The organism is uncultured Sphingomonas sp., assembly GCF_934560975.1.
In the GTDB taxonomy this organism is placed as follows: Bacteria; Pseudomonadota; Alphaproteobacteria; order Sphingomonadales; family Sphingomonadaceae; genus Sphingomonas_I.
Map to the genome: position 1 here is coordinate 110,852 of NZ_CAKTFO010000002.1, position 56,033 is coordinate 166,884.

At 67.7% G+C, this 56,033-nt stretch carries 54 protein-coding genes and 1 tRNA gene (2 of these 55 running past the window's edge); 19 read left to right on the forward strand and 36 right to left on the reverse strand.

Translation table 11 applies throughout. The features are described from left to right. The 5 genes in view from apaG to leuB are tightly spaced (at most 59 nt apart) and all read right to left on the reverse strand, a layout consistent with a single transcriptional unit that may run on beyond the window. Positions 1-177, reverse strand: partial view of a Co2+/Mg2+ efflux protein ApaG gene (gene apaG / locus Q0D93_RS02535; protein WP_294391246.1) — the 5' portion only. The gene continues 216 nt to the left of window position 1, outside the view; the window shows 177 of its 393 coding nt (coding positions 1-177); its start codon is at positions 175-177; its stop codon lies beyond the left edge, outside the window. A gap of 11 nt (positions 178-188) precedes the next feature. Further along, complete coding sequence (locus Q0D93_RS02540) at positions 189-1,394, reverse strand: aminotransferase class I/II-fold pyridoxal phosphate-dependent enzyme (protein ID WP_294390906.1); 1,206 nt, start codon at positions 1,392-1,394, stop codon at positions 189-191. A gap of 59 nt (positions 1,395-1,453) precedes the next feature. Beyond that, positions 1,454-1,645 (reverse strand): helix-turn-helix transcriptional regulator, encoded by a 192-nt coding sequence (locus tag Q0D93_RS02545; protein ID WP_294390909.1) that lies wholly within the window; start codon positions 1,643-1,645, stop codon positions 1,454-1,456. Continuing rightward, a complete protein-coding gene (locus tag Q0D93_RS02550; protein ID WP_294390912.1) occupies positions 1,642-2,022 on the reverse strand; it encodes a hypothetical protein in 381 nt (126 codons plus the stop codon). The genes Q0D93_RS02545 and Q0D93_RS02550 overlap by 4 nt, the downstream gene beginning before the upstream one ends. 56 nt (positions 2,023-2,078) lie before the next feature. After that, positions 2,079-3,128 carry a 3-isopropylmalate dehydrogenase gene (gene leuB, locus Q0D93_RS02555; protein WP_294390914.1) on the reverse strand — a complete coding sequence of 350 codons (1,050 nt, stop codon included), beginning with the start codon at positions 3,126-3,128 and terminating at the stop codon, positions 2,079-2,081. Between the two features lie 90 nt (positions 3,129-3,218). Here leuB and Q0D93_RS02560 point away from each other — a divergent pair, with 90 nt between their 5' ends. Next, on the forward strand, positions 3,219-3,944 hold the full coding sequence (locus tag Q0D93_RS02560) for a hypothetical protein (protein ID WP_294390916.1): 726 nt from the start codon (positions 3,219-3,221) through the stop codon (positions 3,942-3,944). Between the two features lie 24 nt (positions 3,945-3,968). Here the strand turns inward: Q0D93_RS02560 and Q0D93_RS02565 are convergent, their stop codons facing one another. The 6 genes from Q0D93_RS02565 to Q0D93_RS02590 are packed head-to-tail and all read right to left on the reverse strand — an operon-like array spanning position 3,969 to position 9,783. Beyond that, entirely contained in the window at positions 3,969-4,124 is a 156-nt protein-coding gene (locus tag Q0D93_RS02565) for a hypothetical protein (protein ID WP_294390919.1), read from the reverse strand. After that, a complete protein-coding gene (locus Q0D93_RS02570; RefSeq protein ID WP_294390922.1) occupies positions 4,124-4,357 on the reverse strand; it encodes a hypothetical protein in 234 nt (77 codons plus the stop codon). The genes Q0D93_RS02565 and Q0D93_RS02570 overlap by 1 nt, the downstream gene beginning before the upstream one ends. A 2-nt stretch (positions 4,358-4,359) precedes the next feature. After that, entirely contained in the window at positions 4,360-7,761 is a 3,402-nt protein-coding gene (locus Q0D93_RS02575; RefSeq protein ID WP_294390926.1) for an AAA family ATPase, read from the reverse strand. Between the two features lie 29 nt (positions 7,762-7,790). Continuing rightward, positions 7,791-8,525: a thioredoxin domain-containing protein gene (locus tag Q0D93_RS02580; RefSeq protein ID WP_294390931.1), complete on the reverse strand. Its 735-nt coding sequence runs from the start codon at positions 8,523-8,525 to the stop codon at positions 7,791-7,793. A 29-nt stretch (positions 8,526-8,554) separates the two neighbouring features. Next, a complete protein-coding gene (locus Q0D93_RS02585) occupies positions 8,555-9,244 on the reverse strand; it encodes a thioredoxin domain-containing protein (RefSeq protein WP_294390934.1) in 690 nt (229 codons plus the stop codon). Further along, positions 9,241-9,783 carry a DciA family protein gene (locus Q0D93_RS02590; protein ID WP_294390936.1) on the reverse strand — a complete coding sequence of 181 codons (543 nt, stop codon included), beginning with the start codon at positions 9,781-9,783 and terminating at the stop codon, positions 9,241-9,243. The genes Q0D93_RS02585 and Q0D93_RS02590 overlap by 4 nt, the downstream gene beginning before the upstream one ends. A gap of 26 nt (positions 9,784-9,809) precedes the next feature. On the opposite strand from Q0D93_RS02590, the gene mutY reads away from it, so the two are divergent. After that, positions 9,810-10,844 (forward strand): A/G-specific adenine glycosylase, encoded by a 1,035-nt coding sequence (mutY, locus tag Q0D93_RS02595; protein WP_294390939.1) that lies wholly within the window; start codon positions 9,810-9,812, stop codon positions 10,842-10,844. After that, a complete protein-coding gene (gene nudC, locus Q0D93_RS02600; protein WP_294390941.1) occupies positions 10,841-11,707 on the forward strand; it encodes an NAD(+) diphosphatase in 867 nt (288 codons plus the stop codon). Before mutY ends, nudC begins: the two co-directional genes overlap by 4 nt. Positions 11,708-11,734: 27 nt before the next feature. Here nudC and Q0D93_RS02605 read toward each other — a convergent pair whose 3' ends face one another. Next, positions 11,735-12,550 (reverse strand): ferredoxin--NADP reductase, encoded by an 816-nt coding sequence (locus Q0D93_RS02605; RefSeq protein WP_294390946.1) that lies wholly within the window; start codon positions 12,548-12,550, stop codon positions 11,735-11,737. 218 nt (positions 12,551-12,768) lie between these two features. Here Q0D93_RS02605 and Q0D93_RS02610 point away from each other — a divergent pair, with 218 nt between their 5' ends. Both Q0D93_RS02610 and Q0D93_RS02615 read left to right on the forward strand, forming a co-directional pair. Next, the gene (locus tag Q0D93_RS02610; protein WP_294390949.1) at positions 12,769-15,582 is read left to right on the forward strand and encodes a TonB-dependent receptor; all 2,814 of its coding nucleotides are present in this window, start codon (positions 12,769-12,771) and stop codon (positions 15,580-15,582) included. Between the two features lie 16 nt (positions 15,583-15,598). Beyond that, a complete protein-coding gene (locus Q0D93_RS02615) occupies positions 15,599-16,846 on the forward strand; it encodes an MFS transporter (protein ID WP_294390952.1) in 1,248 nt (415 codons plus the stop codon). Here the strand turns inward: Q0D93_RS02615 and Q0D93_RS02620 are convergent. Further along, entirely contained in the window at positions 16,822-17,715 is an 894-nt protein-coding gene (locus Q0D93_RS02620) for an iron-containing redox enzyme family protein (RefSeq protein ID WP_294390955.1), read from the reverse strand. The genes Q0D93_RS02615 and Q0D93_RS02620 overlap by 25 nt on opposite strands. A gap of 149 nt (positions 17,716-17,864) precedes the next feature. Here Q0D93_RS02620 and Q0D93_RS02625 point away from each other — a divergent pair, with 149 nt between their 5' ends. After that, on the forward strand, positions 17,865-18,152 hold the full coding sequence (locus tag Q0D93_RS02625) for a YMGG-like glycine zipper-containing protein (RefSeq protein ID WP_294390957.1): 288 nt from the start codon (positions 17,865-17,867) through the stop codon (positions 18,150-18,152). 70 nt (positions 18,153-18,222) lie between these two features. On the opposite strand, the gene Q0D93_RS02630 is transcribed toward Q0D93_RS02625, so the two are convergent. The 3 genes from Q0D93_RS02630 to Q0D93_RS02640 form a co-directional block, all read right to left on the reverse strand. Further along, on the reverse strand, positions 18,223-18,924 hold the full coding sequence (locus Q0D93_RS02630) for a glutamine amidotransferase (protein WP_294390959.1): 702 nt from the start codon (positions 18,922-18,924) through the stop codon (positions 18,223-18,225). Between the two features lie 5 nt (positions 18,925-18,929). After that, positions 18,930-20,333 carry a nitronate monooxygenase gene (locus Q0D93_RS02635; protein WP_294390962.1) on the reverse strand — a complete coding sequence of 468 codons (1,404 nt, stop codon included), beginning with the start codon at positions 20,331-20,333 and terminating at the stop codon, positions 18,930-18,932. A 62-nt stretch (positions 20,334-20,395) separates the two neighbouring features. After that, entirely contained in the window at positions 20,396-21,259 is an 864-nt protein-coding gene (locus Q0D93_RS02640; RefSeq protein WP_294390964.1) for an alpha/beta hydrolase, read from the reverse strand. 38 nt (positions 21,260-21,297) lie between these two features. On the opposite strand from Q0D93_RS02640, the gene Q0D93_RS02645 reads away from it, so the two are divergent. Both Q0D93_RS02645 and astD read left to right on the forward strand, forming a co-directional pair. Continuing rightward, positions 21,298-22,674, forward strand: a complete 1,377-nt coding sequence (locus tag Q0D93_RS02645) for a protein adenylyltransferase SelO family protein (protein ID WP_294390967.1) — start codon at positions 21,298-21,300, stop codon at positions 22,672-22,674. After that, positions 22,662-24,068: a succinylglutamate-semialdehyde dehydrogenase gene (gene astD, locus Q0D93_RS02650; protein WP_294390970.1), complete on the forward strand. Its 1,407-nt coding sequence runs from the start codon at positions 22,662-22,664 to the stop codon at positions 24,066-24,068. Before Q0D93_RS02645 ends, astD begins: the two co-directional genes overlap by 13 nt. A 54-nt stretch (positions 24,069-24,122) precedes the next feature. On the opposite strand, the gene Q0D93_RS02655 is transcribed toward astD, so the two are convergent. The 3 genes from Q0D93_RS02655 to rpmI form a co-directional block, all read right to left on the reverse strand. Then, entirely contained in the window at positions 24,123-24,629 is a 507-nt protein-coding gene (locus Q0D93_RS02655) for a GAF domain-containing protein (protein ID WP_294390973.1), read from the reverse strand. A gap of 166 nt (positions 24,630-24,795) precedes the next feature. Further along, a complete protein-coding gene (gene rplT / locus Q0D93_RS02660) occupies positions 24,796-25,173 on the reverse strand; it encodes a 50S ribosomal protein L20 (protein ID WP_294390976.1) in 378 nt (125 codons plus the stop codon). Positions 25,174-25,186: 13 nt separating this feature from the next. Further along, a complete protein-coding gene (gene rpmI, locus Q0D93_RS02665) occupies positions 25,187-25,390 on the reverse strand; it encodes a 50S ribosomal protein L35 (protein ID WP_294390978.1) in 204 nt (67 codons plus the stop codon). Between the two features lie 156 nt (positions 25,391-25,546). Here rpmI and Q0D93_RS02670 point away from each other — a divergent pair, with 156 nt between their 5' ends. Further along, complete coding sequence (locus Q0D93_RS02670; RefSeq protein ID WP_294390981.1) at positions 25,547-27,682, forward strand: AsmA family protein; 2,136 nt, start codon at positions 25,547-25,549, stop codon at positions 27,680-27,682. Between the two features lie 515 nt (positions 27,683-28,197). Further along, a complete protein-coding gene (locus Q0D93_RS02675; RefSeq protein WP_294390984.1) occupies positions 28,198-28,368 on the forward strand; it encodes a hypothetical protein in 171 nt (56 codons plus the stop codon). A 195-nt stretch (positions 28,369-28,563) separates the two neighbouring features. Here Q0D93_RS02675 and Q0D93_RS02680 read toward each other — a convergent pair whose 3' ends face one another. Continuing rightward, positions 28,564-28,797, reverse strand: a complete 234-nt coding sequence (locus tag Q0D93_RS02680) for a hypothetical protein (protein WP_294390987.1) — start codon at positions 28,795-28,797, stop codon at positions 28,564-28,566. Between the two features lie 147 nt (positions 28,798-28,944). Here Q0D93_RS02680 and Q0D93_RS02685 point away from each other — a divergent pair, with 147 nt between their 5' ends. After that, positions 28,945-29,703, forward strand: coding sequence for a CatB-related O-acetyltransferase (locus Q0D93_RS02685; protein WP_294390990.1), 759 nt, complete (start codon positions 28,945-28,947; stop codon positions 29,701-29,703). 213 nt (positions 29,704-29,916) lie between these two features. Here Q0D93_RS02685 and Q0D93_RS02690 read toward each other — a convergent pair. From Q0D93_RS02690 to Q0D93_RS02710, 5 genes are all read right to left on the reverse strand, one after another. Further along, a tRNA-Arg gene (locus tag Q0D93_RS02690) sits at positions 29,917-29,993 on the reverse strand. A gap of 95 nt (positions 29,994-30,088) precedes the next feature. Continuing rightward, the gene (locus tag Q0D93_RS02695) at positions 30,089-30,868 is read right to left on the reverse strand and encodes an SDR family NAD(P)-dependent oxidoreductase (RefSeq protein ID WP_294390994.1); all 780 of its coding nucleotides are present in this window, start codon (positions 30,866-30,868) and stop codon (positions 30,089-30,091) included. A 12-nt stretch (positions 30,869-30,880) separates the two neighbouring features. After that, complete coding sequence (locus Q0D93_RS02700) at positions 30,881-32,083, reverse strand: zinc-dependent alcohol dehydrogenase (RefSeq protein WP_294390998.1); 1,203 nt, start codon at positions 32,081-32,083, stop codon at positions 30,881-30,883. A gap of 33 nt (positions 32,084-32,116) precedes the next feature. Continuing rightward, the gene (locus tag Q0D93_RS02705; RefSeq protein WP_294391001.1) at positions 32,117-32,689 is read right to left on the reverse strand and encodes an SRPBCC family protein; all 573 of its coding nucleotides are present in this window, start codon (positions 32,687-32,689) and stop codon (positions 32,117-32,119) included. Between the two features lie 104 nt (positions 32,690-32,793). Next, positions 32,794-35,166 carry a penicillin acylase family protein gene (locus Q0D93_RS02710; RefSeq protein WP_294391004.1) on the reverse strand — a complete coding sequence of 791 codons (2,373 nt, stop codon included), beginning with the start codon at positions 35,164-35,166 and terminating at the stop codon, positions 32,794-32,796. Positions 35,167-35,317: 151 nt separating this feature from the next. Here Q0D93_RS02710 and Q0D93_RS02715 point away from each other — a divergent pair, with 151 nt between their 5' ends. Genes Q0D93_RS02715 through Q0D93_RS02725 form a run of 3 tightly spaced genes read left to right on the forward strand, consistent with a single transcriptional unit; the run spans position 35,318 to position 36,938 of the window. Continuing rightward, positions 35,318-35,887, forward strand: coding sequence for a DNA-3-methyladenine glycosylase (locus Q0D93_RS02715; RefSeq protein ID WP_294391007.1), 570 nt, complete (start codon positions 35,318-35,320; stop codon positions 35,885-35,887). Beyond that, a complete protein-coding gene (locus tag Q0D93_RS02720) occupies positions 35,880-36,296 on the forward strand; it encodes a DUF1810 domain-containing protein (protein ID WP_294391010.1) in 417 nt (138 codons plus the stop codon). Before Q0D93_RS02715 ends, Q0D93_RS02720 begins: the two co-directional genes overlap by 8 nt. Positions 36,297-36,320: 24 nt before the next feature. Beyond that, positions 36,321-36,938, forward strand: a complete 618-nt coding sequence (locus Q0D93_RS02725) for a peptidylprolyl isomerase (protein WP_294391012.1) — start codon at positions 36,321-36,323, stop codon at positions 36,936-36,938. Between the two features lie 15 nt (positions 36,939-36,953). On the opposite strand, the gene Q0D93_RS02730 is transcribed toward Q0D93_RS02725, so the two are convergent. Beyond that, positions 36,954-39,038 carry a ComEC/Rec2 family competence protein gene (locus Q0D93_RS02730; RefSeq protein WP_294391016.1) on the reverse strand — a complete coding sequence of 695 codons (2,085 nt, stop codon included), beginning with the start codon at positions 39,036-39,038 and terminating at the stop codon, positions 36,954-36,956. 109 nt (positions 39,039-39,147) lie between these two features. Between Q0D93_RS02730 and gltX the strand changes: the two genes are divergently transcribed. From gltX to Q0D93_RS02745, 3 genes are all read left to right on the forward strand, one after another. Next, positions 39,148-40,578: a glutamate--tRNA ligase gene (gene gltX / locus Q0D93_RS02735; protein WP_294391248.1), complete on the forward strand. Its 1,431-nt coding sequence runs from the start codon at positions 39,148-39,150 to the stop codon at positions 40,576-40,578. Between the two features lie 14 nt (positions 40,579-40,592). Beyond that, positions 40,593-41,873 carry a citrate synthase gene (locus tag Q0D93_RS02740; RefSeq protein WP_294391019.1) on the forward strand — a complete coding sequence of 427 codons (1,281 nt, stop codon included), beginning with the start codon at positions 40,593-40,595 and terminating at the stop codon, positions 41,871-41,873. A 378-nt stretch (positions 41,874-42,251) separates the two neighbouring features. Continuing rightward, positions 42,252-42,773 carry a hypothetical protein gene (locus tag Q0D93_RS02745; protein WP_294391023.1) on the forward strand — a complete coding sequence of 174 codons (522 nt, stop codon included), beginning with the start codon at positions 42,252-42,254 and terminating at the stop codon, positions 42,771-42,773. A gap of 99 nt (positions 42,774-42,872) precedes the next feature. Here the strand turns inward: Q0D93_RS02745 and tgt are convergent, their stop codons facing one another. Genes tgt through hrpB form a run of 3 tightly spaced genes read right to left on the reverse strand, consistent with a single transcriptional unit; the run spans position 42,873 to position 46,777 of the window. After that, on the reverse strand, positions 42,873-43,997 hold the full coding sequence (gene tgt / locus Q0D93_RS02750; RefSeq protein ID WP_294391024.1) for a tRNA guanosine(34) transglycosylase Tgt: 1,125 nt from the start codon (positions 43,995-43,997) through the stop codon (positions 42,873-42,875). 31 nt (positions 43,998-44,028) lie between these two features. After that, a complete protein-coding gene (locus Q0D93_RS02755) occupies positions 44,029-44,331 on the reverse strand; it encodes an ETC complex I subunit (protein WP_294391026.1) in 303 nt (100 codons plus the stop codon). A 31-nt stretch (positions 44,332-44,362) separates the two neighbouring features. Then, positions 44,363-46,777, reverse strand: a complete 2,415-nt coding sequence (gene hrpB / locus Q0D93_RS02760) for an ATP-dependent helicase HrpB (RefSeq protein ID WP_294391028.1) — start codon at positions 46,775-46,777, stop codon at positions 44,363-44,365. Positions 46,778-46,835: 58 nt separating this feature from the next. Between hrpB and Q0D93_RS02765 the strand changes: the two genes are divergently transcribed. Then, the gene (locus tag Q0D93_RS02765; RefSeq protein ID WP_294391031.1) at positions 46,836-47,444 is read left to right on the forward strand and encodes a thymidine kinase; all 609 of its coding nucleotides are present in this window, start codon (positions 46,836-46,838) and stop codon (positions 47,442-47,444) included. A 31-nt stretch (positions 47,445-47,475) separates the two neighbouring features. Then, a complete protein-coding gene (locus Q0D93_RS02770) occupies positions 47,476-49,311 on the forward strand; it encodes a DUF885 family protein (protein WP_294391033.1) in 1,836 nt (611 codons plus the stop codon). A 9-nt stretch (positions 49,312-49,320) separates the two neighbouring features. On the opposite strand, the gene Q0D93_RS02775 is transcribed toward Q0D93_RS02770, so the two are convergent. The 7 genes from Q0D93_RS02775 to Q0D93_RS02805 form a co-directional block, all read right to left on the reverse strand. After that, entirely contained in the window at positions 49,321-51,831 is a 2,511-nt protein-coding gene (locus tag Q0D93_RS02775; protein WP_294391036.1) for a calcium-binding protein, read from the reverse strand. A gap of 218 nt (positions 51,832-52,049) precedes the next feature. Continuing rightward, complete coding sequence (queA, locus tag Q0D93_RS02780; RefSeq protein ID WP_294391038.1) at positions 52,050-53,075, reverse strand: tRNA preQ1(34) S-adenosylmethionine ribosyltransferase-isomerase QueA; 1,026 nt, start codon at positions 53,073-53,075, stop codon at positions 52,050-52,052. Positions 53,076-53,096: 21 nt separating this feature from the next. Next, positions 53,097-53,861, reverse strand: coding sequence for a peptidylprolyl isomerase (locus Q0D93_RS02785; RefSeq protein WP_294391250.1), 765 nt, complete (start codon positions 53,859-53,861; stop codon positions 53,097-53,099). Positions 53,862-53,964: 103 nt separating this feature from the next. Next, positions 53,965-54,447: a pantetheine-phosphate adenylyltransferase gene (gene coaD, locus Q0D93_RS02790; protein WP_294391040.1), complete on the reverse strand. Its 483-nt coding sequence runs from the start codon at positions 54,445-54,447 to the stop codon at positions 53,965-53,967. Further along, positions 54,444-55,343, reverse strand: coding sequence for a polyprenyl synthetase family protein (locus tag Q0D93_RS02795; protein ID WP_294391253.1), 900 nt, complete (start codon positions 55,341-55,343; stop codon positions 54,444-54,446). The genes coaD and Q0D93_RS02795 overlap by 4 nt, the downstream gene beginning before the upstream one ends. A gap of 7 nt (positions 55,344-55,350) precedes the next feature. After that, entirely contained in the window at positions 55,351-55,596 is a 246-nt protein-coding gene (locus Q0D93_RS02800) for an exodeoxyribonuclease VII small subunit (RefSeq protein ID WP_294391043.1), read from the reverse strand. An 80-nt stretch (positions 55,597-55,676) separates the two neighbouring features. Further along, a protein-coding gene (locus Q0D93_RS02805; protein ID WP_294391047.1) for a DUF1013 domain-containing protein crosses the window boundary here: on the reverse strand, positions 55,677-56,033 show its 3' portion. The gene runs 303 nt beyond the window's last position; 357 of the gene's 660 nt are visible here — the last part of the coding sequence; the start codon falls outside the window, past its right edge; it ends in the stop codon at positions 55,677-55,679.

A 56,033-nucleotide genomic window follows, 5' to 3' on the forward strand; every position in this document is an offset into this window, starting at 1 on the left:
GTCCGTGATGATCCAGCGCCGCGTCAGCAATTGAACCTCGCCCGCGCCCTTATTCTCCAGCCGGATATGGTAGGCCCAGAACCAGCGCCCGGCCTCCGGCTGCGACTGGTCGGGCAGGAAGCTGACGGAGACGCGCACCACCATGTCGCCGGTCGCAGCGCTATAGGGGAACAGCATGTCGAACGGCGTCACAGCCCCGCAACCCTCAGCGCCTGGTCCAGATCGTCGATCAGGTCCGCCGGATCCTCCAGCCCGACGTTGAGGCGCAGCAGCCCTTCGGTCACGCCCATGTCCTGCCGCACGTCCTCGCTCAGCCCGGCATGAGTGGTGGAGGCGGGATGCGTCATCAGCGAGCGCGAGTCGCCGATATTGTTGCTGATGTCGATCAGCGCCAACGCATCCAGCAGCGCATGGGCCTGGCTGCGCCCGTCATCCACCGTCAGCGCGATGATCGTACCGCCGGCCGCCATCTGTTGCATCGCCAGCGCGTGCTGCGGATGGCTGGCGAGACCGGGATAGAGCGTCGCCACCCGATCCTCCAAAAAGGTTGCGACCGCCAGCGCATTGTCGCTCTGGCGGCGGATGCGCAGGTCCAGCGTCTCCAGCCCCTTCAGCACGACCCAGGCGTTGAACGCGGACAGGGTCGGCCCGGTGTTGCGGGTGAAGCCGAGCAGCGTCTTCTCGATGAACTCCTCCCGCCCGCACACCGCGCCGGCCAAGACACGGCCCTGCCCGTCCATCATCTTGGTGGCGGAATAGGCAACGATGTCGGCGCCATATTCCAGCGGCCTTTGCAGCATCGGGCTGGCAAAGGCGTTGTCGACCACCGTGGTGACGCCCGCCGCCCGGGCGATGCCGCACACCGCCGCCATGTCGACAATGTCCAGCGTGGGATTGGCCGGCGTCTCGAAGAAGAACAGCTTCGTGTTGGGTCGGATCGCATCGCGCCACGCATCGGTGTCGCGCCCGTCGACGATGGTGGTGGCGATGCCGAATTTAGGCAGCAACGTATCGGTCAGCCAGCGGCACGAGCCGAAGGCGGCGCGCCCCGCCACGACATGGTCGCCGTGCTCCAGCTGGCACAGCAGTGCCGCCGTCATCGCCGCCATGCCGGTCGCCATCGACCGGCACGCCTCCGCCCCCTCCAGCAAGGCGATGCGCTGTTCCAGCATCTCGACCGTGGGGTTCTGCAACCGCGAATAGGTCATCCCCGCCTGCTCGCCCGCGAACCGGGCCGCGGCATCGGCGGCGCGATCGTAGCTATAGCCGGAGGTGAGGAACAACGCCTCGCTCGTCTCGCCATATTCCGAACGCGCGGTGCCGCCGCGTACGGCCTGCGTCGCGGGACGCCAGCGGGAGGTGACGGAACGATCCTGACCGGTCTTGCGCTTCATGGCGCCGGTCTTTGCCCCCCGGCGCATGGGCGCGTCAACATGGCTGCCGCAAACCCATGTCACTCCGGGTCGAACATCGCCTCGATCGTCAGCCCGAACAGATGGGCGAGCGCGAAGGCGAGCGGCAGACTGGGATCGTACCGCCCCTTCTCGATCGCGTTCACCGTCTGGCGGGATACGGCCAGCTGCTCCGCCAATTGCCCCTGGCTCCAGCCGCGTTCTGTGCGCAGTTCCGATATGCGATTCTTCATCGGAAGCGGCGGCGGGCGATCGGCAGGCCCGCCATCCACGACACGGCCATGATCGGCCAGACCGCAAAGGGGTGCAGCCGCGGCGCACCGCCCAACTGCGCAAAGCCCCACCCCAGCGTCACCACGGCGGTGACCAGGAAACTGATGGCGATCGCATCCATCTGGATGCGGCGCTGCATCTCATCCATCCGCCACAGGCCACGGAGCACCGCCACCGCAACCGCCGCGATCCCGATCATCGGCACGAGCAGCAGCACGATCAACGTGCCGCCGTGCACGGGCCAGCGATGCACCGCCACGATCGTCGCCGCCAGCAACGCGAGATAGAGGCCCATCCCGGCCGCCAGTTCCTTCAGGTACGTCCGCATCGTGAACATAGGCCACCTCCTGTAAAGCGTGCTTTACAGGAGTTTAGACAAATGTAAAGCTTCCTTTACAGTTGTTCGCAGACCGCCGCCGTCATCTCCGCCGTGCTCGCCTCCCCGCCGAGGTCGGCGGTGCGGACGCCGTCCGCCAGCGTTCGCGCCACCGCCGCCTCGATCCGGTCCGCCTCCGCCGCCAGCCCGAGCGAGTAACGCAGCATCATCGCCGCCGACAGGATCGTCGCCAGCGGGTTGGCCTTGCCCCGGCCGGCAATGTCGGGCGCGGAGCCGTGGATCGGTTCGTACAGCCCCTTCTGATCGGCATCGAGCGAGGCGGAGGGCAGCATCCCGATCGATCCCGCGCACATGCTCGCCTGGTCGGACAGGATGTCGCCGAACAGGTTGCCGGTGACGATCACGTCGAACTGGCCGGGATCGCGCACCAGCTGCATCGCCGCATTGTCGACCAGCATGTGGCTGAGCGTCACGTCGGGATAATCCGCCGACACCTCGATCACCACGTCGCGCCACAGCTGCGAGGTTTCCAGCACATTGGCCTTGTCGATCGAACAGAGCCGCTTGCCCCGCGCCCGCGCCGTCTCGAACCCGACACGCGCGATCGCCGCCACCTGATCCTCGTCATAGGACATGATGTCATAGCCTTCGCGGCGGCCGGCGGCGGTGGTGCGCATCCCCTTTTCGCCGAAATAGACGTCGCCATTCAACTCGCGCACGATCACCAGGTCGATCCGCCGCGCCACGTCGGGCCGCAAGGCGGACGCGTCGGCCAGCTCGGGATAGAGCTTGGCGGGACGCAGGTTGGCGAACAGGCCGAGATGCTTGCGCAGCCCCAGGATCGCCTGCTCAGGCCGCAGATTGCGGGCGAGTGCGTCGCCACGCGGATTGCCCACCGCGCCGAACAGGATCGCGTCCGCCCGGCGCGCCAGATCCAGCGTCGCCGCCGGCAGCGGCTCGCCATCGCTCTCATAGGCGGCATAGCCGACCGCCGCCGTCTCGAATGCGAGCGCATCGCCGCACAGATGCTCCAGCACCTGCCGCGCGGCCGCCACGACCTCCGGCCCGATCCCGTCCCCAGGCAGCAATGCGATGCGTTTCGTCACGATGTTCCTCCAGAGTCGGGACGGCTCTTAGCCAGCGATGCCGGTGGTAAAAAGCTTCAACGGCGTGATCACGGAAGGAGAGGTGAAAAGATGTGGACGATCATGCTGGCGGTCATGGCCTCGGGCGCAGCGGCCGATTGCGCCCGGTTGGAAGCGACGCTGAGCACGCCCATTGCCATCACTGCCCGCCAACTGTCCGGACAGGAGGTCGGCGGCACGCTCATCCGCCCGGCGGAACCGTCCGTGCCGGCCACATATCAGGTCGGCCGTCTGAACTATCATGGCAATGGCATCGCCATCCACTCCTCCGACCGCCGGTTCCGGGGGATTGTGCTGGACCAAGCGTTCGGCGTGCACCACCGGTGCGGCAATCCCGTGTCAGGGCCTTCCGGCTGGAACGGCGGTGATCCAAACATCGTAACGTCAACGATGCGGATCGAACCCGTCCGCGCACGGGCCGTGCTGGCTCCTGCCGCAAGAATGCACGGCGGCACACCCTATCTTCGTGGTCAGGTGCTCGGCGCAACGTGGCCGGTATTCACCGATGGAGGGCGTTTCTTCCTTGGCCTGATGCATCCGCGCGGTCGGAAGCAACCCACGACCCTTGTTGCATTCCCGGCGCAGGCAGGGCCCGGGAAAACCATCACCCTGGCAACGATCCCTCTCCCGCTGCAGACGGTCAGTGCCCTTCCCGACCTGCACTTCCCTACGCTGTATGTCGATCTGCACGGCAGATCATCGAATCGCGAGTTGGTGAACGTCATTCTGTCGTTGGAGGCTTGGAGGGCAAGCTCGCTGGCAGCGGAATTACGATAATCGCGGATGGGTGAGCGGCCGCGGCTACCGCAGTCGCAGCCAGCGCCGCGCCATGAAAGCCACGCCACCCACGATGCCGATCCCCGCCAGTCCCATCAGCAGGATGCCGCCGCCCACCCACAAGGCCGCGCTGACCAGCATCAGCATGAACTGGCCGATGGCGAGGGTTGCGTTGACCATCAGTCGGGCCGCACGACTTCGGACACGATCCTGGCGCCGCCCGGCAGCAACGTGCCGCCGGCATGTTCGCGGCACGCCTCCTCCGCCTCCGCGGCGGTAGGGCAGACCTTGATCTCGCGCCAGCCGAACCAGCCGCGCGCCTGGGCGATATACCAGTCGCGATAGACACGGCCCGAGAACATCGCCTCGATCGCGCTCTTGCGCTGGAGAATGACGCGGTACTTGTTCGCCATTATCACTCCGCCGCCAGCAGGGTTTCCGCCCCGCCCAGATCCACCGAGACGAGGCGCGACACGCCGCGCTCGGTCATGGTCACCCCGAACAGGCGATGCATCCGGCTCATCGTCACCGCATTGTGGGTGACCACCAGATAGCGCGTCTCGGTCTCCCGCGTCATCGCGATCAGCAGGTCGCAGAAACGTTCGATATTGGCATCGTCCAGCGGCGCATCCACCTCGTCAAGGACGCAGATGGGCGCGGGATTTGTCAGGAACAAGGCGAAGATCAAGGCGACCGCCGTCAGCGCCTGCTCGCCGCCCGACAGCAGGGTCAGGCTGCCCAGCCTTTTGCCCGGCGGCTGGGCCATGATCTCCAGGCCGGCCTCCAGCGGATCCTCGCTGTCGATCAGCGCCAGATGCGCCTCGCCGCCCGCGAACAGGGTCGTGAACAGGCGGCGGAAATGGCCGTCCACCGCCTCGAACGCGGCCAGCAGCCGCTGCCGTCCTTCGCGGTTGAGACTGCCGATCGATCCGCGTAGGCGATGCACCGCCTGCGCCAGTTCCTCCTGCTCGGCCGCATTGACGGCGCGCGATCCTTCCAGTTCGGCCAGCTCGGTTTCCGCAACGAGATTGACCGGCCCGATCCGCTCGCGATCCGCGACCAATTTGTCGTGACGGGCGCCTTCCTCCGCCGCCAACTGGAGGCTGGAGGGATCGAAGCCCACTTTCTCCGCCAGCACGGCCGCCGGGCAGGAGAAGCGTTCGCCCGCCTGTTGCGACAGTTCGGCGCGGCGGCTTTCCCCATGCTCCGCCCGTGCCTGCGCGCCGGCCCGCGCCTCCCGCGCCGCCGCCAGCGCCTCGCCTATGCCGGCGGATGCAGTCTCGATCCGGCGGAGTTCGGCTTCGCGCGCAACCTCCCCGTCGCCCGCAGCTCTGGCGGCGGCGTCCGCCGCCTCCGCCTGTTCGCTCAGGGTGGACAAGGCGCGGGCGAGCGCATCCGGCTTACCGGCCAGCGCCCTGCGTTCGACCTCGACCGCTTCGGCCCGCCGCTCCATCTCGGCCAGGCGCTTGGCCGCATCGCCGGCGCGCGATTTCCAGCCTTTGGCCTCGGCGCGTGCGGTTTGGAGCCGCCGTGCGTCATGGTCGAGCGACTGGGCGAGCGCCAGCGCCGTGCCGCGCGCTTCGGCCAGGCGAGCGCGCGCCGCATTCGCCAGGGCGCCAAGCCGCTGCACCTCCATCCGCGTCGCCGTACCATCGGGCAGGGCCGCATGGATCGCCCCCGCCGCCTGGACCGCGCCGCCGGCTTCGGCCTGCTCCTGGTCGGCGCTCGCCCGGCGTTGATCCAGCGCCTTGGCCGCGGCGACGCGCCGCTCGATCGCGCCGGCGGCCAGATCCTCCTCGCGTCGGGCGGTGCGGAGCGCCTGTTCCGCCGCCGCGATCCGCGTCCGCGCCGCCTCGATCGCCCGCCGCGCGTCCGCCTGCTCGACCCCGGCCGCGTCCAGCGCCGCTTTGGCCGCAGCGACCCCGTCGCGCGCGGCGGGGAGCTGCCCGATCAACTCGGCATGGCGGTTGGCCCGGATCAGCCGTTCGGCGGCAGCCGCTCCGACATCGCGCGCATAATAGCCGTCCCAGCGGCGCATCCGGCCGGAGCGGGTGACGATGCGCTGCCCCGCCGCCAGCGGACCGCCATCGTCCGTGTCGACCACGCCCACCTGCGCCAGCCGGCGAAGCAAGGCCGCGCCACCTCGCACCTTGGGCGCGAGCGGCTCCACCCCGGCGGGCAAAAGCGGGTCGGCCGCATCTGGCTCCGCCCCGGCCCAGCCGCGCGCCCCGTCCGATCCGATCGGCGCATCCAGATCGTCGCCCAAGGCCGCCGCTAGCGCGCGCTCATAGCCGGGCGCGACGGTCAGGCTGGCGATCGCGCGATCACCCTTCACCTTGGCCAGCGCCAGGGCCAGCGCGCGTTCCTCGCTCTCCAGCGCGGCCAGGCTTGCGCGGGCGGTGGCGCTGACGCTCTCTGCCGTTTCGCGCGCGGCGGCGGCGGCATCGCGCCGCGCCTCAGCCTGTCGCAGCACATCGCCCAATTCCGCCAGCGTCGCCTCCGCCGTGGCAAGCGTCGCGCGGGCCACGTCGAGGGCCTCGGCCAACGGAGCCTCCTCCCCCAACGCCGCCAGCTCGTGATCGAGCTGCGCCACCGCCGCATCGGCCCGCGCCTTGCGCTGGCGGGCGGACGCCAGGGTCGTCTCGGCCACGCGCGCATCCGCCTGCTCGGCGGCGGCCCGTGCCATCGCCTGGGCGGACGCGACATCGGCGTCGCGGGTGGCGCGTTCGGCTTCGACCACGTCGGCATCGCGCGCAACCTGCTGCGCCTCCCCGCTGGCGAGCGACTGGCTCAGCGCGCGCTCTTCGGCGGCAAGCCGCTCCAGCGCGGCGGCGGCGTCGACGGCCAGCGTATCCTCGCGCGCGCGATCGGCGGCCAGCACCTTGGCCTGACCCGCCAGATCGGCCAGCCGCCGCTCGGCCGACGCTTTTTCCTGGCGTACCCCGTCCACCTTGAACCGTGCCCGGCTGGCGGCGTCGCGCGCGGTTTCCGACAGCCTCCGCGCCTCGGCCAAGGCGGCGGTGGCAGCGGCGGCATGAGCGGCGGCGGCACGCTGCGCCTCGCTCGCCTCCGCAACCGCCCGCTCAGCCGCGTCGGCCTCCGCGCGGGCCTTTTCCGCCGCCGCCGCCGCCTCACGCCACCTGGCGAACAGCGTCCGCGCCTCGGCCAGGCGAATGTCGTTGGACAGGGTGCGATAGCGTTCGGCGGCCTTGGCCTGCCGCCGCAGCGCCGCCATCCGCGTGTCCATCTCCCCCAGCAGCTCGTCCAGCTTGACCAGGTTGGCCTCGGTCGCGCGCAGCTTGATCTCCGCCTCGCGCCGGCGGACGTGGAGGCCGGCAATTCCCGCCGCTTCCTCCAGCATCTGGCGGCGTTCGACCGGCTTGGCGGCGATCACGGCGGCGATCCGCCCCTGGCTGACCAGAGCGGGCGAGTGCGCGCCGGTGGCGGCGTCGGCGAACAGCAATGCCACGTCGCGCTGGCGCACGTCGCGACCGTTGATGCGGTATGCGGAGCCGGCGCCGCGCTCGATCCGGCGCACGACTTCATTCTCCTGCCCGTCCTGCTCGGTCAGCAGCGACACTTCGGCGAAGTCGCGCGCCGCCCGCTGCGCGGTGCCGGCGAAGATCACGTCCTCCATGCCGCCGCCGCGCAGCGACTTGGCGCTGCCCTCGCCCATCACCCAGCGTATGGCTTCCAGCAGGTTGGACTTGCCGCAGCCGTTCGGGCCAACCACGCCGGTCAGGCCCGGTTCGATCAGCAGCTCGGCCGGCTCGACGAAGCTCTTGAAGCCCGTCAGCCGCATTTTCCTGATGCGCATACCCGTCCCCCGACCGGGCGCTCAGCGCATCAGCCGCCGACGGCTTGCTGCAACAGCGGGTCCAGCGTTCCCCAGGTGGCGGCGTTCTGCTGCAACTCGCCGTTGATCAGGAAGCTGGGGGTGCTGTTCACGCCCGCATCGGCCGCATGCTGCTGATTGGCGGTCAGTGCCTCGATGCGCTTCTGGTCGGACAGGCAGGCGGCGGCCTGCGTACGGGACAGGCCGCGCGCGCCGAAGAAGCCGAACATGCCGCCCTTTTCCGCCAAAGCCCTGAACTGATCGGCGGGCTGGGCATTCTGCAACGCCTGCTGTTCGGCCGGGGTCATCGCCATGACCTTGTTCAGGATCTCCTCCTGCACGGCGAACAATTGCTCGGACAGCGGGAAATAGGTGTCCGCGCCCCGGCACGACATCAGCAGGGCCAGCGGCGCATCGGGCGCATGGATCAGGAGCGAGCGGAATTCCCAGCTGACCCGGCCGGTCTTTACATATTTGTCGATCAGCTTGGGCGCGCCCTCGCTCTCGAACAGCTTGCAGTGCGGGCAGGTGAAGGAGGCATATTCGATCAGCTTCACCGGCGCATTGGGATTTCCCATGCGATAGCCGCCCTCCGGCGTCTCCACGACCATGTCGGACCAGCTCTTGCCCGCCGGCGCGGCAACGGACGCCACGGGTGACGACGGCGCGGCCGAGCCGGTCTTCTGCTCGGAACAGCCGGAAACGGCGAAGGCGGCAAGGGCGATCAGGCCAAGGGTACGGGTCATCACTGCGAAGGGATCCTGTCTGTTCTGGCTTATTTCAACGCGGCGGAGAGGGCGCGGTCAAGATCGGCCCAGCTGGTGATCCCCGGCGTCATCGTCCCGTTGATCAGGAATGTCGGCGTGCCGGGAAAATTGGGACGCTTCCACGCCTCGTCCGCCTGCGCGATCAGCACCTTCTGCTCGGCCGGGTTGACGGTGCAGGCGCGGACCTTGGCCTGGGTATAGCCGCGCGCCGCCAGCACCTGATCGAAGCCGGCGCCGACCGCCAGCAACGGCAGCAGGCGATCGGGCGGCAATTGCTCCTTGGGTGCCTCGGCCGACTGTGACCATGTCGCCGCGCGGCCCATCCACGCCTGCTGCTGACCATAGAGCAAGGGCGCCACCGCGAAGAAGGATTGCGGTCCGTCGCAGCGCGCCACCATCGACGCGGCGAAGTCGAACCCGTCGCGCAGTGCGTGGCGCACCTCGTAGCTGACCTGCCCGGTGCGGATATATTTGGCGGTGAGCGGAAGGATCGCCTCGCCCTCCAGCTTCGCGCAATGCGGGCAGGTGAGCGAAAGATATTCGACCAGATTCACCCTGGCATCGGGGTTGCCCTGAACGAAGGCGCCCGCGGGCGTCCGGTTCGTGACCTTGGACCAATCCTGCGGGGCGGCGACGGCCGACGTTGCGATCGAGGCCGCGAGGACGAAACCGGTGGCGAGGCGATGAATCTGGCTCAATCGTTGCTCCTCTTGGTCTCGTTGCCGCCGATCCGGGGCAGGCCGCTGCTGGCCGCGACCGCGCCGGCGAGAGCGGACAGGCATTCGCGTAATTCCGGGTCGGCGATGCCGCGCAGGCTCTCGCCCAGTTCCGCCGGAACCGGCCGCACCGATGGCGGCGCCGCACGCGACGACCGCGCAGCGATGTGCCCCTGCTTCATCGTGACGCGCGTTACGGCCTCATAGCCGAAAAAGCGGTTGGTCCGTTCGATGATGACCGGCTCGACATGCTGCATCATCGGCGCATGGGCGCCCTGCACCACCACGGTCAGCACGCCACCGGCGCGCTTGCCGGCCGGGAAGCGGATCGATTCGGGTGCCGAAACCTCGGCATAGCGCGGGCCGACGATCTCCGCCCAGCGGCTCACCACCGCCGACTGCACGAAGCCGAAACGGCGGAAAGCCGCGCCGCCAATCTCCGGCAGCAGGTCCGCGACCGCCTTCTGACCGCGCCTGCGCGGCTCCTCCGGCGGCCCGTTCCGACTCTTTCGTTCACTCATAGCCTCGCCCATGCCATAGCGCGGCCATGCCCGTCGATAGCGGCCGCGCGCCGGCCGAGGCGCTCCTTGCCTGGTACGATCGTCACCGCCGCCACCTGCCCTGGCGCGCGGACAGCGGCGTCGTGCCCGATCCCTATGCCGTGTGGCTGTCCGAAATCATGCTGCAACAGACCACGGTCGCGGCCGTGAAGCCTTACTTCCGCGCGTTCCTCGATCGCTGGCCGACGGTGCAGGCGCTGGCCGCCGCCGAAGATGCCGACGTGCTCGCGGCCTGGGCGGGCCTCGGCTATTATGCGCGCGCCCGCAACCTGATCGCCTGCGCGCGCACCGTTGCCGCGATCGGGGCCTTTCCGGACAGCGAGGAGGGCCTGCGCGCGCTGCCCGGCGTGGGCCGCTACACCGCCGCCGCCGTGGCCGCCATTGCGTTCGGTCGGCGGGCGGTGGTGGTCGACGCCAATGTCGAGCGGGTCGTGTCGCGGCTGTTCGCGGTCGAGACGCCTTTGCCCGCCGCGCGGCCGGAGCTGTTCCGGCTCTGCGACACGATCACCCCGAAAGAGCGCGCTGGCGACTTCGCGCAGGCGATGATGGACCTTGGCTCCACCGTCTGCACGCCACGCGCGCCGACCTGCATATTGTGCCCGCTGGCGGACCATTGCGCCGCGCGCGCGGCCGGCACCCAGGCCCTCTATCCGCGCAAGCAGCCCAAGGCCGCCAAACCCGAACGGCGCGGCACCTTCTTCTGGATTGAACAGGACGGCCGCGTGTTGCTGGTCCGCCGCCCCGCCTCCGGGCTGCTCGGCGGGATGCGCGGCTTGCCGACCGGACCGTGGGTCGAGGGTGATCCGGGACTGGAAGGCGCGCCTCTCGCTGCCGATTGGCGGGAACTTGGGACCGGCCGGCACGTCTTCACGCACTTCGCACTGTCGTACCGGGTGGTTGCGGCGGAGGGCGGCGCATACGAGGGCGAATGGTGGCCGGTGGACGAACTCGCCGCCGCCGGTCTGCCCACATTGTTCGCGCGCGCCGCCGCCCTGGCACTGGTTGAAAGAGAGGTAGCATGACGTTCGTGCCCGGCTTCACAGGATCGCCGCTCGACCGGTGCGAGCCCGCGCGACGCGATCCCGCCCGGTTCGCGGCAATGGTGGACGATTCCCGCGCGCTGATCCTGCCGCTGGCGGAGTACATCCCGTCGGTCGAAGCGGCAGAGCTGTCGTGGCAGCCCCTGCCGCCCCTGCCGCGCGAAGAATTGCTGCTGATGGGCACGATCGACGGCATCCCCCGCTTCGGCTGGATCGACCCGCAAGCGCCGGGCGCGCGCCGCACGCCGGAGCTGATGGCGCTGCTGGCCACGTTGGCGCCGGGCGAGGCCGCGACCTATGCCGCCGCGCGATCGGTGCTCGACTGGCACGCCCGGCATCGTTTCTGTGCCCAGTGCGGCGGCAGAACCCATCCGCATCATGCCGGATGGGCGCGGGTTTGCCCGGTCTGCAACGCCGAACATTATCCCCGCACCGATCCGGTCGCGATCATGCTGGCGGAATATGACGGGCGGGTGCTGGTCGGACGCCAGGCGGCCTTTCCGCCTGGACGCTATTCGGCGCTCGCCGGCTTCATTGAGGTCGCCGAGTCGGTGGAGGAAGCCGTTGCGCGCGAGCTGAAGGAGGAAGCGGGCGTGGTTGCCACCTCCGTCCGCTACGTGTCGAGCCAGCCCTGGCCCTTCCCGTCTCAGCTGATGATCGCCTGCATCGCCACCGCCGCCGACGATCGCATCCAGCTCGACATGGCCGAGCTGGAGGATGCCAAGTGGGTGGATCGCGACCAGGTGCGCGCCGCTTTGGCGGGCGCACCCGATGCCGCATTCCTGCCCCCGCCCGATTATGCGATAGCCAACACCCTGTTCCGGATCTGGCTGGCGGAGGGCTGAGGCTCAGCCTCAGCCTCAGCCTCAGCCTCAGCCTACGAAGGCGCGCTCAATCACATAGTCGCCGGGCTGCGCATTCGACCCTTCGGTGAAGCCTAGCTGTTCCAGCAGTTCGGCCGTGTCCTTGATCATCGCCATCGATCCGCACAGCATCACCCGGTCATGTTCGGGGTCGAAGCGCGGCGGCTCCCCGGCATTGCCCTGGAACAGCCGTCCATCCTTGATCAGCACGTCGATACGGTCGCGCGTGTGGAAATCCTCGCGCGTCACGGTCGGCACATAGGTCAGCTGCTCGGCCGCGACATTATCGACCAGCGGATCGTCGGCCAGCTTGCTTTCCAGCCACTCGCGATAGGCGAGGTCGCTGACCCGGCGGACCGAATGGACCACCACCACCTGGTTGAACAGGTCGTAGACGTCGGGATCGCGGATGATCGACATCCACGGCGCAAGGCCGGTGCCGGTGCCCATCAGGAACAGCCGGCGGCCGGGCTTCAGCGCGTCGGTGACGAGCGTGCCGGTCGGCTTGCGGCCGAGATAGATGTCGTCGCCTTCCTTGATCTGCTGGAGTTGCGCCGTCAGCGGCCCGTTCTCCACCTTGATCGACAGGAATTCCAACTCCTCGGCATAAGCCGGCGAGGCGATGGAATAGGCCCGCAGCAGCGGCTTGCCATTGTCGCCCTGCAGCCCGATCATCACGAACTCGCCGGAACGGAAGCGGAAGCTGGCCGGGCGGGTGATGGTGAAGCTGAACAGATGCTCGTTCCAATGCTTCACGCTCAATACCTTTTCGACCGACAGGCTGGCCGTAGGCTCAAGCGGGGCGATCACGGCATGGGCGGACATGATGGGAACGGCACCTCGATAAATGGAAAGGTCGCGCCTTAGGCAGGCTGTGCCGGCCATGCAACTGGCCAGGTCCCGCCGCCAGCTAGAATAGCTTGGCCGGCGCATAGCTGAGACGGCGCGCCGTCATTTTCGCCATTGAGCCCCGCCGCCAAGGGGGCTAGCGGGCGCGGCCGCATCGGCGGGACATGGATCCGGCCGCAAGGGGGAGCGATATTTTGGTAATTATTCGTGCGTTGGGCATAACGGCGGCCTTGCTGTGTACGACGTCGGCACTGGCGCAGAGCGATGTCGCCCCGCAGGCCGACACGCCGCCGTCCGGTGACGCAGGCACCGACATCGTCGTTACCGCCACCCGCCGCGCTAGCCCGCTGGCGAACGTGCCCGTCGCCGTCAGCGCGGTCGACGCGAGGCGCATGGCGGAAAGCGGTGCGACCGATATCCGCCAGCTCAACCAACTGGTGCCATCGCTGCTGGTCTCCTCCACCTCGTCGGAGGCGGGCGGCGGCGGCGCGCGCATCCGTGGTATCGGCACGGTCGGCGACAATGCCGGGCTGGAAAGCTCGGTCGCGACCTTTGTCGACGGCGTCTATCGCAACCGCGCGGCGGTGGCGCTGACCGAACTGGGACCGCTGGAGCGGGTCGAGGTGCTGCGCGGTCCGCAAAGCACCTTGTTCGGGCGTAACGCATCGGCCGGCATCATCAACATCGTCACCGCCAATCCGGAGTTCACCCAAAGCGGCTATGGCGAGGCGAGCATCGGCAATTACGACTATCGCCGCTTCGCCGCCGGCCTGACCGGCCCCCTCTTCGACAATGTGGCCTATCGGATCGACGGCGTGCTCACCAAGCGGCGCGGCTTCGTCGAGGAACTGGCGTCGGGACGCCACATCAACAATCGCGACCGCTGGCTGGCGCGCGGCAAACTGCTCTTCCGCCCGCATGATGGCCTGTCGCTGCTCCTCTCGGCCGATTATTCGCATCGGGACGAAGAATGTTGCGCCGGCCCCTACCGGCCGACCGCCGACGTGGTCAGCTCCACCCCGGGACAGCCCGGCGGGACGCCAATCTATCGCCCCTCCTCGATCGAGGCGATCATCACCGGCTTCACCTCCGCCGTGCCCGGCGCCGACAAGGGGCGGGTCGAAACCGACACCTTCGCCCGCAAGGTCGTGCTGACGCCCGGCCGCAGCTTCCGTCAGGATGTGGAGGATTATGGCACGTCGGCAGAGCTTAACCTCGACATCGGCGGCGCGCACCTCACCTCGATCAGCGCCTATCGCGGCAATCGCTTCATCAAGGGGCAGGATGCGGATTTCTCCAGCCTCGACCTGACGGTGCGGCCCGACGACGGCAGCGGCTTCACCCGCTTTCGCACCTTCACCCAGGAAGTGCGGCTGCAAGGACAGGCGTTTGCGGGCCGTCTCGATTGGCTGGTCGGCGGTTACCTCGCCGACGAACACCTGACTTACGTCGACAACAATGCCTATGGCGCGGACTTCGAGGCATTTGCCGCCGCGCGCATCGCCGCCGCCGGCCCGATCTTTTCCGCCTTTCCGCGCTATGGCTTCGGCAATCTGAGCGGGTTTGCCCGGGCGTTCAGCGATGCCCAGCTCGCCACCTCAACCGTGCCCGCCGCATCGCGCGGAGCGGTGGCCGATGCGGTTGCCGGCGCGGTGCGGAATGTCGCACTGAACGGCACCGGTCAGCTTGATCGCTTCCGCCAGCATGACCGCAATCTGGCTTTGTTCACCCACAATATCGTCCGGGTGACCGACCGGCTCTCGCTGACACTGGGGGCGCGCTACACCGACGACCGCAAGTCGGTGGATGCATCGCTCGTCTCCACCAGCGGGTGCGGCGCTTATGCCGCGAACCTTGCCCGACTGCGGGCGCTCGCCGCTTCCGCCGCCGCGAACCCCGGCGGCAATGGCGGGCTGAACTCGGCCATTGCGGGCGTCTCCGGCGCGCTCGCCAACCAGGCGCTGGGTGGCTTTGCCGGGCTCGCCTGCGTGGTGAACAGCGTGCAGGGCGACTTCGATGATGATCGCCACGAAAAGAAGTGGACCGGCACCGCCGTGCTCAGCTGGAAGCCGACCGAGCGGATCATGACCTATGCCAGCTTCGCGCGCGGCTACAAGGGCGGCGGGTTCAATCTCGACCGCGCGCAATTGTTCAACACCGCGACCCTGGCCCAGCAGCCGTTCGAAAGCCTGCAATTCAAGCCGGAAACGGTGGATGCCTGGGAATTGGGCGCGAAATATGCCGGCGGCGCCGTCACCCTCAATGCGGCCCTGTTCTACCAGCGCTTCCGCAACTTTCAGCTTAACACCTTCAACGGATTGAATTTCATCGTCAGCAACATCCAAAGCTGCAAGGACGATCTCGGCGGGCGCGACGCGGATGCGGTCGCCGGCAATTCGGCCTGCGACGATACACGCAGCGGCGTGGTGTCCAAGGGGCTGGAACTGGAAGGCAGCGTCCGCCCGGTCCGCGACGTCACGCTGACCGCCGGCTTCACCTATGCCGACACCCGCTATCGCCATGGGCTGGTCGGCACGCCAGATCGCGTGACCGGCGACAATTCGCTGCCTCCTGCTTTGTTCCTGCTGCCGGGGAGCCGCCTGTCGAATGCGCCGAAATACGTCGCGACGGGATCGGCCGGCTGGACGCCCGCGATCGGCCATGGGTTGAGGGGGCTGGCTTATGCCGACATCCGCTATACCAGTCAGATCCACACGGGTTCGGACCTGTTCCCCGAAAAGGACCAGACCGGCGTTGCGGTGGTCAATGCCCGGATCGGCATCGGCCGCGTGGACGGGGGATGGAGCCTGGAGCTGTGGGCGCAGAATCTGTTCGATGCCAACTACATCCAAACCGGCTTCAACATGCCGTTGCAGGGTGGCGGCAGCGGTGGCGTGCCCGGCACGGTCGGCGCGGTCCGGGCGTTCGGGACCACATCCAGCCAATTGCTCGGTGCCTTCCTGGGCGAACCGCGCACGTGGGGCCTGACCGCGCGGACCAAATTCTAGGACACGGGAGGGCGTGATGCCGAAGCGTTATGGGGCGATCGCCCTCCTTACCTTCATATATGTTCTGAACTTCGTCGACCGGCAGCTGGTCGGCATCCTGGCTCAGCCGATCAAGGCCGATCTCGGGCTTTCCGATCGGGAATTGGGACTGCTGACCGGCGTCGCCTTCGCTTTGTTCTACACCACCCTTGCCTTGCCGATCGCGCGAGTGGCGGAGCGGCGCAACCGGACGGGCGTGATCGCCCTGTCGCTTGGCGTCTGGTCCGCCATGACCGCCTTGTGCGGTTTTGCGCGTGGCGTGCCGCAACTGATGCTTGCGCGGATCGGCGTGGGTTTGGGTGAGGCAGGCTACGCCCCCGCCGCGCAGTCGCTGATCGCCGATCTGGTCCGTCCGGAGCGGCGCGCGACTGCTCTGTCCATCTTCTCGCTGGGCATTCCGATCGGCATGCTGGTCGGCGCGGTGGCGGGCGGCTGGCTGGGACAGACGCTGGGATGGCGAATGGCGTTTATCGCTCTGGGGGTGCCGGGCATCCTGCTCGCATTGCTGGTCCCATTGGTCATCCGCGAGCCTGAACGGGGCAAGATGGACCGTGCCCAGTTGAATGCGGCCCCGTCCTTCGCCCATGTCGTGCAGCAATTATGGGCCGCACCGGGCTTCCTCCACATGGCCGCGGGCGCCACCCTGTCATCCTTTGCCGGTTATGGCGTGACCAGTTTCGCGGTGTCGCTGCTGATGCGTGGACGCGACCTTGGCCTGGCGCAGGCGGCGAGCGGCTTCGGCCTGGTGGCGGGAGGCGCGGTCGGGATCGGCATCGCGGCGGGCGGATGGTTGTCCGATAGTCAGCGGCGTAGCGGCAGCGGCCGGGTTGCGGCGGGTGGCGCGGTGGTCGCCGGCTTGTGCTTCTCGGTGGCGCTCATCCCGGGCGCAGGCCTGACCCAGCTTGCCGTTTGCGGCGGCGTCGGTCTTGCCGGGGCACACCTCTATTTCGGGCCGACCTACGGACTGACGGTCAACAGCGTCGGCCCGCAGTCCCGCGCCACCGCCATTGCCATCCTGCTGATGCTGATGAACGCTGTCGGCCTCGGTCTCGGCCCACTCACGGTCGGTGCGTTGAGCGACCATTTCGCGCGGGCCGATGACGCGGCCTATGGCCTCGCCACGGCGCTGCGCTTGACCGTGTTGTTATATGTCTGGGCGGCCCTGCACTTTGCAATGGCGGGGCGCGCCCTGCGTCGGGGTCAGCCCCACAACTCCGCGCGGTAGCGGTCGAAGCACAACTGGCCGCAGGTCAGGCGGATCAGCGCGCCTTCCGCGATTGCCACGGCACGGGCGGGGTCCTCAGCCACGACCGGGCGCAGCACTTCGCGGTTCCAATCCTCGCTATGCTTCACGTCCAGCACGGCGTGGAGGTCGAAATAGCGCCGCTCGCGGTTGGACAGGCCGATCCGCTTCAGCCCCTTCGCCACCAGCGCCGACCGGCCCGGGGCGGTCAGCTCGATCACACCCAGCGCGCCGACCGAGTGCCAGGCATAACGCCGGCTGGTCGCCATCGCGGTCATCGCATTGGCCAGCGCCAGGCTCTGCCACACCGTATTCTCGATCACCGGACCGACCTGCAGCGTCTCCACCAGCGCATCCAGCATCGGGCCGTGCATCCCGGCTTCTTGCCCGCGGCCCATTTCGTCCCAGTAATTGCGGGCGAGTTCAAGCTTGGCGGTGGTCGGCATCTTGATCTGCGTCATCGCGACCAGATCGTCGAACCCGGCTTCACCCGCCGCCTCCTGCTCGAAGAACCATTTTAGCTGTTCCGGGCTGGCCTCTTCCGCCAGCCACGGGAAGAGCCGGTCGCCCTGCCCCGGCCCGGTCTGCTTCAGCTCCTCGAACCAGGCGACGAAGCCGTCCACGTCGGTCGGCGCGGCGGCAGCGCGATCCACGATCCCGGCCCGCACCTCCTCCAGGAAGCCACCTTCCAGCCGCGCCATGCGCAGGTCGCGTTCCATGCGTTTCTGCCAGTCGTCGGACGGAAAGCCCGGAACCAGCCGTTCGCGATTCCAGTGGGCAAGGCCGCGCTGGAAACTGTCGGTCAGGAATTGGGATGATCGGAGGGAGTCGTGGTCAGGCTGGGTCGCCACGTTGGTAATCCTGTTTTGTCGAGATATTTCAGGGCTGAACGGTGGAACCAGCCCGGTGTTCCAATCGTACATGAACCCGAAATGAAGGAACTCTCACCCTTTTGTGCCGTTCACACCGCACAGTTTGGCGTGCAACAAGGAAGAGAGTCATGAAGCGTAAGTCCATCATCGCCACCGTGGTCGCGATGTCGCTCGGCCTGGCCACTCCGGCCATGGCACAGAGCGCGGAGCAGTTGCTGAAGGGCACCGCCATCGGTGCGGGCGGCGGTGCGCTGGCCGGCGCGGTCCTTCCGGGTGTCTCCACCGGCAATGGCGCGCTGATCGGCGCGGCGGGCGGCGCCGCCTATACGGCGCTGAAGAAGAACAAGAAGTATTATCGCGACAGCCGTGGCCGCAAATATTACATCGATAAGCGTGGCTATCGCCGCTACAAGTAAGCCTTCGCTTGCTGGCGAACATATAGGGCCTCGGGAGCGATCCCGAGGCCCTTTTCATGCAGCCCCAGGTCTAGCTATTCGGCAGGTTGCAGAGCCATTCGGCCAGCATGGCGCGCCCCGCCGCCGCCGCCGCCGGCCCGAGCCGCGCATGGTCCTCCAACAGGGCCGCGCGCGTCATCCCCGCTTGGCGCACATAGTCCTCGTTCGCCGCCCAATGCTCGAACCGCGCATCCTCGCCCATCTCCGGATGGAATTGCAGCGCGAGAACCGCATTGCCCAGGCGGAAGCCCTGGTTGGGATAGAGGTGGCTCGCGGCGAGATGCTCCGCCCCGTCCGGCAGGTCGAACGTGTCGCCATGCCAATGCAGCAAGGGCACGCCGGCCAGATGGCGTAAAGGCGAGGCGGCGCCCGCGTCGCTCAGCGCCACGGGTGCAAAGCCGATCTCCGTCACGTTCCCCAGATAGACGCGAGCGCCCAGTGCGGCGGCGATCATCTGCGCCCCCAGGCAGATGCCGATGGTCGGCCGCCCCGCCGCGATCCGCAGGGCAAAGCCGGTCACCTCGCGCTCGATCCACGGAAAGGCGTCGCGCTCATAAACGCCCATCGGCCCACCCATCACCGCCACCAGATCGGGCGCGAGCCAGTCGAGAGCAGCAAAACACGGATCGTCGGCATCGATCCGGGCGATGTCATAACCCGCCTGCTCCATCGGCAGGCGAAAGCCGGCCGCGCCCTCCATCGGCGTATGACGGACGACGAGGGCGCGGGGCATCGGGATCAGTCGCCGGTCAGGATGCGATCGACCAACTGCTTCACGGTCGGCACGAACCCGTTGGAGTAGAAGGGGTCCTGCTTGAACTTGTAAGCGGCGTGGCCCGCGAACATCAGGTTATGTTCCACCGGACCGCCATGCCCGATGTCCTGCAAGGTCTTCTGGATGCAGAAGCTGCGCGGATCGGCAAGTCGCCCGGTCGAATTGCCCTCCGTATCGGCCCAGGACGAGAAGGAGCATTGGCTGAGGCAGCCCATGCAATCCGCCTGGTCCTTGCGGATGATCTTCATCTCCTCGGGCGTGACGAACACCAGGGTGTTGTCCGGCGTCTTCAGCGCCACGTTGAAGCCCAGAGCATCCCATTCGCGGGCACGGTGCAGGTCGCCCAGCGTCACCCAGAAGCTCTTGCCCTTGACGCCCACGTCCAGCTGGAACTGATGGTCGCCGGCCGCCTCCATCGAAAAGGCGATCTGCCGCTCCGATCGTGCCTCAAGGTTGCGCAGGAAGCTGTTGCGCACGGCCGAAGAATAGAAGCCAGTGGGCGAGAAGCGGTGCAGCAGGATGTCGCCCTCGTCCAGCGTCAGCAGCCGGTCCTTCCACTCTTCCGAAATCGGGCTTTCCCGCGTCAGCAAAGGCCGCGTCCCGAACTGGAAGGCGATTGCGCCCAGTTCCGGATTGTCGATCCAGTTGCTCCAGTCGCGCAGGTGCCAGACGCCGCCGGCCATGATGATCGGCACATCCTCGCTCACCCCGCCAGCGCGCATGGTTTCGCGCAGCGCCTTGACGCGGGGATAGGGATCCTGCGGTTGGCGCGGATCCTCGGCATTGGACAGGCCGTTATGCCCGCCCGCCAGCCAGGGATCCTCATAGACCACGCCGCCCAGCCATTCGGCTGCCTTGCTGTAGGCCCGCTTCCACAAGGCGTTGAAGGCGCGGCCGGAGGAGACGATCGGCAGGTAGTGCACGCCGTATGACGCGGCGATCTCGCTCAATTTATAGGGCATGCCCGCGCCGCAGGTGACGCCGGCCACCAGCCCCTTGGTGCGTTCCAGCACGCCCTGCAGCACGCGTTGCGCGCCGCCCATTTCCCACAGGACGTTGATGTTGATCGCGCCCTTGCCGCCGGAAATCTCCCACGCGCGGCGCACCTGCTCCGCCGCGCCGTCGATGGCATATTGGACCAGCTCTTCATGCCGTTCGCGCCGGGTCAGCGCGCGATAGACCTGCGGCACGATGCGCCCGTCCGCATCGTAACTGTCGGCATTGACGGCGGAGATCGTGCCGATGCCGCCCGCCGCAGCCCAGGCACCCGCACTCGCATGATTGGATACAGCGACGCCCTTGCCGCCTTCGATCAGCGGCCAAACCTCGCGGCCGCCATAGCGCATCGGGCGCAAACCCTTGAACAATCCCGCCTCCGGATAGACAAATGATCGGCGGCATATAGGCCAGCTCGGACGTAATTGCGCGCTTATTCGTGATCGACCGTGGCGAGCAGGCGATCGATCGCGGCGACGCTTTCCGGCTCCTCCAGCGTGGGCGCATATCCGATGCGAGGCAGCGTCACCCGCTCGATCGCGGGCATGCGCGCCGCCATCGCCGCGGCGGTTTCCGCCGACAGCACATCGGACAGGCGGCCGCGCACCAAGGTCGCCGGCAGGCCCGCCAGACCGTCGAACGCGGGCCACAGGTCGATCGCCGGCTGGGGCAGCGTGAACGGTTCGGCGATGGCGGGATCATAATCGAACAGGATGCGGCCATCCTGGCCCTCCCTGCAAAGCCGCCGTGCCAGGACGGACCAGTCGGCGGCGGTGTAATCCGGGAAGCCGCCGGCATGGTTCGCGGCGATCGCCTCCGCCGCATCCTCCCACGAGGCGAAGCGAACGTCCCGCCCGACATAGGCACGGATGCGCGCCATCCCCTCCGGGTTCAGCACCGGCCCGACATCGTTGAGCAACACGCCGCGCAACAGCGCGGGCGTGGTGGCCGCCATCAACATGGCGAGCAGCCCGCCCAGCGACGTCCCGATCACCACCACCGGGCCAAGCCGCTCGGCGGCGATCAGCACCATGAGATCCTGCAGATAGACGGCCGGCACGTAGCTGAGCGGATCGGCGGCGAAGTCGCTTCCCCCACGCCCGCGCAGGTCGACCGCCACCACCCGCCGCGTGCCGGCGAGGCGGGCCGCCACCCCCTCGAAATCGCGCGCGTTGCGGGTCAACCCCGGGATGCACAGCACCGGCTTCCGGCCCGGATCGCCCGCATAGTCGCGAAAGTGCAGCCTGAGGTCGTCCGCCGAATAGCACCAACCATCACGATAGGCCGTGTGCGCCATGCTTGCACCTTCCCCCGTTGCGCGCCCATATCGCGGGCATGGCATCGCGCACGCAACCACCGATCTCCGACATTGCCGACTTTCTGGCCGATCCGGTCGCGGCGGCAGACTTCCCCGAGACCATCCTGCGCTTCCGCAACGATCGTGCGGCGGCAGAAGTCGGATTGGGCAGCCTGGGCGATGCGGCGTGGCTGGACCATTTCGGGCGCTTCGCTCCGCTGCCGGGCAACCTGCCCCAGCCGCTCGCGCTGCGCTATCACGGGCACCAGTTCCGCATGTACAATCCCGATCTGGGGGACGGGCGCGGCTTCACCTTTGCGCAGCTACGGGACGATCGCGGGCGGTGGCTCGACCTCGGTACCAAGGGATCGGGGCAGACGCCGTACAGCCGCTTCGGGGACGGCCGCCTGACATTGAAGGGCGGGGTGCGCGAAATATTGGCGACCGAGATGCTGGAGGCGCTGGGCGTGCCGACCTCCCGCACCTTTTCGCTGATCGAAACCGGCGAGGCGCTGCAACGCAATGATGAGCCCTCCCCCACCCGTTCCGGCGTGCTGGTCCGCCTGAGCCACGGCCATGTTCGCATCGGCAGCTTCCAGCGGCTCGCCACGCTCGGGCTGACGGAGGAGCTGGACCGTCTCGTCCGCTACACGCTGGACACCCTCTATGCTGAACAGCCGGGCGAGGAGCCGGCGCTGCGCCTGCTCGGCCATGTGGTGGATCGCGCCGCGGGGCTTGCGGCCAGTTACATGGCGGCCGGGTTCGTCCATGGCGTGCTCAACAGCGACAATATCAACGTCACGGGCGAGAGCTTCGACTACGGGCCATGGCGGTTCACGTCGTCATGGGATCCGCAGTTCGTCGCCGCGTATTTCGATCACCAGGGGCTGTATGCCTTCGGGCGCCAGCCGCAGGCGATTCACTGGGACGTGGTACAACTCGCCATTGCGCTGTCCAAGCTGGTCGACGTGGAGGCGCTGGGTTCGGTGCTGGACGGCTTCCCCGCCGCTTATGAGCAGGCCTATGTCCGGGCGATGCTGGGCCGGCTGGGCGTGGTGCCGCGCGGCGACGAGCAGGATTTGCCGCTGGCACAGGCGATGGAGCAGGCGCTGGCGAGCAGCGGCGTCGGGATCGACCGCTTCTTCTTCGACTGGTCGGGCGGACGGCGGCGGGGCGCGCCACAGGATGCCGCCCGTGCCGAGCATTTCGTGGCCGTCGAAGCCCTGCTCGCCTCCTATCGCGCAGCCCGCACCCTCGACCACCCCTACTGGTCCGATCCCGGACCTTGCTCCATGCACATCGAGGAGGTCGAGGCGATCTGGAGCGCGATCGGTCAGGACGACGACTGGCAGCCCCTGCACCACAAGGTCGCCGCCATCCGCCGCATGGGAGAGGCGCATCAATGGCCGAACTGATCTCTTTCGAGCCCGCCACCGGCGCGCAATTGTGGCGCGGGCCGACCGGGGACGTGGACGCGGCAGTGGCGCGGGCGCGGGCGGACTGGAACGGGTGGGCGGCGCAACCGCTGGAATATCGCGCCGAGACGATGCGCCGCTTCGCCAACAGCGTCCGGGCCCATGCCGATGCCTTTGCCGACCTGATCGCGCGCGAAACCGGCAAGCCGCTGTGGGAGGCGCGGACCGAGGTGGATGCCGTGATCGGCAAGGTCGACATCTCGATCAGCGCGCAGCACGAACGCACGCCGCGCCGGCGGATGGAAGGCGCACTCGGCGCGCGCACCGCGATCCGGCACAAGCCGCATGGCGTGCTGGCGGTGCTGGGCCCCTACAACTTTCCCGCGCACCTGCCCAACGGCCACATCGTCCCGGCTTTGCTCGCCGGCAATGCGGTGGTGTTCAAGCCTTCGGAAAAGACGCCGGCCACGGGCGCCTTCCTGGTGGAGCGGTTCCGCGACGCGGGCGTGCCCGAGGGGGTGATCGGCCTGGTCCAGGGCGGCCGCGACGAGGGCGAGGCGCTGGCCGGGCACCCCGACATAGACGGGCTGCTGTTCACCGGCTCGGCCGCCGCCGGCGTGTCGCTCAGCCGCCAATTCGCCGACCCGCCGGGCAAGATGCTGGCGCTGGAACTGGGCGGCAACAATCCGCTGGTGGTGTGGGACGCGACCGACATCCACGCCGCCGCGACCATGGCGGTGCAATCGGCCTTTCTCTCCGCCGGCCAACGCTGCACCTGCGCCCGGCGGCTGATCGTGGAGAACGGCAGGCACGGCCCGCTGCTGGAGGAGATCGGCCGGCTGATGGAGCGGCTGATCGTCGGCGCGCCGCACGACAGCCCCGCGCCCTTCATGGGCCCGGTGATCGACAATGACGCGGCCCTGCACGTGCAGGATGCATTCCTGGACCTGATCATGAAGGGCGGCATCGCGCTTCGCCACCTGTCGCGGCCGGCCGCGGACAAGCCGTTCCTGACACCGGGACTGATCGACGTCACCGACGCCCGCGAGCGCCCGGACGAGGAGATTTTCGGACCGGTGCTGCAGGTGATCCGGGTGCCCGATTTCGACCATGCGGTAGCGGAGGCGAATGCCACCCGCTACGGTCTGTCGGCCAGCCTGATCGGCGGCACGCCCGAACTCTATGATCGCTTCTGGGCCAGCACCCGCGCCGGGGTGATCAACTGGAACCGGCCGACCAACGGCGCGCCGTCGAATGCGCCGTTCGGGGGCGTCGGCATGTCGGGCAACCACCGGCCGAGCGCCTGGTATGCGGCGGATTATTGCGCCTATCCCGTCACCTCGGTCGAGGCCGACCAGGCGCGCGCCACGATCGGCCAGGGCCTGCGCGAATAAGGGCGCGCTCGGGTCGGAGCGGATGGTATCGCCGCCAGACCATCGCCCGGCCGTTCAGCGCGCCGCCTTGGCCTTGCGGGCGCGACGCTCTTCCATCGCCTGCATGGTGCGTTCCGCCAGCGTCTCCAGCATGGCCTTCTGCCGCTCGGTCAACTGCGCGCGGGGCTTGTCGTCCAGCACGCACAGGGTGCCGATCCGCATCCCGCTCGCCGTCTTCAGCGGAGCCCCGGCGTAGAAGCGGATATTGGGCGAACCCGTCACCAGCGGATTGGCGGCAAAGCGGTCGTCCTGCCGCGCGTCGGGCACTACCATCACATCACCGCCGCGTATGGCATGGGTGCAGAAGGAGATGGAGCGCGGGGTTTCCGACGGCTCCAGCCCGACCTTGGCCTTGAACCATTGCCGGTTATCGTCGAGCAGCGAAATGAGCGCGATCGGCGCGCGCATCGCCTTGGCCGCTTCGCGCACGATGGCGTCGAACTCGGCTTCGTTCGGCGTGTCGAGCACCCCGTAGGAAGTGAGCGCCGCCACGCGCGTCCGATCGTCTGGGCGATGATCCATGCTGCCTGCATTACGCCTTATCGCTGACCGCATGGTTTTGGGATGTGGTAAATGGCGCCTTCATGTTGTTCGGTCAGCACCGATAGGGCCCCGCCCGGCCGACCGCAAAAAGGGCGCGGAAGCCGTAGCCTCCGCGCCCTTTTTTCAATCCCGCAACCGGATCGGCTTATGCCGCGACCCGGGCGCCTTCCGGCAGAGCGGCCTTCGCCTGCGCGATGATGGCGCTGAACGCGGCACCTTCGTGCATGGCGAGATCGGCCAGGACCTTCCGGTCGAGGTCGACGCCGGCCAGCTTCAGGCCGTGCATGAACACGCCATAGGTCAGGCCCTCGGCGCGGACCGCGGCGTTGATGCGCTGGATCCACAGGGCGCGGAAGTTGCGCTTCTTGACCTTGCGGTCGCGATACGCATACTGACCGGCCTTCTCCACCGCCTGACGGGCGATGCGGATGGTATTCTTGCGGCGGCCATAATAGCCCTTCGCATCCTCAAGGATGCGCTTGTGCTTGGCGTGGGTGGTTACACCGCGCTTGACGCGTGCCATGTTCCGCTACTCCTTAGTTGAGGCCGTACGGCGCCCAGAGCTTCACGCGGGCCGTATCGGCCTCTGCGAGCACGCTGGTGCCACGGTTGGTGCGGATATACTTGGCGTTGTGGCTGATCAGCCGGTGGCGCTTGCCGGCAACACCGTGCTTCACCTTGCCGGTGGAGGTGAGCTTGAAGCGCTTCTTCACGCCGCTCTTCGTCTTGAGCTTGGGCATTTTCGTCTCCTTTCCTGGAGCGATACCGAACGGCCACGGCAGCCCATATCAGCCGGGCAGTTCCTCGAAATCGCTGGAAGGCTGGGCCTATATGCAAGCGTCGCGGACAATGCAACCGTTGCGGAACCGTCTCTATCTGTCCGGGTTGTGTGCTGCATGGCTGATGCTTCCACCGTCGAACCGGGGACGATCGCCCCCGCCCCACAACCCGGGCGGGCACCCCGCCGTGATCCCGTCGCCCGTGCGATCGCCAGCGTCGTCGCGGTGCTCGCGACGCTCTTCGGTCTGATCTTCCTGGCGTGGCTGGTCCTGTTCGTGACCAAGGGCCGGTTCCTGAAGCACACGTTTGAACGGATCGCCAGCAGCCAGTCGGGGCGCACCGTGCGCGTCGCCGGGGACTTCAACCTCTATCTCGACCCTTTCGCCACCAAGTTCCTGGCGGAGGGGCTGACGGTGTCCAACCCGGCATGGGCATCGCGGCCGGACTTGTTCCGCGCCAAGCTGGTCGATACCCGGATCGACACCTTCTCCTTCCTGTTCGGCCGCCAATCCAAGGTCAACTGGATCAACCTGGTCGATGGCGCGGCAGACCTGGAGTGGGATGCGAAGCGCGAACGCAACACCTGGACCTTCGGCACGACGGAGCAGAAGGGCGAGCCGTTCGAGATTCCGTTGATCCAGCGGGCGGCGATCACCGGCACCACCATCCGCTATCGCGACCCCGGCATGCGGATCGTGGCGGACATCGCCATCCACGCGATCAACGCCAAGGACAGTCGCTTCGCCAACAATATCCGCTTCTCCGGCGATGGCACCGCACGCGGCAATCCGTTCCGGCTGTGGGGCCAGCAATCCTCCCCCAACGAGGTGCTGGCCGGCGGTCGCAACCAGTTCGAGCTGCACGTCGATGCCGCCCGAAGCCGGGTGGATGTGGCGGGCACCCTGCCCGGCGCGACGGTTATCGAGGGCGCCGACCTCCGCGTCGGCGTGCGCGGCCGCAATCTGCGCGACCTGTTCGACCTGGCCGGCATCGCCGTGCCGGATACCCGCGCCTACCGCCTCCGGTCGCACCTGACCAAACGGGGAGACGAATATCGCTTCACGCGCATCGTCGGCTCCTACGGCAATAGCGACATCGGCGGCGGCCTGACCGTGCGCATCCCGGCCGATCCCGACGCGCGGATGCTGCTGACCGCCGACCTCGCCTCGCGCAGGGTCGACATGGTCGATATCGGGCCGTTCATCGGGTACAGCCCTACAGCCCTGGCCTCCAAGGGACCGGTCGCGGCTGCGGCCGCCAGCGCGGAGAAGCCGAGCGGCGGCGTGCCGCGCCTGCTGCCCGACGCCCCGCTTCGCACCGACGCGCTCAAGCTGTTCGACGCCAAGGTCAAGTATCGGGTGGCCGACATCAGGCAGCCGTTCATCCCCATAGGCAACATCGTGCTGGGGCTGGACCTCGAACGGTCGCTGCTGAAGCTCAGCCCGCTGAACTTCGACATGGCGGGCGGTCACGTCGACAGCGACATTTCCATCAACGCGCGCAATCCCTCGGTCATCACCGACTATGACATTCGCATGTCGCCCACCCCGATGGGCAAGCTGCTCGCCCGCTTCGGCGTGGCGGATGCGGGCACCAGCGGGACCGTCAAGGCGCGCGTGAAGATGCGCGGCGTCGGCAACACGGTACGCGATTCGCTCGCCACGTCGGACGGGCGCATCGCCGTGATCCTGCCCCGAGGCACCTTCTGGACGCAATATATCCAGCTGTCCGAATTCGACGTGGGCGTGTTCGTCCAGCGCATGTTCGAGGAGAAGCTGAAGCGGCCGGTGCAGGTCAATTGCGGCCTGATCGCCTTCACCGTGCGCGACGGCGTGGCCGCCGCCGACCCGGTCCTGATCGACACCGACAAGAATGTGATGACGGCCAAGGGCGGCTTCTCGTTCAAGGACGAGTCCGTCAATCTCGCCTTCCGCGCCGACGGCAAGAAGGTCAGCATCTTCTCCGGCCAGTCTCCGGTCGGCATCGGCGGGCACTTCGCGGCCCCGGCGATCCAGATCATCACGCCGCAATTACTGGCCCGTGGTGGCGCGGCGGTCGCATTGGCGGCGGTGAACCCGGTGGCGGGCCTGCTCGCCTTCGTCGATCCGGGCGACGCCAAGGCGGCACAGTGCGGCCCGGTGCTGAGCGGTGCGCGCGCCGCCGCCCAGCGGACCCAGGACGGCAAGCAGCGCAAGGATGTCGGCTCGGGCAAGTCGGAGGACGTGAAGAAGAAGAAGGGCAAGGACGGCTGACCATGCCCTCGATGCGGGACGGCGGAGTGCCGTCGACCAGCATCACGCCACGAAACAGGTGAACGTCGCCGGTGGTCGTGGATCGTCCCAAGGAGACGGACCGTGCGCAACGTCCTGATCCCCACGATAATCGCCGGTATGGCCGCTGCCGCAACCGGGTGCAACGGCGGCAACGCGAGGCGGCGACCCCCTCCAATATCGAAGAAATGGGCCCGATGGCGGCAGCAACGTCACCACAACCCCGCCCGCCAGCGCCGACAATGCCCCGGTCGGCGCCACGGATCGCGGAAACGTAGCCCGGCGACATGAACCCGCAGCGCCCCCGGCCCGGTAGCTGAACCCGGCACACTGCCGAGCGGCCCGGCAGTCCGCCATGTCGAGGATCGCGCAGCCGTCCGCCGCAGCCTCGGTAACTCACCGGGCAGCGGCGGCAGATGATCGCATGATCGCAGCCCATGTTAAGGTAGAGATGCTGCTGTCTTTGTAGCAGCCCCGCAGCAGCGGAGCAGGCAGCGATGCAGGAACGAGTGGAACGGATCTATTATGAGCGGCGTGCGCTGGACGCACTGGCCCGCGCCAAGCAGGCGGCGGACAGCAGCATCGCCAACATCCACCTGCAATTGTTCCAGCATTATCTCGACCGCGCGGACGGAAAACCCTGGCCGGATGGCGAGGCCGAGAAATAAAGGCACTCCGATGGACCGCTCATCCGGTTCGATCCGAAGCGGCGGCGCAGGACGCGGCTGGTCCGCCGGTCGTCGCCGCGATCCTGCTCGCCATCCTCGCCCCGTTCGTGGTCGTCAGCTTTCAGGGTCGTTTCAATCGTGTGACGGCCCGAGCGGCGGCGGTCCGGAAGAGACCGAACCGCCGGTCTGTCCCGCTCAGATATCCGGCGAGATCGCAGCCCCGCTCGCCAACCGGATCAGTTCGTCGACATCGGCAGCGGTCAGGCCCGATGCCTGATCGATCACGTCATCCTGCTCGAACGCCGCGCGGAACCGACGCACGCGCGCGATTGCCGCTGCTCCGGTCTCACCCTGATCCCCCACCTGCTCCGGCGATCTCGGCGCGGCATCGTCGGGATTGTGCAGCGGGCTCCAGTCCTTGGTCGTCATGTGCATCCTCTATCCGTGTCGGAATGGTTGAACGCGGATCGACGCCGATAGGTGCGGAATATCTGCGCGCCTTACCGCACGCCCGTCTTGTGGCGGCCGTGGTCCGCGCCCTACTGGCGTAGGCATCGTGCAGGGGAAAGATCGACCGTGCTTGCAGCTCCGTCATGGTATCAGGTTACAGACCTGCTCCTCCAAGTGCTGGAGCACCGGCGGATATTCACCAAGCTGCGCGTCGGCGATCAGATCCGCATAGCTGCGGATGCCCGGATCGAGCAGTACAGCAATCCCATGGCTGGCGGCGTGCTGCCGCGCGGCTTCGGCGCGTTCTCCTACAGTATGTCGAGACTGCATTGGGAAATGAGCTTCGGGCGGTATTGCTCGGTCGCTGCCAACTTGCAGATCATGGGATCGCGCCATCCCGTGGAATGGGCATCGACATCGCCATTTTCCTACCATCCCGAGCCGGTGCCGAGCATCCGCGCCTATCTTGTCGACCGGGGCACCGAGTCATTCCGGCTGCTGCGTGCGGATCACGGACCACAACCGGTCGATGTGGGTCACGACGTCTGGATAGGAACGGACGTCGTGCTGAAGCGCGGCATAACGATCGGAACGGGCGCTGTCGTTGCAGCTCGGAGTGTCGTGACGCACGACGTGCCGCCCTATGCGATCGTGGGCGGCAGCCCCGCCAGGATCATCCGCTACCGGTTTCCTGCGGCCATGATCGAACATATGCTGGCATCCAGCTGGTGGGAATACGGCCCCGACGTGCTACAGCCCCTTGGCATGGATGATCCCGGCGCGTTTCTCGATCGTCTTGAGAAAGCCAAAGACGGGTCCGCGCCACTGTCGCTTGCCGTGGCGACCGGTGCGGAATTGATCAGAGCGGCTGAGATCTCGGATTAACCGCCTGGCTCCTTTCCGCAAACGAGCCTGCAATTCTGGATGCGCCGGCAGGTGCCGGTCTGGCGCCTCGTCATCAAGGCGGGGTTCGGGAGAGCCCCACCCATGCCGCGCCACCACCGGCTGGAGCAGGCCAGCACTTGGCGGATTCCCAGGGACGAGGTACAAATGAACGCCAGCGGCAGGGTTTCCGGCAGTCGTTTTCCGCAGAAAACTTGGTGCCCCGAGAGAGACTCGAACTCCCGACCTGCGGTTTAGGAAACCGTTGCTCTGTCCTGCTGAGCTATCGGGGCAGCCGATCCATCCGTAGATTTGGCGCGCGTCACGGTCAACGCATAAGGCGCCGCCCGCCATCATGCGGACAGCGCCTTATCCGGTGTGGCGCGGGCTACTTGCCGCTGCCGGGCTCCGCCATGTTGCGGTGCATCTTGGCCAGCACGCTGTCGGGCGTGATGTGGCTGATCGCCGCTTGCAGCTTGTTCTTCCAGCCGGACACGACATGGCCCGCGCCCGACATCATGGCATCCCAGCCGTCGCGCGCAACCTTGCCGGCATCGTCCTTATCCTGCGTGCCGACATTGGTGTCGAGCATGTCGGCGCGGTCGAAGAACTCGGTCTCGGTGGCGCCCGGCATCAGCACGGTGACCGTGACGCCACTATCCTTCAACTCCTCCCGCAAGGCATAGGAGAAGCTGTCGAGATAGGCCTTGGTGCCGTTATACACCGCCTGGAAGCTGCCCGGCATCAGGCCGGCGATGGAGCCGGTGATCAGGATGCGGCCTTCACCGCGCCCCTTCATCTGCTGCGCCGCCTTTTGCAGCAGATAAGTGGTGCCGGTGACGTTCGTGTCGATCACCATGCGCCAATCCGCCACGTCCTGATCCACGAACGCCTTGCCCAGCCCACGCCCGGCATTGGCGAGCAGCAGGTCGATCGGCCGGCCGTTCGCCGCCGCCAGCAGCTGGTCATTGCCCTCGATCGTGGAGAGATCCGCCTCGACCGAGATGACGTTGGTGCCATGCGTGCGGAAATCATTGGCCGCGCTGTCGATCAACGGCTCGTCCGCGACCACCAACAGGTCATAACCTTCCTGCGCGGCGATATGCGCCAGTTCAAAGCCGATGCCGGTGGAGGCTCCGGTAATGACGGCAAGTTTTCCGTTACCCATGATCTTCGCTCCTTATGCCGGCATCTCGACGGTCTGCTTGTCCAGACCAGGCTTCAGCACGATCTTGGTGGTGGTGTTCTGGTGGTCGTGGAACAGCTTGTAACCCTCCGGGGCGTTTTCCAGCGGCAGCGTGTGCGAGATGAGGAAGGTCGTGTCGATCTTGTCCTCCATGATCGCGTTCAGCAGCGCCGGGGTGTAATGCTGAACATGGGTCTGGCCGGTCTTCATGGTTAGGCCCTTTTCCATGAACGCGCCCATCGGGAACTTGTCCACGAACCCGCCATAAACGGCCGGCACCGACACGCGCCCGCCCTTGCGGCAGGCCAGGATCACCTGACGCAGCGCATGGATGCGGTCCGTGCCGAGGAAGGTCGAAACCTTCAGCTGGTCGATGACATTGTCGACGAACAGGCCGTGCGCCTCCAGCCCGACGCTGTCGATCACCGCATCGGGGCCGATGCCGCCCGTCATCTCCATCAAGGCGTCATAGACCTTGATGTCGTTGAAGTTGATCGTCTCGGCCCCGAACTTCGCCGCCAGTTCCAGCCGGTGCGGATAATGGTCGATGGCGATGACGCGCTTTGCGCCCATCAGAAAGGCCGACTGCACCGAGAACAGGCCGACCGGGCCGCAGCCCCACACCGCCACAGTATCGCCCGGCTCGATGTCGGCATTTTCCGCCGCCATCCAGCCGGTCGGCAGGATATCGGACAGGAACAATACCTTCTCGTCGGATACGCCGTCCGGGATCACGATCGGGCCGACGTCCGAATAGGGCACGCGGACATATTCGGCCTGGCCACCGGCATAGCCGCCGGTCATGTGGCTGTAGCCGAACAGGCCGGCCATGCGGTTGCCATAGGCCAGCTCGGAAATGTCCTGATTGTCGGCGGGATTGCTGTTGTCGCAGCAGCTATACTGGTGCTTGCTGCAGAAATAACAGCTGCCGCACGAGATGGTGAACGGCACCACCACTCGCTGTCCCTTCTTCAGGGTGGAGCGCGATCCGACTTCGACCACCTCGCCCATGAATTCATGGCCCAGGATGTCGCCCTTCTGCAGGGTCGGGATGTAGGCGTCATAGAGGTGGAGGTCCGAACCGCAGATGGCGGTGGACGTCACCTTGATGATCGCGTCGCGGGGATTGATGATCTCGGGATCGTCCACGCTGTCTACGCGGACGTCGTGCTTGCCGTGCCAGGTGAGGGCGCGCATCGAGCGGCTCCTTCTACAAGAATGTCGGGTGGATCAGGCGGCGGTGGGAAGGTCGGTCGCCTCGGCGCGGGTGCGCGCGGAGGTGCTGATCTCACCCGTTTCCATGAACTGTTTGAAGCGGCGCAGGTCGCGGCGCGCCTGCAGCGCGGGCTCACGCTGGAACAGCTTGGCCAGCAGCTCACCGATCAGCCCGCCCGGCGGATCATAGCCGATCACGGCGCGTACCACCGTGCCGCGATCCGGCACTTCGTGGAACTCGACCCGGCCGGAATTGCGGATTTCCGATCCCTCGGCCGATTGCCACGCGATCAGCGTGCCGGGCTGGTCCTCGGTCACGACGGCGTCCCACTCGACGGTGCGGCCGCCAGGCGCCTTGACCACCCAGGTCGAACGCGTGCGATCGACCAAGTCGATCCGTTCGATATTCTCCATCACCGTGGAGAGGTTGGAGAAGTCGCGCCAGAAGTCGTAAAGTTCCTGCGCGGGCTTAGCGATGGTGACGACGGAGGCCGTGACGCTCCGTTCACCGCCCGGGGCCTCGGCGGAGCGGGCATCACTGTCGCGCGCGGCGGTGGCCGGCACCGCGATCGTTTCGTGGTCGGACATGTTCGCTCCATTTTCAGATGGTTGGCGTGCCGACACAACCTGTCGCACCGGGGCTTGTTCCGCCCCTGCTCACACAATGTCTGAAGGTGCGCGGGGGCCGGCGATCAGGGGTGCAAAGTCAGCGTCCAGCGTGTCAGACCGGGCAGCAGCGGACGCGGCTCTCCGTTCAGCCAAGCCTCGTGTCCGGCCAGGTAATAAGGCGCGAACGGCGCCCCCGACTGTCCGCCGGGCATATGGAACAGCCCCTGCGCTTCGTGACCGGGGGAAACGACCAGCCGCTCGCTGGCGCCGCCGCCGGCATATTGCGCGCGCGGCGCCCCGCCGTCGCCGGGCACCGCATGGTCGGCGGGATCGGTGATCAACCGGAGGAGCGGGATCGCCTTGCCGAGCGGATGGCGGACGTCCGCGTGCATATAGGCGCCCCAGGTGAAGCGATCGACCCGGCCATGCGCCGCGCCGCGCACCTGCTTGGCGACATCGCCGAGGCCGGCATCCAACAGCGCGTCCCAGCTAGCATAACCGGGCGGGACCAAGGCGGGCGGGCGACGCCGTAGCAGGGTCCTTAGCGCCTGCTCCGCGCCCGGCCCGGCATAGCTGGTCCGGCTATCGTCGGGCACGCCCAGGTAAGCGACATAGGCATTCTTGATGATCTCCAACCGGAATGCGCGGATCAGGCGATAGCCGACGGACCCGGTGTCGGCATGGCCGTTCCACGCCTTCACCGGTGCGATCATTGCCCTCAGGCCCCGGTCATCCGGGTGGCGGGCCAACGCCCGGAGCATCACCGATCGCCAGAACAAGGCGCGCGGCGCGGCCGTATCCAGCTGGATGGAGAGCATGTCGCGTTCAACAAAGCGGGCACGCGCGAACAGCCGCCGGCGGATCTCTCTCGCGCGCGAACCGTCGTCATAGCCGCCATCACCCAGACGGGTGAGCGCCGCGCCCCCGACCACGCGCGCATTGGCGGTCCAGACGCGCTCGTCGCCCGGATCCATGATCGTGGGCACTTGGTCCGGCGGCAGCATGCCCCGCCAGCCGGCCCGCCCGTCCGCCCAGCTGGTGGCAGTCCGTCCGTCGAAGCCGAAACGCTGCGGCACCTGTCCGGCGATGGTCCAGGCGACGTGCCCATCGCGATCGCCGATCACCATATTCTCGTTGGGCAGCCCGACCCGGTGCGCGGCGCGGACCGCCGATGCGGCATCGCGCGCGCCCTCGATCGCCAGCATCGGGGCAAGGCGGATGGCCTGGGCGTCGTGCGCGATCCAGCGGTCCGCCACCTCTCGCCCGTCCGGCAGCTTCGCAACGATCGGTCCCCAGATCGTTTCCCGCACGACCAGGGCCTCGCAGCCCTTGGGCGTGCACAGCCGCTCGGCAATGTGCCGCACGGGCCGGGGACCGGCGGGCGTGCGATACCAGCCCGGACGCCCGGCGACCGGCTCCACGATCACGGCATCGTGCGTGTCGGCATTGGCAACGGTGAAGCCCCAAGCCACGAAGCCGTTGCTGCCCACCACGGTCGGGAAGATGCCGGGCAGGGTCACGCCGACCACGTCGAGCGCCCCGCCCCGCCCCCGCGCGCCCCGCTGCATCAGACGCACTCGATACCAAGTGTTGGGAATGCGGGTGCCGAGATGCATGTCGTTGGCGACCATGGCCGCGCCCGTATTCGTCAGCGCCCCGGCGACCGCCCAATTGTTGCTGCCCTTGACCATCGGCTCCACCGCCGGCGCGGGATTGCGGGCGGGCGCGTCGGCGGAGAGGCCGGCCGGCACGAACGGCTCCGGCACCGTGCTGCCGTCCAGCGGCGCATCCAGCTCCGTGCCGAGCGGATAGAGCAGGTCCGCCATGCCCCCTCCCAGCCTGGCCGTGGCGCGGGCGCGTTGCAGCTCCAACGCCAGCCCGCCGCCTTGCAGGTCGAGATACATGGCATAGACTGCCAGCAGCGAATCCGCTGCCGTCCACCGCTGCGGCGTCTGGCGCAGCAAGGCATATTCGAACGGCGGCGCCCCCAGGTCGGCCAGCCCGCGATTGACGCCCGTCACATAGGCATCGAGGATGCGGCGCTCCCCCGGGGCGATCCTGGCGAGGACTTGGTTCGCGCGGGCGCGAAAGCGATGCAGCCGGGTCTTGCGGTCCATGGCAAGCGCCTGCGGGCCGAACAGGGCGGCAAGCTCGCCCGCCCCAACCCGGCGCAGCGTATCCATCTGGAAGAAGCGTTCCTGCGCGTGGAGGTAGCCGGTGGCATAGGCCAGGTCCGCGCGACTGTTGCCGGTGACCGTCGGCACGCCGTCCCCGTCCCGCGCGATCGTGACCGGGGCAGTGAGGCCCGGTGCGCTTACGTTACCCTCCAACCGTGGCGCGCTCCGTTCGAGGCGTACCGCGAACCAGCCGAGCGCCACCACGGTCAGGATGCAGATCAGAATCACCGATATGCCGAGCACCAGACCGATACGGCGGAGGAAGGCGCGGGTCGTCACCCACATGCTATGAAAGCTGCACGGGGCCGGAGCAAGCCGATTGCGGAAACGCTCCCGCTGCCGCAAGACGGCGCGGTGCCGAAGCCGTGTCCGCCTGCCGTCGTACAGCGACCGGCGTGAGCATCACCGACCGCGCGACGCATCGATCCGCATGACCGAAACCTTTCCCCCGTCATTCTGGCGCGAGCCCGTGGTCGCGCTGGCGCGCGCCCTGATCGGGGCGGAGTTGCTGGTGGACGGCGTGGGCGGGATCATCGTCGAAACCGAGGCCTATGACGTGGACGATCCCGCCTCGCACAGCTTCGGCGGCCTGCGGGTGCGTAATGCCGCCATGTTCGGGCCGGTCGGCCACGCTTATGTGTATCGGATCTACGGCATCCACTGGTGCCTGAACCTGGTCGGTGGCGAGCGGCCGGGTAGCGCGGTGCTGATCCGCGCGCTGCAGCCGACGCACGGGCTGGAGATCATGGCGGCGCGGCGGGGCTCAAGCGACCCGCGCGCTTTCTGTTCCGGCCCCGGCAAGCTGGCGCAGGCGCTGAACGTCACGAAAGCGTTGGACGGAGCGGCGCTGGACCAGCCACCCTTCCATGTCGCGCCCGGCCCGGCGATGGAGATCATGGTCGGGCCGCGCATCGGCATCACCAAGGCGGCGGAGCAGCCGTGGCGCTTCGGCCGCAAGGGATCGCTTCACCTCAGCCGGCCGTTTCCCCGCAATGGCTGATCCCTTCGATCTCGACCGCTTCGTCACGGCGCAGGCGGACACCTATGACACGGCACTTGCCGAGATACGGCGGGGCCGCAAGCAGAGCCACTGGATGTGGTTCGTGTTTCCGCAGATTGCGGGTCTCGGCCGCAGCGCCACCGCGCGGCATTATGCCATAAGCTCCCCCGACGAAGCGCGGGCGTATCTGGACCACCCCGTGCTGGGGACGCGCTACCGGGAGAGCGTCGCGGCGTTGCAGGCGCTGCCGCCCGGATCGGCCGAGACGATATTCGGCTCGATCGACGCGGTGAAGCTGCGGTCCTCGCTGACCTTGTTTGCCGAGGCTGGGCGTGAGCCCCTGTTCGCGGACGCGCTCCACCGCTGGTTCGGGACGCCCGACGATGCGACCTTGCGGCTGATCGGGTGACGGCAATCGGCTAGGATTGCGCTCATGCTGACCCGAATCGCTCTCGCCCTCCTGCTGCCGCTTGCCGCCGCCACCGCGCAGACGCCGGCGGCACCCGCCGTGCCCGCCCCGCCGGCCGCGACGACCAGGGTGACGTTGACCACGGCGGAGGGGCCGATCGTGCTGGAGCTTGAAACAAGCCGCGCGCCGATCACCGCCGGCAATTTCCTGAAATATGTCGAGCAGAAACGGTTCGACGGCGCTTCCTTCTACCGGGCGGTGCCGATCGCGGACGGCTACGGCTTCATCCAGGGCGGCATCCAGAACGATCCCAAGAAACAGCTGAAGCCGATCGCGCACGAACCCACGACGCAGACCGGCCTCAGCCATACGGACGGCGCGATCGCCATGGCGCGACTGGCGCCCGGCACGGCGGCGAGCGAATTCTTCATCGTAGTGGGCGACCTGAAATCGATGGATGCAGACCCGAGCAAGCCCGGCGACAATCAGGGCTTTGCCGTGTTCGGCCATGTCGCCGAGGGCATGGATCTGGTGAAGCGCATCATGCTGTCGCCGAGGTCTCCGACCAAGGGCGACGCCGCGATGAAGGGCCAGATGCTCGCCCCGGAAATCAGGATCCTGACGGCGCGCAAGGGCGGCTGATCCAGTACCGCTCGGCTACGGCCTGATAGCCGGACGAACCACCCACGGGTGGCGATCCGCGCCGATCACGGTTCGGATCGTGCCGGCGGGCAGGTCGATCGCCACGCCGCCAGTGTCGCGCAAGGCAGGGCCATCCAGCTTCAGCCAGCGCGGTGCGCAGGCGCGCGGCAGGCGGCGGTCGCTGACGACGATGTCCGCCCACCGGCAGGATGCGACGAAGCCCGGCCAGTCAAGGAAATAGGGGCTGCGGGTGGCAAGGATGCGCCAGCTCCGTCCGCCCCGGCGAATGGACGCGACGCACGCATCGCGGCTGCATCGCGCGCCGGGCAAGGTGGCGAGGTCGAGCGCGTCGTCCTGCACGCCCGAACCCGCCGACACCTGTTCACGCACGAAGTCGCCGGCTCGCGGGCGGAGCAGGTACAAGGCTTCACCCTCGCGTACCGCCAGATGCCTGCCGTCGCCGGTGACCAGCAGATCGGGTGCGGGCGTCGCCAGCGCCCATGCCGCACCGGCCGTCAACGGAATCCACGCCAGTCGCCGCATCCTGGTCCGCCACAAGGCCAGCCACAGGCCGCCCCCTGTCATCAACAGGAACGCAGCGGTCGGCATGGACGGCAGCGCGGCGACCGCACCCGGAGCCGCGGACACGCAATGGGCGATGGCGAGCAGCAGGCGGAGCCCCTGCCCCGCCATCCACCAGACCGGATCGCCCAACCCGACCGAATCGAGCAGCAGCGCCACCGCCTCCAGCGGCATCACCACAAAGGTGGTGAGCGGAATGGCGACGACGTTGGCGGCCGCCCCGTACAGGCCCGCGCGGTGGAAATGATAGGCGGCGATCGGCGCCAGCGCCGCCTCCACCAGCAGGCCGGTCGCCAGCAGGGAGACAAGCTCGCGCCCTGCCTTGGCGAACCACGGCTCGTCCCGCTTGAGCGCAAGGGCGCGGACGCGGGGATGATCGTGGAATGCGATGATGGCGATCACGGCCGCGAAGCTCAGCTGGAAACTCGGGCCTACTACCGCCTCCGGCCAGAGGAGCAGCACCGTCATCGCACCGGCCGCGACCAGCCGCAGCGTCACCGCCTCCCGCCCGAGCGCAATGCCGCCCAGCACCAACAAGGCCGCCACGCAGGAGCGGACGGTGGGCACCTCCGCCCCCGACAACAGGGTATAGGCGATGCCCGCCAGCGCGCCCGCCCCCGCCGCGATCAGCAGCAATGGCGTCCGCAACGCCATCCACCGCGACAAGGCCAGCAGGCGGAGCGTCAGCAGCATCGCCGCCCCGACCACGGCCGTGACATGCAGGCCGCTGATCGACAGGAGATGGGCCAAGCCGGATCGCCGCATCGCATCGGCATCCGCATCGTCGATCGCGCCGGTATCGCCGGTCACCAAGGACGCCGCGATCCCGCCCTCGCTGCCGGCAAGGCGCGACTGGATATGCCCGGTCAGCGCCGTCCGGCAATCCTCCACCCACCCGCTGAAGCCGGTTCCCGCCGGTGCGGGCGCGACCGTGGCGACCGGCCCCAGTGCCTTGCCGGTCGCCCCCAGCCGCTTGAACCAGGCGACCCGCGCAAAATCGTATGCGCCCGGCAGAGCGGGAGGCGGCGGTGGGACCAGCCGTGCCCGTAGCCTTACCGTGGCCCCACCCCGGATCGCGGGCGGCATCGCGGCCTGGTCCACATTCACCCGCACGCGGGGCGGAAGGCCAGGCTGGGGGCGCGACACCAGCACCAGCCGCACGAGGTTGCGCGCAGGCAGGCGCTGGATCGACTCCACCCGCCCCTCCAGCGCGAACATGGCGGGGCGGGTCAGCACGGGTGCCGCAACATGGCTGCTCCGCCCCGAGGCGAGCAGACATCCCGTCACCATGGCGACCATGAATATCGCCGCGGCGCGGGTCGCCCGGCCGCCCCGGTCGATCGCCAGCAAGGCAGCGGCGACGGCCGAGGTCAGCAGCAGAAAGATCTGCCAGGCCCGCGCATCCGGCAGGCCGAACCAGGCGGCGATGCCGGCGCCCAGGCCGACCGGCAGCCACAAGGCCAGCTGGTCCCGTTCCGCCTCCAGCCATTGTTCCAGGCGCGGCCTGATGTTCCGCACACGCGACGATACGCGCCCCGCCCCCGTTTGTCGGGCCGGGATGGCTATGCTACGGGCGCTCACCATTTCACGGGTCGCATCACGCGGCCAAGCTTGGGAGATTGCCGCTTTGGGCGCAAGCATCGCCGCGGGCGGAAAGGTCGTGACGCGCTTTGCGCCCTCGCCCACCGGCTTCCTTCATATCGGCGGCGCACGCACCGCCTTGTTCAACTGGCTGTACGCCCGGCACATGGGCGGCAGGTTCCTGCTGCGGATCGAGGATACGGATCGCGCCCGCTCGACCGAGCCGGCGATTGCCGCAATCCTGGATGGGATGCGCTGGCTCGGCCTCGATTGGGACGGCGAGGAAGTCTACCAGTTCGCCCGCGCCAGCCGCCATGCCGAGGTGGCGTTCCAACTGCTGGAACAGGGCAATGCCTACCAATGCTTCGCCACCGCCGAGGAATTGGAGGAGATGCGGGCGCAGCAGCGCGCGGCCAAGCTGCCGCTGCGCTATGACGGCCGCTGGCGCAATCGCGATCCGAAGGAGGCGCCCGAAGGCGCGCCGTTCGTGGTCCGGCTGAAGGCGGAGACGGAGGGCGAAACCACCATCCACGATCGCGTGCAGGGCGACGTCACCGTCCGCAATGCCGAGTTGGACGACATGGTGCTGCTCCGCTCCGACGGTACGCCTACCTATATGTTGGCGGTGGTCGTCGACGATCACGACATGGGCGTGACCCACGTGATCCGCGGCGACGACCATTTGAACAACGCCTTCCGCCAGCTCGGCATCTATCGTGCGATGGGCTGGGCGGAGCCGACCTATGCGCATATCCCTTTAATACACGGTTCGGACGGGGCGAAGCTGTCCAAGCGGCATGGCGCGCTGGGCGTGGAAGCCTATCGCGACGAGATGGGGATGCTGCCCGAGGCAGTAGGCAACTACCTGCTGCGCCTCGGCTGGGGCCATGGCGACGAGGAGATCATCGCCCGCGACCGCGCGGTCGAGCTGTTCGACCTGGACGCGGTCGGCCGCTCGCCCTCCCGCTTCGACCTGAAGAAGCTGGAAAACATCAACGGCCATTATCTGCGCGAGGCGGACGATGGCCGGCTGGCGCAACTGGTGGCGCCGAAGGTGGCGGGTGCCGACGGCCGGGAGGCGATCGACTTGCTGCGTCGCGCCATGCCGGTCCTGAAGGTTCGCGCCAAGTCGATCAACGAAATAGCGGACGGCGCGAGCTTCCTGTTTCGCAGCCGCCCCTTGGACGTGGACGAAGCCGCCGCCAAGCTGCTAGATGAGTCGGCGCGCGAGCTTCTGGCACGCGCCCGGGACATGCTGGCCGGGGTAGAAGCCTGGGGCGCGGACGCGCTTGAGGGGGCCATCCGTAGCGTGGCCGAGGAAGCCCAGATCGGTTTGGGCAAGGTCGCGCAGCCGCTGCGCGCCGCGCTCACCGGTCGGACGACCTCGCCTGGTATTTTCGATGTGCTGGTCCTGCTCGGTCGCGAGGAGAGCCTGGCACGCCTGTCGGATCAGGTCGATCCGGCTGAAGCGAATTGATGGAGTTAGGTGGAATGACCGACAGCACGATCAGCATCGGCGACAAGACGACCAACTATCCGGTGCTGAAGGGGACCACCGGCCCCGACGTCGTCGATATCCGCAAATTCTATGCCCAGACGGGCGCCTTCACCTATGATCCGGGCTTCACCTCGACTGCCAGTTGCGAAAGCGGGCTGACCTATATCGATGGTGACGAAGGCGTGCTGCTCCACCGCGGCTATCCGATCGACCAATTGGCCGAACAGTCCAGCTTCATGGAAGTCGCCTACCTGCTGCTGCATGGCGAGCTGCCGTCCAAGGACGAGCTGGACACGTTCGTCAACACCATCACCCGCCACACGATGCTGCACGAACAGCTGGCGACCTTCTATCGCGGCTTCCGTCGCGACGCGCACCCGATGGCGATCATGGTCGGCGTGGTCGGCGCGCTCAGCGCCTTCTACCCAGATTCGACCAACATCATCGATCCCAAGCAGCGCATGGTGTCGATGCACCGCCTGATCGCCAAGATGCCGACCATAGCGGCGATGGCGTACAAGTATAGCGTCGGCCAGCCGTTCGTGTACCCGCGCAACGACCTGAGCTACACCGCCAACTTCCTGCGCATGACCTTTTCGGTCCCGGCCGAGGAGTATGAGCCCGATCCCGTAATCGTCGACGCGATGGACAAGATCTTCATCCTCCACGCCGATCACGAACAGAATGCCTCCACCTCGACCGTGCGCCTTGCCGGGTCGTCGGGCGCCAACCCGTTCGCCTGCATCGCGGCCGGCATCGCCTGCCTGTGGGGTCCGGCGCATGGCGGCGCGAACGAAGCCGCGCTCAACATGCTGCGCGAGATCGGCACGCCGGATCGCATCCCCGAATATATCGCGCGGGCGAAGAACAAGGACGATCCGTTCCGCCTGATGGGCTTCGGCCACCGCGTCTACAAGAACTTCGATCCGCGAGCCAAGGTGATGCAGAAGACGGCGGAGGCCGTTCTGAACAAGCTGGGCGTGCAGGATCCGATCTTCGACGTGGCGCGTGAGCTTGAGCAGATCGCGCTGAAGGACGATTACTTCATCTCCAAGAAGCTCTACCCGAACGTGGACTTCTATTCGGGCGTGATCCTGTCGGCGATCGGTTTCCCGACCACCATGTTCACCGTGCTGTTCGCCCTCGCCCGCACCGTCGGCTGGGTGGCGCAGTGGAACGAGATGATCTCCGATCCTGAGCAGCGCATCGGTCGCCCCCGCCAGCTGTACACCGGCCCGACCACGCGCGATTACGTGGGCATCGGCCAGCGTTGATCCGGTTTCCGCGTCATGCCGGTACCCGTCCGGCATGCGCGGACTACCGCCCTCTGTGCGGGAGGCGTGTGGGGGGCTCTACTCACGGCTCAGCAGGTTCACCCTCTTGCCGGACGGAGAACTGCGGCGGCAAGAGGCTGTGCCGCCGGCCCTGTCGCTGATCTAATGATAGGCGCCCGGGTCTTTAGACGACGTCATCTCCGGCCTGGCTTGCAATATTCTCGCTTGCTGTACGAACTCGGCAGTGTCCACTTCGAAAACGGCTCGGCCTGTGCTGGAAACATGGGTGCGTTTCCCCCCACAGCCGGAACAGCGCAGATGCTGCACGGTTCGTGCAACGAGCCTGCGCTTTGCAGGCCGGTGAGAAGAGGATCGGTCATGACTCAGGCATCAGCCCTTTTCGATACCCATGCAGAGGCCGAGCGGGCCGTCTCTGAATTGCGCACCCTGGGCGTTAACGATAGCGACCTGTCAGTCATCGCCCATCATGGCGGGACCACCACCGCCCGATCGGGCGACGGCGAAATCACCGATGAGCATCATCGCAACGTCATTCGCGGCATCCTGGGCGGTGGCGCGCTGGGTGCAGGCCTGGGCGTGGCCGCGCTCGCCATCCCGGGTGTGGGGCCACTCGCCGCAGCCGGCGCGATTGCCGCATCGGCGGTGCCGGAAGCGATCGGCATCGGTGCGCTGATCGGCGCAATCGGCGGCAGCATGAACGAGGTGCTGACCAAGCATGGCGTGGACGAGGAGGATGCGCGTTACTATGGCGACCGGCTGAAAGAGGGCGGCGTCCTCGTCACCGTTGCGGATGCCGGGCTGGACGGCGACCGGGTGCGCGACGTCCTCTATCGTAATGGCGGCCACAATTCGGCGCAGGCGCGAACCGCGACTTTGTAGGGGACGACGCACCGGAGACCCTGATGGCCCGGTGCGAACGTCCTGGAAGAGCCAAATCCATCTCGACCGGCATGGCGAACCGCGATGCCGGTCGAAACCCTACGCCTTGGCGGCGTGATATCGCTCGCGGAAGGCGGTCGCCCACGCAGTCAGGCTGCCGGCTGAGATCGCGTCGCGCAATCCCGCCATAACCTGTTGATAGAACCATAGATTGTGCTGGGTCAGCAGCATCGCGCCGAGCATCTCGCCGGATTTGGTGAGGTGGTGGAGATAGGCCATGCCCCATCCCGCGATGGGTGAGTCCGGATCCAGCGGGGACAGGTCCTCCGCCCATTTGGCGTTGCGCAAATTGACCGGGCCGTTCCAGGTGAAGGCCTGGCCGTTGCGCCCGCTCCGCGTCGGCAGCACGCAATCGAACATGTCGATGCCGCGCTCCACCGCGCCGACGATGTCGTCGGGCTTGCCCACACCCATCAGGTAGCGCGGCTTCTCTGCATCGAGCTGGCCCGGCGCATAATCGAGACAGGCGAACATCGCCTCCTGCCCCTCGCCCACGGCGAGGCCGCCGACCGCATAGCCGTCAAAGTCGATGTCGAGCAGCGCATCGGCGGATGCCTTGCGCAGCCCTTCGTCCAGCGCGCCCTGCTGGATACCGAAGATCGCCGCTCCCTCGGCATGGGCGCCGCCGCCGTCGAACGCCGCGCGCGACCGCCGCGCCCACCGCATCGACCGCTCCATCGCAGCCGCCTGGACGTCACGGGTCGAGGTGGTCGGCACCAGTTCATCGAATGCCATGACGATGTCGGAGCCGAGCAGGCGCTGGATCTCGATCGAGCGTTCCGGGCTCAACAGATGCGCCGATCCGTCCAGGTGGCTCTTGAACGCCACCCCATCCTCGCTGCGCTTGGTCAAGGCGGACAGGCTCATCACCTGATAGCCGCCGCTGTCGGTCAGGATCGGCCGGTCCCAACCCGAAAAAGCGTGCAGGCCACCCAGCTTGGCGACTCGTTCCGCACCCGGGCGGAGCATCAGGTGATAGGTATTGCCGAGGATGATGTCGGCGCCGGTGTCGCGCACCTCGGCCGGGCGCATCGCCTTGACCGTGCCGGCGGTACCGACCGGCATGAAGGCGGGCGTGCGGATCACGCCGCGACGCATCGCGATCGTGCCCGTACGCGCCTTGCCGTCCGTGGCGGCGATGGTGAAGCGGAAGCGTTCGCTCATGATCCGCAACCGGCGTCAGCGCCCGCGCGAATCAGAAAGAGATGTCCACGCCCCGAAAATTGTCGGCGTAAGTCTGCAGCTTGATGCGCCGCTCCACCTCACTCGGCGTGACGTGGTAGCTGAGGCCGTGCCGGTCGCAATAGGCCTTGGCCGCATCCAGCGTCGGGAAGCTGAGGCGTACCTGCTCGCGCGTGTCGCCCGATCCGGCCCAACCGGTCAGCGGGTCGGCGCGCTTCGCCTCGCGCGGTTCATATTCCACCAGCCACAGCCCGTCATGGGCACGGCCAGATTGCATGCTGCTCTTGATGCGTTCATGGATGCGCGCCTGGGTCATGCGGCACCGTCTATCGCGCCCCGTGCCAGGGTCAAGAGGCGGACGCGCGCTTGGTGCGCAACGTGGGCGCGGCAGCGGCCGGATCGTCGGGCCAGGGGTGCCGCGGATAACGCCCGCGCATCTCCTTGGCGACCGCCGCCCAGCTACCGGCCCAGAAGCCGGGCAGGTCGCGCGTGGTCTGGATCGGACGCCCCGCCGGGGAAGTCAGGCGCAGCACCAGCGGCGTCGTTCCCACAGTTGGATGCTCCGCCAGGCCGAACAGCGCCTGGACCCGCAACTCGACGGCGGGCCCGCCCTCCGCCGCATAATCGATGGCGTGGCTGGTGCCGAGCGGTGAGGTGAAGTGCGGCGGCGCCTTGGCCTCCAGCTGGCGCCTGCCCTCCCAACCGAGCAGGAGTTCCATCGCCGGGGTCAATTGCCGCTCGGGGATGTCGGACAGGCGGCGACGCCCTTCGACCAGCGGCGGGAGCCATTCGTCCAGCCGCTCCAGCAATGCGGCATCCTCCAGATCCGGCAGGCCGGCATAACCGGCGCGCGTGCGGAGTGCCTGGTTGGCACCCGACCATGGCAGCAGAGCGAGGCCATGGGTGCGCACGCCATCCACCAGCGCCTTCGCAACCATGTCGGGGTGCGCAGTGGGATCAGGGCCGCGCGACAGCCGGATCGCGCCGAGCCGCCGTTCGCGCAACGGCTCGACCGCCGAGGTTGCGGGATTGAAGGCAGCGGTGCGCACGGTTTCGATCCGGTCGGCGAAGACGTTCTCCACATCGGCGGCGTCGATCGCGGCGGCGGACAGGATGCGGGCGCCGGACGCAACCCCCTGCGTCTCTGCCACGGCCAGCCACTCGGCCCGCGCCAGGGCGGAGGTGGGATCGAGGCGAAAGCCGCGCCCGCCGGCGGAAATCCAGTCGGCCCCGTCGCCGCTCCTCCGCCGGCTCAAACGGTCGGGAAAGGCCAACGCCACGCAAGCGCCAATATCGCCCTCCCCTCGGCCACGGGCCAGCCGCTGCCACCGTTCGGACAATTGCCGGGCGGCGCGCGCACGCGGGCTCCGGTCATCGCGCCAGCGCCGCAGCCGAAGTTCAAGGTCGGGATCACTGCCGCCAAGTCCCTGCTCCGACAGCAACACCGCCACGTCTGCTGCGGTCGCGCCCCAACCCTGTTCCCCGGCGGCGATCAGCATATGCCCGAGCCGTGGCGCCACCGGCAGCGCCGCCACCTTGCGCCCATGGTCGGTCGGACGGCCATCGCCGTCGATCATCCCGAAGGCGGCCAGTCGCGTGCGCGCTTCGGACACGGCCGCCGCGCTCGGCGGATCGATCCAGCGCAACGCCGTCGGATCGGTCACGCCCCAGATCGCGCAGGCCAGCGCCAAGGCCGACAGATCGGCTTCGGCAATTTCGGGCGGATCGAACGCGGGCAAGCCCGAGGTCGCCGCCTCCTCCCACAGGCGATAGGCGGTGCCCGGCTGCTGCCGCCCCGCCCGACCGGCGCGCTGGGTGGCGGCGGCGCGGCTGACCCGCTCGGTCGCGAGCCGGGTCATGCCGGCGGCCCGGTCATAGCGTGGGCGCCGGGCGAGGCCGCTGTCGATCACGGTCGTAAGCCCGTCCAGCGTCAGGCTGGTTTCCGCGATGGCGGTCGCCAGCACGACCTTGCGCCGCCCTTGTGCATCGGCGCGGATCGCGGCGCGCTGCGCGGCGGGGTCGAGGCTGCCATGCAGGCGGTGGAGCGCGATACCGTTGCCAAGCCCGCCAAGCCGCTCGGCCGTCCGCTCGATCTCTGCCACGCCGGGAAGAAAGGCGAGGATACCGCCCGCCGTGTCCCGCAGCGCACGGCGAATGGCGGCGGCCATGTCATCCTCGATCCGGGCCGCCGACCGGCCGAGGTACAGATGATCGATCGGGAAGCTGCGCCCCGCGCTCTCGATCACCGGCGCACCGTTCAGCAGGTGCGAGAATCGCGCGCCATCCAGCGTGGCCGACATGGCCACCAGGCGCAGGTCGGGGCGGAGCGCCGCCTGCACGTCCAGCGCCAGCGACAGGCCGAAATCGCTGTCGAGGCTGCGTTCGTGCACCTCGTCGAACAGCACGGCGGAGATGCCGGCCAGTTCGGGATCGGCCTGGATCATCGCCACGAAGATACCCTGCGTCGCCACCAGCAGCCGGGTCGCCGCGGATTGCTTGCTGTCGAGGCGGGTGGCGTAGCCGATCAGCCCGCCGACCGGCACGCCCGCCAGTTCGGCGATCCGTTCGGCAGCGGCGCGGGCGGCGAGCCGGCGCGGCGACAGCAGCAGCACGCGGCCGGAACACCAAGGGCGATCGAGCAAGGCGGGCGCGACCGCCGTCGTCTTGCCCGCACCCGGCGGCGCGACCAGCACGGCGCTGTTGCCGGCATCCAGCGCGGCGAGCAGGTCGGGCAGAACGATGTTGATCGGCAGGTCGGCCATGGTCGCGCTGCTTAGCCCTTGCTTCGCCCCGCGGGGAGAGGGCAATGATCGCGATCGCATGGCCAAGCTCTATTTCTATTATGCCTCCATGAATGCCGGCAAGTCGACCGTGCTGCTGCAGGCCAGCTTCAACTATCGCGAGCGGGGAATGCGCACCATGGTGTGGACCGCGGCGGTGGACGACCGTTATCGGCCGGGCACCATCACGTCGCGCATCGGACTGGAGGCTGAGGCGCATGTGTTCGCCGCCGAGACGGACCTGCGCGGGGCGATCGAGACGGAACATGCCGCCGCCCCGCTCCACTGCGTGCTGGTGGACGAGGCGCAATTCCTGTCGGGCGCACAGGTCGGGCAATTGGCCGACATTTGCGACGAGCTCGACATACCCGTATTGGCCTATGGCCTGCGCACCGATTTCCTCGGCCAGCTGTTCGACGGCAGCCGCCGACTGCTGGCGATCGCGGACGTGCTGAACGAGATCAAGGCGGTGTGCGGGTGCGGGCGCAAGGCAACCATGAACCTGCGCTGCGACCACCACGGCCATGTCGCCCGCGCAGGGGCGCAGACGGTGATCGGCGGCAATGACCGCTACGTCGCGGTGTGCCGACGCCATTTCACCATGGCGATGCGCAACGGCAGGCTTCCCGATTTCCGCCGCGCCGCCTAGGCTTGCCCGACTACAGGAGTTGCCTTCCCCGATGCTCACCACCCGTCGTGAATTGCTGGCCGGTGCCGGCGCCGTCGCCTTACTCTCCGCCTTGCCGCTCCAGGCCCGGTCTGATGGCGGGGATGCCGCCGCCAACGCCTATCTGGACGACATCGCCGAGGAGATATTGCGCGACTTCCCGGAAACGGCGGCGGGCCTGGGGATCGACAATGGCCAGAGGGCCGCATTGCACGGACGATTCGGGGATCGCAGCGGCGGCGCCTACCGTCAGAAGGCGGCGCGGACCGAGGCGCGGCTGGCGCGGCTGAAGGCGTTCAATCGCGCCGGCCTGTCGCACGGCACCGCGCTCAACCTGGACGTCTGCCAGAGCGCGCACGAACTGGCGGTGGAAGGCTTCCGCACCATGCCGGTCGGCGAGGTGGCGACTTTCCACTCCGACGTCAGCTATCGCAGCACGCCTTATATCGTCGCCCAGAATACCGGCGCTTATGTCGAGCTGCCGGACACACTGGAAAACCATCACGCAGTGGCGAACAGCGCCGATGCCGACGCCTATCTGTCGCGGGTGGAGGCGTTCGCCAAGGCGATCGACGGCGAGACCGAGCGGCTGATCGTCGACCAGGCCAAGGGCGCGCTGCTGCCCGGTTTCCTCAACGACATTGCGGTGAAGCAGCTGACGGAGATGCGCACCCAGGCGCCGGCCGAGTGGAGCATCGTCGACAGCCTGTCCGAGAAGGCGCAAAAGGCCGGGCTGCCCGCCAGCTATGCCGATCGCGCGGCGAAGCTGGTGAGCGAGAGGGTCGCGCCGGCGCTGGGTCGGCAGGCCGCCGCGCTGCAATCGGTGCGCGCCAAGGCGAGCGATGTGCCCGGCATCTCGGCGCGGCCAGATGGGGAGGCCTATTATGCCTGGCTGGTGAAGGCGGGCACCACCACCACCTACTCGCCGGAAGAGCTCCACCGCCTGGGCGTGGAGCAGAATGCGGAGCTGAACGCCCGGATCGACACCCTGTTGAAGGCGCAGGGCATCACCAAGGGTACGGTGGGCGAGCGGCTGACCGCGCTCGGCAGGCGGCCCGACCTGCTTTTCTCCAACGACGATGCGGGGCGCGCCAAGCTGCTGGCCTATCTAAACGGTCGGGTGGCGGACATCCGCACCCGCCTGCCGCGCGCTTTCGCGACCATGGTGAAGGGCAATCTGGTCATCAAGCGCGTACCGCCCGCAATCCAGGACGGCATGCCGAACGGCTATGCCGGACCGGGCGCGATCGACGGCAGCACGCCGGGCGTCTACTTCATCAACCTGAAGGATACGTCGCACTGGCCGCGCTATTCGCTGCCGACCTTGACCTATCATGAGGGGATTCCCGGCCACATCTGGCAGGGCGAATATAGCTACAAGCTGCCGCTGATCCGGTCGCTGCTGGCGTTCAACGCCTATTCGGAAGGCTGGGCGCTGTATGCCGAACAGCTCGGGGACGAACTCGGGGCCTATGCTGACGATCCCTTGGGGAAGATCGGCTATCTCCAGTCGATCAACTTCCGCGCGATGCGGCTGGTGGTGGATACCGGCGTGCACGCCAAACGCTGGGACTTCGACCGCGCCCTCAACACCTTTGCGGAAGGCACCGGTCAGCCGCGCGAAGAGCTGCGGTCCGAACTCAACCGCTATTGCTCCTGGCCGGGTCAGGCCTGCGGCTACAAGATGGGCCATAACGAGATCGTGCGACTGCGCGGCCATGCACAACAGGCGCTGGGCAGCCGCTACGACCTCCGGCAATTCGACGACGCCATCGTACTTGGCGGCAACATGCCGCTGACGATGCTGGCGCGCGTGGTCGACCGCTATATCGCGACCGCGCGCGCCTGATCGAATGGCTTAGACGAAGTCGTTCACATCGAAGGCGTTGGTGCCGACCCCTTCGAAGCGGATGCTGGAGTCGACGCCCCCGCGCGTGTCGCCGTCGAAGAACAGGTAGGTGTCGCTGCCGACCGACACCGCCGCCACCGCCGTGCCGCTGACCATGCGCGCCGCCAGCGCCGCCGCGTCGCCCGCCGAGGATGCGGTGGCGTGCAGCACGCTGCTGACCGCGAAGCCGAGCGAAAAATGGTCCGCGCCATCGGCGAAGTCGGCCACCCGGTCGCCTTCATAAGCGTGGTCGCCGCTGCGGCCGAACACCGCATCGCCATTGGTGAACACGAACAGGTCCTCGCCCCCGCCGCCGGTCAGCCGGTCATAGCCGCTGCCGCCGTTCAGTGTGTCGCGGCCCATGTCGCCATAGAGCGCGTCGTCGCCCGTGCCGCCGAACAGCAGGTCGTTGCCCGCGCCACCGCGCAGCGCGTCGTCACCGGCATCGCCATTGAGCGTGTCGTTGCCGCGATTGCCCTGGAGGTAATCCAGGCCGTCGCCGCCGTTGATCAGGTCGTCATCGGCACCGCCATAGACGCGGTCGTTGCCGGTCCCGCCCATGATCGTATCGTTCCCGGCATTACCCTGGATGTAATCGTTGCCGCCGCCGCCGAGCAGCAGGTCACCGCCGTCCGCGTTACCGGCCGACGTGGTCAGCGCGTTGCCGTAGATGTGATCGTTGCCGCTGCCGCCCAGGATCGTATCCGATCCGCCGCCACCCTGATAATAATCCGCCTCGATGAAATTGCCCGGTCCGTTCCGGGTGTCGGACAGGCCGAGGATGCGATCATTGCCGTCGCCGCCATGGATCGTGTCGTTGGCATTGCCGGCCATCAGCGTGTCGTCGCCGGACGTACCGTTCAGGACATGGCCTTCCAGGCGCGCCGACTGGAACCCGGCGAGTGGCGCGGACAGGTGCGATCCGCCGGTCATCTGCTGGCCGATCAGCGCGTCGTAGCGGACGCTGCCGGTCTTGTAGATGTTGTCGAGGACACCCCAATAGCCATATTTGTCGGAGTCGCCGACGTCGAAATAGCTGACCAGCGTCGACCCGCCGACGTCCTCGAAGATGTCGGCCATCCTGGTGTAAAGGTTGCCCATGCGCGGATCGTTCATCAGGCGCGCGAAGAAGTCCGTGATCTCGCCCTGGATGCTGGCGGGGAATTTCGCCGCTGTCAGGTGCGCACCGCCTTCATAGGCCTGCAAGTCCAATCCGTTGGCCTTGGCGAGGCCGGCAGCCTTGGTCAGACGGCTGACCAGCTGGGACATGCCGCCATCGGCACGGAGCGGCCCGCCCTGCTCCAGTTCCTTGAAGGCGGCGTCCATGCCGGCCTGGCCGCCGCGCGCCCACTCCAGCACCTTGGCCTGATTTGCGGCATTCTTGTCGGAAACCGACAGCTGGTTGCCGAAGTAGGTGGTTACCGCATAGCTGTCGAACAGGCCGGATACGGTGCCTCCGGCAGCGGTAATGCCCTTCTGCATGTAACCGAACAGGCCGTCATTGCCCAACTGGCCGCCGAGTACGCTTTCTGTCCGCGCATCGGCGGAGCTACCGAAGACCTCATCCACCATCTTGGCGACCTGCGCCGAACGGTAGCCGTAATAGGTCATCCACGCGCCGTTAGGCAGTTCGGCCTTGTCCTTGGGGTCGATCCTGCCGTCGCCATTGGCGTCCTTGCCCCACAAGGCCGACGCCTGATCCTGGGCGTAGCTCGCGACCTTGTAGTCCCAGTTCCACACCTCGTTGGAATATTCGACGTGCAGCTTGATGCCGGGATCCAGATGATCGCGGATATAGCTCAGCGCGTTCCTGACATAGGTGTCGTCGGCCTGGCCGGGCACGTTCCACCACATGGCGGTGCCGGTTTCGTTGGCTAGCCGCACCATCACTTCCAGCGGCACGCCATCTGCATGCTGCGCCTTGGCCCAGCTGGAGTCGGACACCTGGGATCGATCGTCCCACGACACGGCCTTGCCGGGATCGATGTTGCCCCAATCCTTGAAGCGCAGCACGTCCCACGCGCTCGCCTTCTCGACAAAGGCCGGGTTGAAGATTTCGCCGGCCTGGAACAGGTCCACCTGGTCCGTGCGCACCACGTGCAGGTCGCGCAGCGGATCGCCCGGGTTCATGTTGCTGAGCTTCAACTGCACGCTGACCGTGTCAGGCTTGGTCACCTCGAAGGTGATCTGGTTGTCACTCTTGCTCAGTATCTTGGCACCGGCCAGGCTGAACGTGCCGCTGCCCTGCCAGGTCATCACATAGGTGTCGATCGGCGCCTCGCCTGCCGGATCGACCCCGACCATCTTGTAGATGTAGTTGGAGCCAGAAGGAATGCCCATCGGATCGCCCGCATCGTTCATGTCGACGTTGACACTGTTGTTCGTAGTGCGCCAGCCGTCGGCTGTCTTGGCGCGGTCGATGAACGGCTCCTGCGTCGAATAGTAGCTGACGCCCGTCAAATTCATCCCGATCGATGTCATGCTGCAACCCCGATTGCGCAGGGTGCGTGACAGTCACTGCACGCTACCCGTGAAACACAAGCGGCAGCGATGACTTTAGCTGAGGAGGATTTGTCTGCCCCCGCCGGCAAGGCACCGAACCGCGTCGGAGTCCTCTTTAGGCATGGCGGGATTTTAAATGGGTAATGGCGATGGTTAATCGGCCGTTAGTAGGATCATCCCGCGATTACAAAGCGCGATCAGGGCAGAAGCAGGCTGGCATCCCCGTAAGAATAGAAACGGTAGCCCGTCGCGATCGCGTGGCCATATGCCTCCTGCATCCGCTCCCTGCCCATCAGCGCGGAAACCAGCATGAACAATGTGGAGCGCGGCAGGTGGAAGTTGGTCAACAGCCCGTCGATCCCGCGAAAGCGGTAGCCGGGCGTGATGAAGATGGCGGTATCCCCCTCGAACGGCTGGATGATCCCCTGCTCGTCGGCGGCGCTTTCGATCAGGCGGAGGCTGGTCGTGCCGACCGCTATGACGCGGTTGCCTGCCGCGCGGGTGGTGTTGAGGCGCGCGGCGGTGGCGGCATCGATCCGCCCCCATTCTGCATGCATCCGGTGGTCCGCCGTATCCTCCGCCTTTACCGGCAGAAAGGTGCCCGCGCCGACATGCAAGGTCAGCGTCTGGTGGCCGATGCCCGCCTGCTCCAGCGCGGCGAGCAACCCCGGCGTGAAATGAAGAGCCGCCGTGGGGGCCGCCACCGCACCGGGCTCGCTGGCGAACATGGTCTGGTAATCGTCCAGGTCCTGCGCGTCGGTGGCACGCTTGCCGGCAATATAGGGCGGCAGCGGCATCCGGCCGGCCCGTTCTAGCAGCAATTCGACCGGCTCTTCGCCCTCGAACACCAGCAGGAAAGAGCCGTCGTCGCGCCGCTCCACCGCCCCCGCCGTGACATCGGCACCGAAGTCGATGCGGTCCCCGGGCCGCAGCCGCTTGGCGTTGCGCACGAACGCCACCCAGTGGCGTGGTCCTTCGCGCTTGTGGAGGGTGGCGCCGATCCGCGCCTCGCCCCGCATCCCCTCCAGTTGCGCGGGGATGACGCGGGTGTCGTTGAACACCAGCAAGTCGCCGGGGCGCAGCAGATTCGGCAGATCGCGAACGATGCGGTCCTCGCTGCGGTCACCGTCCAGCAGCAGCAGGCGCGCGGCATCGCGCGGCACGGCGGGGCGCAGGGCGATCCGCTCCGGCAGCAGATCGAAGTCGAACAGGTCCACACGCATGATGGGCAGGCTTGCGGCGGATCAGCGCCGGCGCGGCGGCTTTGCGTCGCTCTGCCCGGCGGCTTCGGCGGCATCCGCCGCCGCCTGGGCAGCCCCGCCCGCTGCCATGCGGGCGGCCGCCGCGCGATTGCGGGCGGTGCCGGTCTTGCCCTGCCTTGCCGCGACAGCCGCATCGTCGGCCGCGATTGCCGCTTCGGCCGCCTGATCGGCGGCGGCGGTGGCCGCGGCAGAGGATGCTGCCTGCGCCACCGGCGGGGACGCCGCCACGGCCGGCGGTTGCCCCATCCAGGCACGCACCACCTTGGTCGGGTTGGCGGGCGGCTCACCCTTTTCGATCAGGTCCACCTGCGCCATGCCGGCGATCACCCGACCTACGACCGTATATTTGCGATCCAGCGTCAAGTTGGGGGCCAGCATGATGTAGAACTGGCTGTTGGCGCTGTCCGGACTGTCGGCGCGCGCCATGGCCATCGCGCCGCGCACATGCGGCAGGTCGTTGAACTCCGCCTTCAGGTCCGGCAGGTCCGATCCGCCCTCGCCCGTGCCCTTTGGATCGCCGCCCTGCGCCATGAACCCATCGATCACGCGGTGGAAGCTGGTGCCGTCATAGAAGTGGCGGCCGATCAGCGTCTTGATCCGCTCCACCGAGTTCGGCGCCACGTCCGGGCGCAGCAGGACCGAGACGGTGCCGCCGGTCGACAGTTGGAGATTGAAGATGTTGGCCGGATCGGCCGCGGGCGTCACCTGCGCCGTCGGCACGCCGGGCTTGAGCGTGGGTTCGGCCAGGCCCTGCGGCCCGGTCGCCTGGGCCAGAACGGGGGCCGCCGCACAGGCCGCGAAACCCCAGACCAGATGCTTGAAGAGCAAGAATAGGCTCCGTATGTTTGGATCAGCGCAGCTTGGCGCGGATCGCCTGTGCCACTGCCGGCGGCACGAACTGTTCGATGGCTCCGCCGCCGCGCGCCACATCCTTGACCAGCGAGGATGCGATCGGTCGCAGCGCGGGTGCCGCCACCAGGAAGATGGTGTCAATGTCGGGCGCCATCATCCCGTTCATGGTCGCCATCTGGCTTTCATAGTCCAGATCAGTGCCGCTGCGCAGCCCCCGCACGACGAATTGCGCCTCCGCCTGCCGCGCAAAGTCGACGGCGAGGCCCTGATAGGTTCGCACCTCCACGACCGACGACCAAGCGGACACCTCGCGCCGCACCAGGTCGACCCTTTCCTCCAGCGAAAAGAGCGGCGCCTTGAGCGAGTTGGTGGAAATGCCGACCAGCAGACGATCCACCAGCCCCACCGCGCGGCGGATCAGGTCGAGATGTCCCAGGGTCGGCGGATCGAAGGTTCCGGTAAAGGCGGCGACCCGCGTCACCGGTCGCGTTCCACCACGTAGCGCGCGATGGAGCGCAGCAGGGTCGCCTCCGTCCCATGCGCGGCGAGGTGGCCGATCGCCTGATCCACCAGGATCTCCGCCTGCTGGCGGGCGCGTTCCACCCCGAGCAGCGACACAAAGGTCGCCTTGCCGGCATCCGCATCCTTGCCGACCGCCTTGCCCGTAACCTCCGCCGACCCTTCAACGTCGAGCAGGTCGTCGGCGATCTGAAAGGCCAGACCGAGGTCGCGGCTATAGGCGCGGATCGCACGGCGCCCCTCCGGCGGCACATGGCCGAGGATGGCCCCCGCTTCCAGGCAGAAGCCGATCAACGCGCCCGTCTTCAACTGCTGGAGACGGGTCACCGCCGCCAGGTCGAACGCCGCGCCGTCGGCCATCAGGTCCATCATCTGCCCGCCGGCCATGCCGACCGGACCGGCCGCCTTGGCCAGTTCCGCCAGCAATTCGCAGCGGACGAACGGATCGGGATGGGTTTCCGGATCGGCCAGGATCTCGAACGCGATCGCGTGGAGCGAGTCACCGGCCAACACCGCCGTTGCCTCGTCATAGGCTTTGTGCACGGTGGGACGGCCACGACGGACATCGTCATCGTCCATGCACGGCAAATCGTCGTGGATCAGGCTGTAGACATGGATCGCCTCGATCGCGAGTCCGACGCGCAGCGCCGGCACCCGATCGACATGGAACAGGTCGGCTGACGCCCGCACCAGCAGGGGACGCAGCCGCTTGCCGCCACCGATCGCGGCATGGCGCATCGCCTCGAACAAGCGGGCGCGCGAATCGCCCGGCACCGGCAGCAGCCGGTCGAACCCCTGGTCGACCTCCGCCGAGACCCGATCCATGGACGCCTTGAGCGCCAGCGGAACCACCCCCATCGCGGTGTCAGCCGGCGTCAAAGGGCTGGACGCCGGCGGCACTGCCGTCCGGCCGCACCGCGATCTTCTCGATCCGGGCCTGCGCCGCCTGCAGCCGCGCCTCGCACTGGCCGCGCAGCCGATCGCCCTCGGCATAGAGAGTGATGGATTCGTCCAGGCTCGCCTCGCCGCTTTCGAGGCGGTGAACGATGGTTTCGAGGCGTTTCAGCGCGTCCTCGAACGACAGGTCGGAAATGGCAGGATTATCGCTCATAAGCGTCGCAGCTTGTGGAGCCCACATGCAGGCCGGTCAAGCGCGACGCGCCCGATCGAGCGCGCCGCATGCTCCAACGATCAGGCCCGCTTGCCGAACAGGGCATCCACGTCGGACAGGATCGTATCCTCGCCATGCTGCGCCACGTCGCGCTCGTGACGGAGCTGTTCGATCAGCGCCTCGCGGTCGCCTTCCAGCTTGGTGTCGACCGGTGCCTCGATCCCGGCAGCCTTGGCGGCCTTGGAGACCACCGAGTCCAGCTCGCGCTGGCTGGTCAGGCCCAGCGTCACCGGATCCTTGGGGACGATGTTGGCGATGTTCCAGTGGGTCCGGTCGCGAATGGCGGCGATGGTTGTGCGGGTGGTGCCGATCAGGTTGGAGATCTGCCCGTCCGACACCTCCGGATGGTTGCGGATGATCCAGGCGATGCCGTCCGG

Excerpts from the sequence above, each read along its gene's own strand:
- Q0D93_RS02720 (WP_294391010.1), top strand. The coding sequence starts at position 35,880 with ATGGCTGATCCCTTCGATCTCGACCGCTTCGTCACGGCGCAGGCGGAC.
- Q0D93_RS02775 (WP_294391036.1), bottom strand. The coding sequence starts at position 51,831 with ATGACATCGATCGGGATGAATTTGACGGGCGTCAGCTACTATTCGACG.
- Q0D93_RS02725 (WP_294391012.1), top strand. The coding sequence starts at position 36,321 with ATGCTGACCCGAATCGCTCTCGCCCTCCTGCTGCCGCTTGCCGCCGCC.
- mutY (WP_294390939.1), top strand. The coding sequence starts at position 9,810 with ATGCCCGTCGATAGCGGCCGCGCGCCGGCCGAGGCGCTCCTTGCCTGG.
- nudC (WP_294390941.1), top strand. The coding sequence starts at position 10,841 with ATGACGTTCGTGCCCGGCTTCACAGGATCGCCGCTCGACCGGTGCGAG.
- Q0D93_RS02565 (WP_294390919.1), bottom strand. The coding sequence starts at position 4,124 with ATGGTCAACGCAACCCTCGCCATCGGCCAGTTCATGCTGATGCTGGTC.
- Q0D93_RS02590 (WP_294390936.1), bottom strand. The coding sequence starts at position 9,783 with ATGAGTGAACGAAAGAGTCGGAACGGGCCGCCGGAGGAGCCGCGCAGG.
- Q0D93_RS02765 (WP_294391031.1), top strand. The coding sequence starts at position 46,836 with ATGGCCAAGCTCTATTTCTATTATGCCTCCATGAATGCCGGCAAGTCG.
- Q0D93_RS02550 (WP_294390912.1), bottom strand. The coding sequence starts at position 2,022 with ATGTTCACGATGCGGACGTACCTGAAGGAACTGGCGGCCGGGATGGGC.
- Q0D93_RS02695 (WP_294390994.1), bottom strand. The coding sequence starts at position 30,868 with ATGGGTAACGGAAAACTTGCCGTCATTACCGGAGCCTCCACCGGCATC.
- Q0D93_RS02540 (WP_294390906.1), bottom strand. The coding sequence starts at position 1,394 with ATGAAGCGCAAGACCGGTCAGGATCGTTCCGTCACCTCCCGCTGGCGT.
- Q0D93_RS02605 (WP_294390946.1), bottom strand. The coding sequence starts at position 12,550 with ATGTCCGCCCATGCCGTGATCGCCCCGCTTGAGCCTACGGCCAGCCTG.
- Q0D93_RS02545 (WP_294390909.1), bottom strand. The coding sequence starts at position 1,645 with ATGAAGAATCGCATATCGGAACTGCGCACAGAACGCGGCTGGAGCCAG.
- Q0D93_RS02770 (WP_294391033.1), top strand. The coding sequence starts at position 47,476 with ATGCTCACCACCCGTCGTGAATTGCTGGCCGGTGCCGGCGCCGTCGCC.
- hrpB (WP_294391028.1), bottom strand. The coding sequence starts at position 46,777 with ATGGCCGACCTGCCGATCAACATCGTTCTGCCCGACCTGCTCGCCGCG.
- tgt (WP_294391024.1), bottom strand. The coding sequence starts at position 43,997 with ATGAGCGAACGCTTCCGCTTCACCATCGCCGCCACGGACGGCAAGGCG.
- Q0D93_RS02570 (WP_294390922.1), bottom strand. The coding sequence starts at position 4,357 with ATGGCGAACAAGTACCGCGTCATTCTCCAGCGCAAGAGCGCGATCGAG.
- Q0D93_RS02740 (WP_294391019.1), top strand. The coding sequence starts at position 40,593 with ATGACCGACAGCACGATCAGCATCGGCGACAAGACGACCAACTATCCG.
- Q0D93_RS02700 (WP_294390998.1), bottom strand. The coding sequence starts at position 32,083 with ATGCGCGCCCTCACCTGGCACGGCAAGCACGACGTCCGCGTAGACAGC.
- Q0D93_RS02800 (WP_294391043.1), bottom strand. The coding sequence starts at position 55,596 with ATGAGCGATAATCCTGCCATTTCCGACCTGTCGTTCGAGGACGCGCTG.
- Q0D93_RS02630 (WP_294390959.1), bottom strand. The coding sequence starts at position 18,924 with ATGCCCCGCGCCCTCGTCGTCCGTCATACGCCGATGGAGGGCGCGGCC.
- Q0D93_RS02670 (WP_294390981.1), top strand. The coding sequence starts at position 25,547 with ATGGCTGATGCTTCCACCGTCGAACCGGGGACGATCGCCCCCGCCCCA.
- Q0D93_RS02575 (WP_294390926.1), bottom strand. The coding sequence starts at position 7,761 with ATGCGCATCAGGAAAATGCGGCTGACGGGCTTCAAGAGCTTCGTCGAG.
- astD (WP_294390970.1), top strand. The coding sequence starts at position 22,662 with ATGGCCGAACTGATCTCTTTCGAGCCCGCCACCGGCGCGCAATTGTGG.
- Q0D93_RS02645 (WP_294390967.1), top strand. The coding sequence starts at position 21,298 with ATGGCATCGCGCACGCAACCACCGATCTCCGACATTGCCGACTTTCTG.
- Q0D93_RS02755 (WP_294391026.1), bottom strand. The coding sequence starts at position 44,331 with ATGACCCAGGCGCGCATCCATGAACGCATCAAGAGCAGCATGCAATCT.
- Q0D93_RS02715 (WP_294391007.1), top strand. The coding sequence starts at position 35,318 with ATGACCGAAACCTTTCCCCCGTCATTCTGGCGCGAGCCCGTGGTCGCG.
- rplT (WP_294390976.1), bottom strand. The coding sequence starts at position 25,173 with ATGGCACGCGTCAAGCGCGGTGTAACCACCCACGCCAAGCACAAGCGC.
- Q0D93_RS02625 (WP_294390957.1), top strand. The coding sequence starts at position 17,865 with ATGAAGCGTAAGTCCATCATCGCCACCGTGGTCGCGATGTCGCTCGGC.
- Q0D93_RS02795 (WP_294391253.1), bottom strand. The coding sequence starts at position 55,343 with ATGGGGGTGGTTCCGCTGGCGCTCAAGGCGTCCATGGATCGGGTCTCG.
- queA (WP_294391038.1), bottom strand. The coding sequence starts at position 53,075 with ATGCGTGTGGACCTGTTCGACTTCGATCTGCTGCCGGAGCGGATCGCC.
- Q0D93_RS02705 (WP_294391001.1), bottom strand. The coding sequence starts at position 32,689 with ATGTCCGACCACGAAACGATCGCGGTGCCGGCCACCGCCGCGCGCGAC.
- Q0D93_RS02640 (WP_294390964.1), bottom strand. The coding sequence starts at position 21,259 with ATGGCGCACACGGCCTATCGTGATGGTTGGTGCTATTCGGCGGACGAC.
- Q0D93_RS02615 (WP_294390952.1), top strand. The coding sequence starts at position 15,599 with ATGCCGAAGCGTTATGGGGCGATCGCCCTCCTTACCTTCATATATGTT.
- Q0D93_RS02680 (WP_294390987.1), bottom strand. The coding sequence starts at position 28,797 with ATGACGACCAAGGACTGGAGCCCGCTGCACAATCCCGACGATGCCGCG.
- Q0D93_RS02675 (WP_294390984.1), top strand. The coding sequence starts at position 28,198 with ATGCAGGAACGAGTGGAACGGATCTATTATGAGCGGCGTGCGCTGGAC.
- Q0D93_RS02580 (WP_294390931.1), bottom strand. The coding sequence starts at position 8,525 with ATGACCCGTACCCTTGGCCTGATCGCCCTTGCCGCCTTCGCCGTTTCC.
- Q0D93_RS02745 (WP_294391023.1), top strand. The coding sequence starts at position 42,252 with ATGACTCAGGCATCAGCCCTTTTCGATACCCATGCAGAGGCCGAGCGG.
- Q0D93_RS02655 (WP_294390973.1), bottom strand. The coding sequence starts at position 24,629 with ATGGATCATCGCCCAGACGATCGGACGCGCGTGGCGGCGCTCACTTCC.
- Q0D93_RS02560 (WP_294390916.1), top strand. The coding sequence starts at position 3,219 with ATGTGGACGATCATGCTGGCGGTCATGGCCTCGGGCGCAGCGGCCGAT.
- rpmI (WP_294390978.1), bottom strand. The coding sequence starts at position 25,390 with ATGCCCAAGCTCAAGACGAAGAGCGGCGTGAAGAAGCGCTTCAAGCTC.